The sequence below is a fragment of the Antrihabitans stalactiti genome (genome assembly GCF_012932915.1).
Classification (GTDB): Bacteria; Actinomycetota; Actinomycetes; order Mycobacteriales; family Mycobacteriaceae; genus Antrihabitans; species Antrihabitans stalactiti.
On sequence record NZ_VCQU01000015.1, the window covers coordinates 56,595 to 113,409 of the forward strand.

Consider the following 56,815-nt stretch of genomic DNA (forward strand, 5'->3'; position numbering starts at 1 on the left):
GTGCGAACGGCTGGCCGTCGATGACGTCGGACGTGACGCTGCTCGGCGCGGGCGACCTTGGGGACGGCGAGTTGTGGGATACCGCGTCAGCCGTCCTCGACGAGTTCTACGCTGCCGGTGCCCCCGATGAAATGCCGCCCAGAGAGGCTCTGATCCCCGTCGCCGTCGGCGTCGAGTCTGCGACCGTCGTTGTCGTGTGGACGAATGGGCCAGTTACCGATGATGGCCACACAGTGCTGTGGCTGTTCGACGGTCGCGGCGAGGCCTTCGACAACACGTGGAAGTGGGTGGTCGCATTGGTGGCTCGTGAAGAACAGCGAAACGAGGCACTGCACCGACTCGACACGGGACTGGCCCAACCGATTTGATTAGCTGCCCGGCGCGGGCGATTCACGGCGATCCTCAGGTCATGCGCCGTAGCCGTCAGTGCCTGCTCGGGTCATGACGATGTTCGGGACGACGGCGCGCGAGGAGAGTTGCAGGATCGCTGCGACGATTTCGACGATGTCGTTGACTTCGAGCATCTCGGTGGGCGGGATCGTGCCCTGGGTCCACTTGCTCATGTCGGTATCGACGTAGCCGGGCGCGATGGTGGTGGCGCTGATTCCGTTGCCGGATTCCTCGGCGTTGAGGGTCTGTGTAAGCGAGATCAATGCAGCTTTTGTTGCACCGTAGACGGCGAGTCCGCGTTCTGCGAAGACACCTGTAATCGACGCGAGGGAAACAACTTTCGCGCCGCGGTGAGGGTCTTCCGCAGCGCCCGCACGCAGCAGCGGCAGTGACTGCTGGAGCAATTGGAACGGCGCTCGGACATTCACCGCGAACGTCTTGTCGAATCGGCGCAGGGGATAGTCCGCGATGTTTCCAGCGGTTCCGACGCCGGCGTTGAGGATCAGCGCAGTCATCGATCCGAAGTTGGTTCGGTGTTCGGTCGTGAGGTGTTCGAGGTGCGCGGGGTCGGACAGGTCGCCTGCGACGGCCAGGACCTGGGGTGCCCCGTCGGCGGTGAGTTCCGCCGCGACCGCTGCGAGTCGCTCCGCATCGCGCGCGGTTACTGTGAGCGAATATCCCAGTTGGGCAAGTCGTTTCGCGACGCCGAGCCCGATTCCTCGCGATGCGCCGGTGACGAGCGCGGACTTGGTCATGCGGATGCCTTTCCGAGAGCGCGCAAACCGGCGGCCATGAATTCGGGTGTGGCTTCGGCGGCGCGGGCGGCACCGCTGCCCGAGTCGGAGCCTTGCAGTGCGCGGTGGGTGATGCCTTCGCCGATGATGCCGAGTTTGAAATTGGCGAGCCCGAGATAGAAGTTCCATGCGCCGAGGTCGCGGCCGGATGCTGTGGCGTAGGCCTGGGCGAGGGTGTCGGCAGACGGTAGGCGAGGACTGGTCCAGGCCGCCTGTGTGCCGAGGACGAGGTCGAATATCGGTTCGCGGTAGACGCACATGAGCGCGACGTCGGTCAGTGGGTCGCCGAGCGTCGAGAGTTCCCAATCGACGACCGCGCGAACGACGGTCGGATCGGTCTTGTCGAGGATGGTGTTGTCGATGCGGAAATCGCCGTGCACGATCGACGCGTCCGACGACTGGGGGAGCGCCTCGGTGAGCGCCGTGTGCAGGGCTGTGACGTCGGGAAGTTCGCGGGTTTTCACCCGATCCCATTGGCCTGCCCAGAGTTTCAGCTGACGGGTCAGGAAGCCTTCAGGGCGGCCGAAGGTGTCGAGGCCAACAGCGTGGTAGTCGACGGCGTGCAGGTCGGCGAGCACGCCGACGAGCGTCGAGGTTGTTGCCGAGACTTGCTCGTCGGACAGGCTGGCGAGGTCGGTTTGGTCGCGGATGACTTGACCGTCGACGAATTCGACAACGGTCATCGGTGCTCCCAAGGCCACACCGTCGGCGTCGAAGGCGACTGTTTTCGCGACTGGCACCGGGGTGCCCTGCAATCCGCGTGCAACGGTGTATTCGCGCGCCATGTCGTGGGCGGACGGCGTCAGACCGCTGGTTGGTGGACGACGGACAACCCAGGTGGACACATCGTCATAGGCCTTGAAGGTCAGGTTCGAGCGACCACCGCTGATCAACTCGACGCGCAGCTCACCCGATACCGCGATTCCGGTGTCGAGGAGATAGCGGCGCAGCGCGGGAATGTCCATGCCGGGCAGACTCATTCGGCTGGCTCCCGCAGAGCCCGTTTGGCTGCGCCGACGACGCGTTTGGCGATCGCCCAGCGATGCACTTCCGACGGTCCGTCGTAGACGCGGAACGGCCGGACTTCACGGGAGAGCCGGGCGAGGGGGAGATCTTCGGAGACGCCGAGTCCGCCGCACATCTGCACGCTGCGGTCGACGATGCGGAAGATCGCTTCGGCGCCATAGGTTTTGGCGATCGCGGTCGAATTCGACGCCGGTTGGCCCTGGTCGAGTTCCCAGCACGCCCGGACCAGCAGTGCTCGCGTTGCCGCGATGTCGATTTCGTTGTCGGCGACCATCTTCTGGATCATGCCGAGGTCGCCGAGGGTCGAGCCGAAGCCTTGACGTTGCGCAACGTGTGTGACGGCGACGTCGTGTGCGCGCCTGGCGGCACCGAGCCAGCGCATGACGTGGGTCATGCGAGCCGGTCCGAGGCGGACCTGGGCGTATTCGAAGCCGCGGTCGACTTCGCCGAGAACCGCGGATTCGGGGACGAACAGGTCGTCGAAGAACACCTCGCAGTGCCCGCCGATCATCGATTTGTCCAGGGTGCCGATGTGGCGGCCGACGCGCAGTCCCGGTGTGTCTGCGGGCGTGAGGAACATCGTGGCGCCACCGCGTAGGCCGGCGTCGCCGGACGTGCGGGCCATGATGATGAAGAACCCGGCACCGTCGGCGCCGGTGATGAACCATTTCTTGCCATTGATCACCCAGCCACCTGCTGTGGGCAAAGCACGAGTGGCCAGCGCCGCTGGGTCGGACCCTGCACCAGGCGCGGGCTCGGTCATGGCGAATGCCGACCGGACGTCACCGTGAGCCAATGGTGCGAGAAATTGTTGCTTCTGCTCGGGGTTGGCGACGTGGGCAAGCATGTGAACGTTGCCTTCGTCGGGTGCGGCGATGTTGAGCGCCGTCGGTCCGAACAACGAGTAGCCGGCCTCTTCGAAGACGGGGGCGCGGTCGGACATGTTCAGGCCGTGGCCGCCGAGTTCGAGCGGCGCGTGTGGTGCGAACACACCGGCTTGTTTTGCCGCGGTTTGCAGCTCGATCCGCAGTGCGTCACCGCCTGCGGCGGAAATGTCGCCGCCGTGGCGATCTTCGATCGGCAGCACCACGCCGCGGGTGAACGCGCGGGTGCGTTCGATCAACGAACTCACCTCGGGCGCATAGGTCAGGTCGATCGGCACGGGCCACTCTCCATCATTGATCGGGGCAACTGGCTGAACAATTCCGGGCCGAACGATCACTCGGTACTGAACAGGCGTTCTGGCCAGTTTTGCATACGACTCTCCCTGAGTCAAAGGTAATAGAAGGTTTTGGAGATGATTCATCGAACCTCTGCTACTGTTTGTGTTCAGCTATTCCGAACACACAGAGGGTTCAGCATGGGAACGCCGGTGCATGAAGCGATCAGGGCAGCGCGTCTTGCTGCGGGGTTGTCGCTGCGCGAATTGGCTCGTCGGATCGACGTCAGCCCGGCGACGTTGAGTGCGATCGAGAACGGCAAGACCGGTGTCTCGGTCGAGCGGCTTCAAATCCTGGCGCACGCACTGGAAACTACCGCCGCACAGCTGCTCGATCCTCGGTCCGTACCGCCTGCGAGAAATCACGAATTGCAGCCCAGCGCAACAGGATCGTGGCGAGAGTTTTTGCCGATGGCAGTCGACCCGGTGTTGTCCGCGGCGATCGAAGGATTCGTCGAGACGGGATATCACGGCGCCACGATGCGATCTATCGCGACCAAGGCGCATATGAGTGTGCCTGGCATGTATCACCACTACCGCGACAAGCAGGACCTCCTGGTTCGCATCCTCGACCTCACCATGGACGAGTTGCATTGGCGGGTCCGCGCTGCGCGCGACGAGGGCGCGTCGAGCATCGAGCGTGTTGCGTTGATCGTCGAGGCGCTCGCGTTGTATCACACGCACCGGCGTGAGCTGGCCTTCATCGGAGCGAGTGAGATGCGCAGCCTGGAACCGGCGAACCGTGCACGAATTGCGAAGTCCCGCAACGAGTTACAGCACATGCTCGATCACGAGATCGCCAGCGCGATCGCCGCGGGTGCCCTGAGCACGCGCCATCCTCGTGATGCCGGCCGCGCAATCTCGACCATGTGCACATCATTGCCGCAATGGTTTCGAATCGACGGACCGTCCACACCAGAACAGGTGGCTCGCGAGTACGCAGACTTTGCTCTGGACCTCCTGCGGAGGCACTGACGATGTCGCAGGCTGGGTCTCATCGAGCGTGTAGTTGTGCAGGCAAAATCGGCCGAAACAGGCTGAACAAGCGCACTCTCGGCAGACGGCCACGTCGAGCGCATAGAAATGGTGGCAAAACAGGCCCGCTCAACCACCAAAACTATGCACTCGGCGGAGGTCGCCGTGGCCGAGCGGATGCGGGCGACCAGCGCAGCGAATTGCTCGTCGTTGCGGACACAGCCCCCTACAAAGCGAAACTGCGGCCGGACGCAGAGCGGAGTGTGTGTCGGTCTGTAACGCAGCGATCGATTTCGGGCACTGCACAACAGATTTGATCCCCGTCGCACTGCAATGAATGAGGAGAACTCCTATGACGAACGACCAGGTTGCACGTGCTTTCTCCGGCCACCGCTTCGACGAAGCCTTCGATCGCCTCGACGAGAACGTGGTGTGGAACCTTATCGGCTACACCCGCCTGGAGGGTCGCCCCGCCGTGGTGGCCGCGTGCAACGGGACGACAGCCGGGAACGTCGATGTGACAACGAGCTGGCTGCGATTCGTCTCCACGGGAGACGGCGACGTCGTGGCCGTCGACGCCATCGGTCGCTACGAGGGCCCCGACAATGTCACCGCGGTGTCCTCTTGCGACATCTACGAATTCACCGACGGCGTCGTCCACACGATCACCTCGTACACCACCGAGGTGAACCCGGACGATTACCCGCTCACCGGCACACGTGAATAGTGGTCGGGGGCCGAGTGGTGGGGCATTCGTCGAGACCCGTGAACCTATTGTCTGCCTTGGCATTTGGCGATTCGAAATTCTGAGGTTGTTCGCCGAACTCCATACCGATACGTGGCCTATGCTCAGTGGTGGTTTTGCGTCAGTGTCTGGGTACACCTTGCCTAGCTGTGGAAATTCTTTTGGCGGATTCACTGTGACCCGATATTGCTGCGGCTGTGACCTCGCGCGGCCTACAGTGATCCGCGCATCCGACCAGGAGGACTCGTGGCCATCAAAGAGGCACCCAGCGGCAATCCCGCCGGTCACATCGAATACTTGCGAACCGACCCCGACCTACCCCCGGTCGGCATCATCGACCGAAGTCCAATAACACCGGCCAAGAAGGCGATCTTCGCGGTCATTGCGATCGTCGGCGCTATCGCGTGGGCGATGATCGCGATCGTTCGTGGTGAGCAGATCAGTGCTGTGTGGTTCGTGATCGCTGCGGCATGCACCTATGTATTCGCCTATCGGTTCTACGCCCGTCTCATCGAACTCAATATCGTGAAGCCGCGGGACGACCGCGCGACGCCGGCCGAGATCCTGGAGAACGGCAAGGACTACATGCCTATGGACCGGCGGGTCCTGTTCGGGCACCACTTCGCCGCCATCGCAGGCGCCGGGCCGCTGGTCGGCCCTGTGCTGGCCGCGCAGATGGGCTACCTGCCCGGGACGCTGTGGATCATCTTCGGGGTCGTGTTCGCCGGCGCCGTTCAGGATTTCCTGGTGCTGTGGGCGTCGTCGAAGCGCCGCGGCCGCAGCCTCGGACAGATGGCGCGCGAGGAACTGGGAGTTATCGGCGGTGCTGCGGCGCTCATCGGCGTCTTCGTCATCATGATGATCCTCCTAGCGGTGCTCGCGCTCGTCGTGGTCAATGCTCTGGCCGAAAGCCCGTGGGGTGTGTTCTCCATCGGCATGACGATTCCGATCGCCCTGTTCATGGGCGTGTATCTGCGCTTCCTGCGCCCAGGCAAGGTTTCCGAGGTTTCCCTCATCGGTTTCGCCTTGCTGCTGTTTGCGATCATTTCGGGCGGCTGGGTTGCCGAAACAGGTTGGGGCGAAGACTGGTTCACACTATCGAAGGTCACCATCGCATGGCTGCTCATCGCGTACGGGTTCGCGGCCTCGGTGCTCCCGGTCTGGCTGCTGCTGGCTCCGCGTGACTACCTGTCGACGTTCATGAAGGTCGGCACCATCCTGCTGCTGGCCGTGGGCATCCTCATTGCACGCCCGAACATCCAAATGCCCGCTGTGTCCGAATTCGCCACTGCCGGAAACGGACCGGCGTTTGCGGGATCGTTGTTCCCGTTCTTGTTCATCACGATCGCCTGCGGTGCTCTGTCCGGATTCCATGCTCTGATCGCGTCAGGGACTACCCCGAAGTTGCTGGAGAAGGAATCGCACACTCGGCTGATCGGCTACGGCGGCATGCTGACGGAGTCGTTCGTCGCGATCATGGCGCTGACCACCGCGTGCATTCTCGATCCGCACCTCTATTTCGCGATGAATGCGCCGGCGACGCTCACCGGTGGCGCGGCCGATTCTGCGGCAACCTACGTCAACGGGCTGCCGATCCCCAAAGGCGACGTCACCGGCGCATACCTCGCGCAGCAGGCAGCGGACGTCGGCGAGAAGTCGATCATCTCGCGTACAGGTGGCGCGCCGACGCTCGCCGTCGGTATCTCCGAAGTGCTCCACGGATTCCTGGGCGGCGCGAGTCTCAAACCGTTCTGGTACCACTTCGCGATCATGTTCGAGGCTTTGTTCATCCTGACGACCGTCGATGCCGGCACTCGCGTGGCCCGGTTCATGCTGTCCGATACCCTCGGCAACTTCGGCGGACCGCTCCGTAAGTTCAAGGATCCGTCGTGGCGGGTCGGCGCATGGATCTGCACGCTCGCTGTCGTCTTGCTCTGGGGATCGATCCTGCTGATGGGTGTCACAGATCCCCTCGGTGGTATCAACACCTTGTTCCCGTTGTTCGGCATCGCCAACCAGCTGCTTGCGGCGATCGCGCTGACGGTCATTCTGACGATCATCGTCAAGAAGGGTTTGTTCAAGTGGATTTGGATACCCGCAATTCCGCTCGTGGGTGATCTGGTCGTGACCATGACGGCCTCTTGGCAGAAGATTTTTTCCGGCGATCGCGCAGTCGGCTACTGGTCGCAGCACAGTGCGTTCGTCGACGCCAAGGAGGCAGGCAAGACGACTTTCGGGACTGCAAAGACACCGGACGCGATCGACGCGGTCATCCGCAACACCTTCATTCAAGGCACGCTCTCGATCGTGTTTGCGGTGCTCGTGCTGATCGTCGCGGCGACCGGGTTCCTGGTGTGCGTCAAAGCGTGGCGATCGGGCGGCCAGCCCACGACCGAATCTCCCGAGGAACCGTCGAAGATCTTCGCGCCCACTGGATTCATTCCGACGGCAGCCGAGCGGGAGGTCCAGAAGGAGTGGGACGAACTGATCAAGGCTGGCACGGTTCGCGCACCGGGGGCAGCGCACGCGAAGGGAGTCCATTAGAAATGAAGACGCAGTCGACGGGCCCTTTGACGGCCGCAGCACGGTCGGTGAAGTGGTGGTTCACCTCGGTCATGGGCGACCACGACTACGCGCGCTACGTCGAACACATGCGAGTGAAACATCCGGAAATGAAAGTGCCCTGCGAGCGCGAATACTGGCGCGCACGGCACGCCGACGCGGACGCGAACCCCGGGGCGCGGTGCTGTTGACCGGGCTGGCTCGGATATCACAGTCGCGTCGGTAGTGACGCGACCCGTTTTGTTGCCTTCGCCCGGTATGCTCGCCGAGCAATTTCCGCAGGCGATGTTGCCCGCGCCGATCAGCTGAAGTCGATACCCCATTTCGACTGTCGTTGGAAGGACCGCGCCTGGCCATGTCTTCTCCCACCGATCTCGAGTTTCTGCTTCGAGTGCTGCTCGCCACCGGTTGCGGTGCGGTCATCGGGATGGAACGTCAATATCGCTCCCGCACCGCTGGGCTGCGCACCCAGGCTCTCGTGGCTGCCGGGGCGTGCGCCTTCGTGCTGTTCGGCGTGCAAACGGGTGCGGAGGCCCCACCCCTGCAGATCGCCGCCTACGTGGTGTCCGGTGTCGGGTTCCTCGGCGGTGGTGTCATTCTGCGGCAGGGCTTTTCGGTGCAGGGCCTCAACACCGCCGCCACGCTGTGGTGCTCGGCTGCCATCGGTTGCCAGGCAGCGGGCGGTCACGTCATCCCTGCGCTGACGATGACGGGCGTCGTGCTGGGAATCCACGCCGTGTTGCGTCCCCTTGGGCGCCTACTCGACAAGGCGCCCGCGGCGAAGACCGAAGCGGTCGCTGCCTACGTCGTCATCGCCCGCGTGCGACGTAAGCACGAGGCACACCTGCGGGCGCAGATCCTGCACACTCTCGACGGTCCAGACATCACGATCCACGGCCTTTCAGGCCGCTTCGTCGACGACGATTCCACCGCCAACGCCCTGACCGAACTGCGGGTCGAGTTGCTGATCGAGGGCCCGGCCGAAGGCATTCTCGACAAACTGGTGACCCGTGTTTCGTTGGAACCAGGTGTCTACGCCGTCAATTGGCGGGCCGCCGACACTGGCCAATACGACGGCGATGACGATCTCGACGACCAGGGACCGCTTCGATAGCTGCTCAGACCAGGGACTGAAAAATGTCCAAACGAGCTCGGACTGCACCGCCGTCGGTCATGTCGACGCAGTCGAGGAGCCAGTCCTTTGCGGTGGCGAGGTGGGTTTGGCGGACGGCGGCCTTCGTGAGCGGTATGTGTGTCGGTCGCACCGTGAACGCTCGAACGCCCAACGCGCACAGGAGCGGGACTGCCGTGTCGTCGACGGCGAGTTCGCCGCAGACGGCGACCTTGCGCTCGTGAAATCCGTCGCAGGTTGCCTTCACGAGTTGCAGTACCGCCGGATCCAAGTTGTCGGAAAGATGTGCCACCGCAGCGTTTCCGCGTTCTGCCGCCAATGTGTACTGCGTGAGGTCGTTCGTTCCGATGCTGACGAAGTCGACGTACCGCGCGAGAGTTGCGGCACGGAGGGCGGCAGCGGGAACTTCGACCATGACGCCGACACCTATTTGGGGGTTACCACCGCAGCGCGCTACAGCCCAGTCGAGGAGTTTGCGCGCAGCCACGACCTCCGCGACGGTGGCGACCATCGGGAACATCACGTTGACGCGATGGGTCAAGGCGGTCTGCGCGATTGCGACGAGTTGGTCTGACAGGAGCGTCGGAAACGTGAGTCCGTACCGCAGTCCCCGGGTTCCGAGAAACGGATTCGCCTCCAGCAGCTGCGGTACATATGGCAACGATTTGTCGCCACCGATATCGAGTGTGCGAATCGTGAGTTGCCGGTCACCGAGAGTTTCGGCAATGGCCTGGTAGATCGCGGCTTGTTCGTCGACTGTGGGCGGAGTCGGTCGATCGAGGAAGAGGAACTCGGTCCTGACCAGTCCGGCGAGATCGGCACCGTTCTCCGCCGCGCGCCGCGCGTCCTCGACCGAGCCGATTGTTGCGCCGACGACGATCTCGACGCCGTCGCGCGTCACCGCAGGCTCGAAGGCCTGAGTTTGTGCTCGGCTGAGACGTTCGTCGAGGTCGGCCTGGCGGGATCGGAACTTGGTGAGGGTCGACTTGGCCGGATTGACTGCGAGTTCGCCCGACGATCCGTCGAGGGCGACGACTGTGCCGCTCGCAATGTCGATATCCGCTCCACCGACCGCCGGAATTCCGTTGGCTCGTAACAGGACGGCAGTGTGCGAGGTTGTACTGCCAGCGGCCAGCACGACTCCGCTCACTCGCTCACGATCGAGTTCGAGAACCTGGGCAGGGGTGAGATCGCCGGCGATGACGATGCCGGACGCGCCGATGATCGACGGTGCAACAGTGCCGCTCAACGCGTGCTGAACTTGCGCACCGACCGCTCGCACGTCTGCCGCGCGCTCACGGATGTATTGGTCGGATACATAGCCGAAAGCTGCTGTAACGAGCTCGATTTCGGCTGACCATGCACGTATTGCGTTCTCGCCGGACAAGATACGCGCGCGAGCGGTGTCCAACAGTTCGGGATCGGTCAGCAGGGCTGCGTGCACGTCGAAAATTTGGGCGGCGCCTTCACCGATTCGGTCCGCGGCAGTGCGGCGGTCGTGCGACACGATCTCGGTAACTGTCGCGATAGCGGATTCGAGTAGGCGGAGCTCTTTGTCTGCTCCCTGTGATTCTTCCGGCATCGGACCGACTGAATCATCGGCTGTCCATGCGGGACCGATCCCCACTCCGCGCGATAGGCCGACGGTGCGGGCCTTGGGAAGGTTGGACGCCAGCGGAGCGTTCGAGTGGAGGGCAGCTACGGCGGTCACGGCATCGTCTGCCTGATTGCCCGTCGCCCGCACCTCCACCACATGGCCCGAGCGGACGCCCAGCGTCACCACCTTGGTCAGGCTGGCTGCCGACACCCAACCTGACGCGGTGGTCGCATTGCGCACGTGCACGACTGCGTCGAACTGTCGCGCAGTTGCAACGAGCCGGGCGCCGGGACGGGCGTGCAGTCCATGCGGGTCCGCAACTGTGAAATGCGCGGTGCGGTAATCAGTTTCTGTGACGCTCGACAATTCGGGTGGCGATCGTCGGACAAGCTCGAGCCGCTTGTCTTCGAGCCCCTCGCGCGCAGCCGCGGCGACCTCGTCCGGTGTGCCGCCGGCTTCGGCGGCGATGACGGCGGCGATCAATCCCTCGTCGAGCGGGACCTGGCAGAGGGTCACGCGCTGGCGAAGCTCGTCTGCGAGGAGCTCGAGCACCGACGGTGCGGATGGGTCCACAGTGTCTGGATCCATCAGCACGACTACCCCGGTGCCGTCATCGACGTGTGCGATTGCCGCTGCGACCTGCATCGGGTCGATGCCGGTGGCGCCGTCGATCGGCACCTTGGGAAACATTTTGCGCGCGAGGGTGACTGCTGCGCCCGCAAGTGCGCCGTTGTCCGAAACGACGACGATGCCGATCACGTGCACCTCCTCCGGGCAGGCTGTCATGACCATTCTTACGCGCAATCCCTCCTGCCTTGGGCAGGTGGCTCGGATCGGGCAGCGGTGGTCGCCTGCGGGTGAGCTAGACCGACATCGGTGCAGTATTCAGCCACTCACGCAATTTGTCGTACACGCGGTCGTCGTTGAGGAGGGTGAAATGGTTGGCTGGTCCGAGATGTATACCGTCTTCCTTACGGAATCCGATGGTGCGCTTGCGGTTACGCCCAGACGCGCTGGGGACCAAGACGAGCCCGTCGCCGATGACCATGCCGAGCGGGTGGCGTGGGTTGTGGGTGACGCTGGCGGACACGAAGCAATGCATCGCTCCGTCGAGCAGCGGCACTTCTTTACACACCGCGGCACGCAAGGAATCAGCATCACGGTCGCGCCAGTCTTCGTCGACGAGCGAACCCGCCCGCAAGTCCCGGATTCCCCCGCTACGGCGGCGCAGCAGATTTCCGAACGGTCGCGTCTCGGGCAACAACGCCAGTGCCGCGCTCCCGTAGTGCACGAGCCCTTCGAGCGGCGCGCCGAGATGCGGAGACCCAAGGCACACAACGTGCTTCACGCGACTCGCCCAGTACTCGCCGTCGAGTTGCGCTCGGTAGCATGCGCTTCGCGCGATCAACCCACCCATCGAATGGCCTACGAGCGCAATCTGTTCCACGTCCACTGGCCATTGCTCGACGAGGTCGCCGAGCAATCCACACAGTTCGCTGCCGTTGTCCGAGATACGTCGGCCCGAGTTGAAACGGATCTCGATGGGTGTGTAGTCGAGGTCCTCGGCAAGCCGCTGCCCGTAGGTTCGGCGTCCGCCGAGATGCCACCCGAACTCCGTTTCCATCAGGCCGTGCATGAACACGACGATGCGGCCGGTAGCGCGCGGAAACGCGTCCGCCAACCCGGTGGTAGTGACCGGCACAGGCATGCCGTCGATGCGGATCGTCATGGGCGACGCGAGGATCGACGACTCCGCGGCGAGCGCATCACCGCGTAAGCCTTGCAAGATTCCGAGCAGCAGCGCACCGCGTCGGGTCTGCGACGGAGGCGCATCGATCGTGAGATCGGCGGTCTCACCCGCAAGTCGCGCCACGCGCCGGGCTGTATCCCCGACGACGGAGTACACGCCGTCGGTGACTGCGTCGTGCACGATCTTGACAGGCTTGGCCGAATTGCCGAGGCCGAGACGGACGCCGCTGAAAATTCGGTCGGAGATCGCGCGGTGGACAGATCCGACTCCGTCGGCCGCTCCGCCGAGTTCATCGAGGGCCAGACGCGCCAGCGCGCGTACCTCCGCCTTGCGTTGCACTGCTGCTGTAGGCATGAATTTGAGTGTACAAAAGTGCACTCAAATCGTCACGGGAATCTGAGTCGACCCCTGCTTAGCGGTGCAAAACCAGTCCGGCGATGCCGGAAATCGGGGTATGCAGGTCTGCCAGGACCGTTGGGTCGCCACCGGCGGCAGGTACCCGCCAGATGCGGCCACCGAGGTCGGAGACGTAAGCCATACCGATTGCGCTGTCGACAGCGAGGCCGATGGCTTCGGCAAAGCCACCGCCGAGGATCTGCGGACTGGTGCCGCGTTCGCCTGGCCCCGGAACCGGCGCCCGGTTGAGTGTGTTGCCGTTCGGCGGCGCGCCGCGGTCGGTCCAGTACAAGTAGTCGCCGACGATTTCCAGGTCGATCGGTTCGGGCAACTGATCCCAGAGCAGTTCGATGTCGGTACGGGTGAACGCGGTCTGCCCGGGTGGGATGTCCAGGCCGGCGCGAAAGATGCGGCCGCGGCCGCCTTTTGCCGGGCCTTTCTGCGTCCAGTACAAATGCCGACTGTCGGTGTCGACGGCGACGCCGATACATTCGCCGAGTCCCTCGTCGTCGCGAGGGTTTACTACCAGATCGGTCAGACCAGATCCGTCGGTTCCGACGCGGCTGACGCGAAATCCTTCACGGTCGCCGAAGTACAAACCTCCGGCACCGTCGTAGGCGAGTTGCTTACCTGTCGTGATCGCGCCTTGGGTGGTGACATCGCGGCATTCGGTGCCGTCGTACTTGATCGCGTGGATGCCACCATTAGGCGCCGAGTAGTCGAGACCCGCTTCGCCGGGAATGTCGGGCCTCCTCGTTGGCCGACCCATTGTCGTCCAATAGATCTCGCGTCCGTCGACGACGATCCCGTCGGGAAACCGGCTTGGAGAATCCGCGTACAGCGGTTCGACTACGCCATCGTCGACGGACACCTGCAGGATCTCACCAGTGCGAATTCCCAACGCGAGCAATACGTCGAACATGGGACCAGCCTCCTCTCATTTCGGTTCGTAGTGGAAGTCCGAAGCGTATGGGGAAACGGCTAGCCTGGCCGGCGATAGGCGGGGGCCTTGCTGCTGCTGACGGGGTTGAGGGTGCGAAGCAGTGGCAGGGTGCGCCGTGGCACGACGGTCGACAGAATTACCACGCTCGTCGAGCGCACCACCGAGCCGGACCGGTCGATCTGCAGGAGGACCTCCTGGAGTCCGCGGTGCGAGTCGGCGCCGATTCGGCACAGTACGTCGCCGGATCCCGTTGTCGCGTATGCCTCGAGTACACCAGGAATTGTCTCGAGGGCGGTGGCGACCGCGTCCAGGGCACCTTGGGAAATCTCGAGCGTCACGAACGCTTGGACGTCGAAACCTGCTGCTGCGACGTCGATCTCCGGCCTGTAGCCGGCAATGACGCCAGCTTCTTCCATTCGGCGGATGCGAGATTGGACGGTGGCTCGCGCAACCCTTGTGTGCCTGGATAATTCGAGTACGCCGACGCCAGGCCGCTCGTGCATCGCTGCCAGGATGGCCAGATCCAGGTCGTCCAGATTCGAATCGCGCGCCATGATTAGATTCTATCCACTTTGTCCAGCTATTCGGCCCTAGCGGTAGTACGAAATGACACCGTGGCTATCGAATCGGGTCGACATTGCTCAACCGCACGTTGCAGGCTTCTCTAGAGCCATGACGATCGAAGATTTGACCACCGACGAACAGCTGGCGCACTTGAGCGTCGATCAGCTCAGAGAGTTGGTCGGATTGGTCGACTACGACTCGAGCCTGGATCCGTTCCCGGTCAGCGGCTGGGACGGCATCGTGTGGATCGTCGGCAACGCGACGCAGACGGCGCACTACTTTCAGTCTGCGTTCGGCATGGAGCTCGAAGCGTATTGCGGTCCGGAGACCGGCAATCGTGACCACAAAGCGTTCGTAATGCGAAGCGGCGCTGCTCGTTTTGTGGTCAAAGGCGCTGTGGACCCGAACAGCGAACTGGTCGCACGCCACGCAATGCACGGCGACGGGATCTCCGATATTTCCTTGGCTGTGCCAGACGTGGACCGGTGTATCCGGCGCGCGGTGGCGCAGGGCGCGGTCGTGCTCGAACCTCCCCACAACAGCACCGACGAGCACGGCACGGTCCGCCTCGCCGCGATTGCGGCCTACGGCGATGTCCGGCACACGTTGGTCGATCGGTCGAATTATTCGGGACCCTACCTGCCCGGCTACGTCAGCCGATCGTCATCGCACGCGCGACGAGAAGGCGCGCCGCACAGATTGTTTCAGGCGATCGATCACGTTGTCGGAAATGTCGAACTCGGGCGTATGGACGAGTGGGTCGACTTCTACAAGCGTGTTATGGGGTTCACGAACATGGCGGAGTTCATCGGCGACGACATCGCGACGGACTACTCGGCATTGATGAGCAAAGTCGTTGCCAACGGCAACCACCGGGTCAAGTTTCCGCTGAACGAACCGGCGATCGGGAAGCGCAAATCACAGATCGACGAGTATCTCGACTTCTATCGCGGTCCGGGCGTTCAGCACATTGCGCTGGCATGCAGCGACATCATCGGATCGGTGGACGCGCTGCGACGGGAGGGGATCGAGTTCCTGGAGACGCCTGACGCGTACTACTCCGACGCCGAGTTGCGCGCCCGGATCGGCCGTGTTCGAGTCCCGATCGACGAACTTCAGAGTCGTGGAATCCTCGTCGATCGGGACGAGGACGGGTATCTGCTGCAAATCTTCTGCCGGCCGTTGACAGATCGGCCTACCGTGTTCTTCGAGTTGATCGAACGTCATGGCTCGCTCGGGTTCGGTGTCGGAAACTTCAAGGCGTTGTTCGAAGCGATCGAGCGGGAGCAAGAACGGCGCGGCAACTTCTGATCGGAGGGCAGTCGTGGCGCATTACCTGAGGGTGGGCAACGTTCCCGCCAAGCGGCATACGCAGCATCGCGGTCCGAGTGGTGCGCTCCGCGAGGAACTTGTCGGCGAAGAGGGCTTCTCGGCAGATTCCTCGTTGGTTTATCACGTGGGCGTGCCGTCTGCGATCCGTGCGGCTCACCGATGGGAGCTGCCGGACCTGACTACGAGCCCGAACGAACCGTTGTTGCCCAGGCATTTTCGGCTCCACGATCTGTTCGATGGGTCAGCGGGCGATGCCGTCACAAACCGCCGCCTTGTACTTGGGAACGCCGATGTCCGGATCAGTTATGTTGTCGCGAGCAAGATTTCGCCGTTGTATCGAAATGCCGTCGGCGACGAGTGTGTCTACGTCGAATCCGGGACTGCCACAGTCGAAACGGTTTTCGGGTCGCTCGATGTTGGGATGGGCGACTATGTGATCCTTCCGCGTGCAACGATTCATCGCTGGCTGCCTCACGCGTCCGGCGTTCGGCTCTACATTATCGAAGCGAACGGTCATATCACCCCGCCCTCGAAGTACTTGTCGCGCTACGGCCAGTTCTTGGAGCAATCGCCATACTGCGAGCGCGATTTGCGCGTTCCTGGTCCGCCGACGGTGGTCGATGAAGGCGACACCGAGGTCTACATCAAGCACCGGGGGAGGGGTGCCGGAGGCCTGTCGGGCACGGTGCACGTCGTACCACGGCACCCGTTCGACGTCGTCGGATGGGATGGCTGCTTGTACCCGTACGCGTTCAATGTCGCCGACTTCGAGCCGATCACCGGCCGCGTGCACCAGCCGCCCCCGGTGCATCAGGTGTTCGCCGGCCCGAATTTCGTGGTCTGCAACTTCGTTCCGCGCAAGGTCGATTACCACCCGCTGGCGATTCCCGTGCCGTATTACCACTCGAACGTCGACTCGGACGAGGTGATGTTCTACTGTGGCGGCGACTACGAGGCCCGCAAGGGGTCCGGCATCGGTCAGGGCTCTGTTTCCTTGCACCCGGGTGGCCACTCGCACGGACCGCAACCCAGCGCGATCGAAAACAGCTTGGGTGCAGAGTTTTTCGATGAGCTGGCCGTGATGGTCGATACGTTCCGCCCGTTGGAACTCGGCGAGGGTGGCAGCGCCTCCGAAGACGACAGCTACGCCGGATCCTGGGTGCGGAACATGTGATGGGCCGAAACACATTTGGACCACAGACGCTCCCTTGCGGCATCGCGGAGATAGCCGGGCGAACCGGCGTCGTCAGTCGGATCTCTGACCAAGTAATCGATCTCATGCCCATCGCGGCGCAACGCGCTCCGGAACTGGTTGCGTTGCTGAACCATTCGTCGCTCAATCCGCTGCTGAGTGCCGGACGGTCGGTGTGGGATGCGCTGCGCGGTCACCTCACCGAATGGGTCGGTGACATGGCGCAGTTGACGCCGCATCTGCATCCGCTCGCCAGTGTGAAGATGTTGCTGCCGTTCGCCGTTGGGGATTACGTCGACTTCTATTCGTCGCGTCAGCACGCCGAGAACGTCGGCAGAATATTCCGTCCCGGTCAACCCATGCTGCCGCCAAACTGGCTGCACATGCCGATCGGCTACCACGGTCGGTCCGGCACCGTCGTTGTCTCCGGCACGCCGGTGCGGCGACCCAGCGGCCAATTCCGTTCCGGGGCAGGCGAACCGCCAGTGTTCGGTCCCTGCGCCCGGCTCGATTTCGAGGCAGAGGTCGGGTTCGTGATCGGAGCGGATAGCGCAATCGGTCAGCCGATATCGACGCAGGAATTTGCCGATCATGTGTTCGGCGTCGTGCTGGTCAACGACTGGTCCGCGCGCGACATTCAGGCCTGGGAGTATGTTCCGTTAGGCCCATTCCTTGGAAAATCATTTGCCACAAGCATTTCCGCATGGGTAACACCACTGGCCGCGCTCGACAATGCGTGGACTTCGCCACCGGACCGCGAGGTCGAAGTGCTGCCGTACTTGGGAGACGGGGCGGGCCTGAACGTGACGCTAGAAGTAGCGGTGAATGGTGTAGTGATCTCTAATCCGTCACTGCGCGACATGTATTGGACTCCGGCTCAACAACTGGCGCACATGACGATCAACGGCGCGAGCACCCGCGCCGGCGACCTGTTCGCCTCCGGCACGGTATCCGGACCGGAGCCGTCGCAATGGGGCTCGCTGCTCGAGCTGACCTGGAATGGATCGAACGGGTCATATCTCGCGGACGACGACGAGGTGACGATCACCGCGACCGCACCAGGCCCGAACGGCACAACAATCGACTTAGGCGAGGTCAGCGGCGTGGTCACGAGCTAGGCTGCGCCGCGAACCGCCAGTCGAAGCGGTGTGTCGTCGTCCATCGTGGCGAAGAACCGGCCGAGCATATCTTCGACGTGGCTCATCGATTCCGCACAGAACAGCACCGGCTGGTAGCGGGTGATGTCGTAGCGCATCGTGCCCATCGCCGCGATGTCGAGCGGCTCGAGGTCGGCGTGGCGGAATTCCTCGATCTCACCGTACGACGACAGCAGTCCGGTGCCGTATGCCCGGACCTCGCCGCCCTCGCGCAGCACGCCGAATTCGAGCGTGAACCAGAACACGTTGGACAGAAACTTCAGCGCAGCATCGGTTTCCAGCCGAGTAGTTGCGGCACCCACGAGCCGATACAGGTCAGCGAAACGTGGGCTGGCGAGCTGGTTCGCATGGCCGATGATCTCGTGCACGGCATCTGGCTCGGGTGTGTAGAACGGCGCGGAGTGATGGCGGATGTACTGCGTCGAGTGGAACGTGCTGTCGGCGAATGATGCGAAGAAGTCGCGCAGCGGAACGAGACCGGCAGCGGGTGCGTAGCGGAAACCGGTCAGTGGCGAGAGCGCAGCGCTCACCTCGTCAAGTTGCGGAATGCGGTCGGTCGGCAGGTTCAGGCGCGCGGCGGATTCGAGGAATTCGGTGCACGCGTATGTGCGGTGTTTGCGAGCCAATTCGACCGACACGGTGCGCCAGACGTTGTGCTCTTCGTCGGTGTAGTCGACATGCGGAATCGGATCGCCCGGTCGATAGGCAAGAGCGAGCGCCGCAATGGCGTTTCGCCGCGTGCGGTAGTCGGGATCGCCGACTCCCGGGTGTTCGCTGGTGAGCTGGACGGTCACGGCACCGTCTGGCCCCTTGACCACCGGCGAGTAGAGCTGACCTTCTTCGAACATGTTTCCACCGAACATCGGTTCACTGAAGTCGGCAACCGGGCGACATTGGGCTGTACAACCTGTACAGATCGGAGGCGCTCGCTGCGGTCGAGCTAGATTCCGAGACTAGAATCGCGCTCACCCGTTCAGGGGTAATCATCTAGGGTTTAAGGGCAGCAGCCAAAGGATCGCCCCACCTCTGCCAAAGGTTGGGGGCGATTTCGGCGTTTCAAGCCACATTTACCCGCACACCCGGCGAATCTCCGAACTCGTGGAACTCGACGTAGTCAGGGTCAGCACCGTCTGGAATGTCGAATACCAGCGTCGCCCTCAGCGTGTTGCCTGGGTTGATGTCAGCGCGGACGATCAACTGTTCGTTGACGACCAGTTCCGCGGCTGAATCGGCCCCGAACTCGCGACCTGCGGTGTCGTAGAGCCGCTGGTAAGAGCTGCTGAACCGATGGGGCTTCGTACCCGTGTTGACGATATCGACGTGTACGAGGACGAACTGTCCTTGCGGCTCGCGGGTGAGCAGCCCTTTTCCGACGGTTTCCGCAGTCTCAACCTTGGTTACCTCGTATTCGAGGTTCGCCTTTGCGGTCTCGACGTGGGTTACTGCGTCCTCCGAGTTTCCTTTTGCGGCGTTGGACTTTCGGTTGTGGTCGGCGATCACACCCACTGCGAGTAGGGCGATCAGAACGGCACCAACTGTTAGTGACACCCACTTAGGAATGGTCAACCTGTTAGGCGGTGGAGGCGGCGGAAACGTCTGCGCCGGGTACTGCTGCGACATCACGTGCCCTTCGCGATCCTCCCCGCCCCGCGTGAAGCATATGCCCGATTCACCTCGGGCCGTTGCGCTTCAGCCGACGCGGCTTTGACCGAGCCTGCGTGCGCACATTGTCCATACGTGTCTGAACCCCCTTGTTGGAGCCTAATCACCAACTGGTGGGCGCCGGCTGTCTGCTCCGCCGGCTGTCCGGTGCGGCGATCACCGCAGCCACAGCACAAATTGCTATCTGCAGAGGTAATAGCGTGCGGAAAAGGTCTGTGGATGGCTAAACCGTCTGTGGCTGTGGATTGTGGCGGGCGAATTAAGGCGGCGGACGCAAGTTTTGATCCTCGCGCTGAGCGGCGGATCATCCTGACCGCCGTCACGGCCGGTCTGTCCTATGCGAGCACCGCCGTATTCACGGTCTTGCTCCCGATGATGTGCATGACTCCCGCAATCCTCGGTCTGGACTATGGATTTGGCGTTACGGCGAAAGGCTTCGCCCAATTCCAGGCGCCGATCGGCGCTGCTGCAGTGGTCGGTGGCCTGATTGTCGGGCTCTGCGTGCCGCGGATCCGCCCGCGTCTGTTCATGGTCTCCGGCCAATTTCTGCTCGTCCTGGGCGCGGCACTGACAGCCTTGTCACACGACACCAAAGGGCCTTTGATCGCGTTCGCGTTGATCGAGGGGCTCGGTCTCGGAATGACCTATGCCGCAGTCCCGAACCTCGTGATCTCGGCGGTCCCATCGCAATTGCAGGCCACAACGTCGAGCATCGTCTCTGTATTTCAGAGCGGCTTGGCAGCGATTCTGCCGGTGATCGTCTTTACCGTGCTGAATTCGCATATCGCAATAGTGTTGCAGGGTAACGCTTTCTACACCAATGATGGGCTTCGTCTCGGATTCCTCATAGCCGCAGGCGCTGCGCTCGTGGGAGGTTTTGCGGCACTTGCATTGCCGAGGCGTAGCCGCGATCACGAGAGCCCAGCACCGATCGCGACTGACCACCGGGGTGACGAGGTCCTGGTCGGATAGATCAACCGCTGTTCGGCTTCGTCGTCGCCCGAGGTCAGGAGACGGTGAAGGCGAGCAGTTGTGGGCTCGCGAAGGTGCCGCGCCAGTAGGGCCATCATCGGATCACCGAGGCGTTGCGGGCGCGAGACGAAGAAGCGGCGCGACGAGCAATGGAGGAGCATATCGTCGGCACAATCCTGGTGATCCGCGACGAGAGCGTCGTGTCCGAAGTCTGACAGCACGAATTTGCGCGACAGGTATGGTCACCCTCTTGCGGGCATGGCCTCAGTCGTCGAATTCGGTCGCGCCGAGGGCGATGTCCCACTGGCCGAGTCCGTTTCGGGCGAGACCCATGAGGATCAGGCCCATTCCTTCGAGCCAGTGCGCCATGTCCAGGCCGCCGACGTCCAGCGGGCGCAGACCGAGGCTCTCGATGAACTTCGACACGTATGTCTTGGCTTGCGCATCGTCGCCTGCGACGAACACATCCAGTGCCCGGTCCGCCTTCAGGACATGAGCGAAGACGGTGTTGAAGGCCTTCACGACACTCGCGCCCGCGGGTGCCACCTTGGCAACTTCCTGCGCGACCGAAGTGTCATCGGCGATTGCCAGCCCGTCGGCCGCGGGATTGAACGGGTTGCTGATGTCGACGATGACCTTGCCTGCCAAGGCGTCTCCGTATTGGGCGACGACGGGAACGACATTGGCGTACAACAGCGCCATGATGACGACGTCCCCGACAGGGACGGCGCCGAATTCGCCTGTCGTGGCGCTGTCGCCGAGAGTCTTGGCCAGGTCAGCGGCCTTGGACGGGTCGCGGCCGATGACCTCGACGCTGTTGCCACCCGCCACCGCCAGCGTGCCGATGGTGCGGGCCATGTTCCCCGTGCCGATGATGCTGATGCTGCTCATGAGGGTTCCTGTCTTTGGGTGTCGATCGGAAAAGTTGACCTTCTCGAACTGGTTGAGCCCTGAGGAGGCGGGGACGCCACCGTTCAGATCACTGTGGTGCCGCCGTCGACCACCAGTTCCATGCCATTGACATAGCTCGAATCGTCGGAGGCGAGGAACAACGCGGCCGACGCAATCTCCTCTGGCCTGCCCATCTCTCGCCGCGGGATAACGGACTCGAACTGCGCCATCGCCTCGGCGTCCATCACCTTCGCCAACATCGGCGAACCGACCTGACCGGGGGTCAGCACGTTCACTCGAATCTTCCTGTCCCGCAACTCCGAGACCCATACCCGCGCGTAGGCGGGCAGCACGGCCTTGCTTGCCGCGTACACACTCCAATTGGGGTAGCCCCGCAGCGATGCGTTCGACCCGGTCATGAAGATCGAGCCGCCGTCGTTGAAGAGCGGCAGCGCTTTCTGGACCGTGAACAGCGTGCCGCGCGCGTTCACTGAGAAGGCGGTGTCGAAGTCCTCCTCGGTGATCTCGCCGAGCTTGTTCTGCGCGCCCGTCCCGGCGCTTGCCCACAACACGTCGATCGCGCCCTTTTCCCGCGCGACCGTCTTGAACAGGCGGTTCAGATCGTCGAGGTCGGCGGAATCGCCCTGCACGCCGGTCACATTCGACCCGATCAGTTCGACCGCTTCGTCCAGTACGTCCTTCCGCCGGCCTGTGATGAAGACATGAGCACCTTCCTCGACGAACAACTTGGCGCCGGCCAGCGCCATGCCACTTGTCGCGCCGGTGATCACTGCGACCTTGCCATCGAGCTTTCCCATGACGACTCCATTCGTTTGGCAGTCGATGTTATGTACACCGATCTGCGTGCTTAACGTAGCCCACAGTTGGAGGGAGCACAACCTATGCACACCGATCGGTACCCAACTGGGCTACTCTTGGTCCATGACGGAGTTGGAGAAGGGGCCGCGAGGCCTGCGCCGCGGCAGGGGTGCACGAGAGCGCATCCTCGGTGCTTCACGACAATTGTTCCGCGATCAAGGCATCAACAGCACCGGCCTGGACCAGCTCTGCGCGGTAGCCCAGGTGTCCAAGCGTACGTTTTACCAGCACTTCACCAGCAAGGATGAGCTGATCGCCGAGCATCTACGCCGATTCGATCCCGACATCCTGTCCGAGGTGTTCGATCGCACCGATCTCACACCCCGCGAAAGGCTCCGCGCCCCTTTCGGCATTCAGGCACCGCTGTGCCCGTTCATTGCGGCGGCCGTCGAACTTCACGACCCAGGCCACCCGGCACGCGTGCACGCCAGCGACTACAAGAAAGCTTTTGCCGCGCGGCTCACCGACACCGCGCGCGAGGCAGGTGCCGCAAACCCGGAACAGCTCGGCGAACAACTGGCGCTGCTGCTCGACGGCGCCTCCGCCCGCAGCCGAGTGCTCGACGCCGACACCTTCGCCACCGCCGCCGCCATCGCAGATGTCCTCATCGACAACGCAATTCCCACGGCAGCGGTACCGCCTGCGCAGGCGGGTGACCCGGCCGTTGGTACGGAGCCGCACGCCAGGTCCGGCGGCGAGTCCAGCCCTACCGTCGTGGATTCCAGCGCGCACGGTGGATCACGAAATACCCGGTGACCCAGAGCGTAACGGAATCGGTACGGGTGTGGCCGCCACGCCGGCGGAGGTCCGGGTTTCATCCAAAGTAATGCGCCGCTGCTAGAGCGCATCGGAATCTCGTTACCCGCGAGGGAGTGTTGGCTGCGCCGTCGAGGCTTGGCACTTGAGTTCGAGGTTGTTTCCGGCTGGGTCGCGGATGAACACCGCGTAATAGTCCGGTGCGTACTCCGGCCACAGCCGAGGCTCATGGAGGATCTCGGAGCCGAGCGCGATGGCGAGCTCGTGGCCACGTCGGACGATCGTCTCATCCTCGACCCTGAGCGCAAGGTGAGTCTGGCGACCACCTAGATCGGTCGCTAGGGAGAAGAACAGCTGGGCGGGCTCGCCAGGTAGGGCGTACCCGATCAGGGTCGGCGTATCGAAGGTTCGCGTACCTCCGGCCAGGCCGACGACCTGGTTGTACCAGTCGCCGATTGCGTTCAGGTCGTCGACTTGCAAGACGACGTGGTCGAGCAGAGGCATGGGCTTCTCCAGTCCTTCGGTGGCCCCGGTCTAGAGGGCCTCCCGTAACACCGGGACGACCTCGCTGGCGAAGGTCTAGAGCATCAGGAGGTGGCTGGCGTTGGCGTGAGCCATGTTGCGGTACTTAGGAGTCTGACACGTTTGAGCTTCTGGCGGGATGTGTGTATTGATGGGCGGCCCCGCGATCCGAAGACCGAGGCGGCCCACCACATCTTGTTTCCAGATTCTGGGTTCCCAGATCACGGCCGTGTTCAGATCCCGCGTGGAACACGTCCCTCGGCCGAACCCTGTATCAGTTCCCGACGGGCTGGCTCAGGTCGTAGACCGTGGTGCCGCCGACCGTCTTGGCGGTGAAGTTGGCCTCGACCCACGCGGTGATTTCAGCGCCACTGCCCGAGTCGCCGCCGGGGCCGCCGCCTCGACCGCCGCCGTAGAAGTACGAGATTTCGCCGTCGGCGACGTAGGTCTTGAACTGCTCGAGTGTGGGGGAGTTGTCACTGCCAGTGAACCCGCCGATCGCCATGATCGAAGCGCCAGTAGACAATTCGAGACCGGATGCCGACATGGAAGTCACAGTGGCTGCTGCCCAACGGGTGTCGGTGTTCTTCAACAGTTCTTGCAATTCCGAGTTGTCATTGTTCTCACTACTGGGCATTCCGCCGTCGGCCGCGTTGGCGTCAGGCGCACTCATGTCCATACCGCCGGGCGCGCCCATGCCGTTGCCGGTATTGGGGCCGGAGGACGGAACGGGTCCGGTGTGTGGTGTGGTCGCGGTGTCGATCGCGTACGCGGTCGTTCCGGCCAGGCCGAACAGCAGGCCCGCGATAGCGACGGCAGCAGTGAACTTTCCGAGTTGATGTGCGCCGACGATAAGGATGGCGGCGACGATGATCGATCCGATGAGCACGATCCAACGCATCGCCGGGAACCAGTCGGGGGTCCGGTCGAGCAGAACGAACGCCCAGATCCCGGTCGACGCGGACATGGCGCCGAGGGCGATGCGCGGGAGACGGAATTGCCTGCCCCGCCACAGCTCGACGACGCAAATTCCGACGACTGCGGCGATAGCCGGTGCGAGCGCCACGGTGTAGTAGGGATGAATTATGCCCTGCATGTAGCTGAAGACCACTCCGGTTACGAGAAGCCATCCGCCCCAGAGGATCAGAGCGGCGCGAGTGCGACCCGTGCGAGGTGTGCGCCGAGTGAACCACAGCCCGGCGACGAGACCGATCAACGCAGCTGGGAGCAACCAGGAGATCTCGGTGCCCATGGAATCATCGAAGAGCCGCGTGATCCCGGTGCCGCCACCGAAGCCGCCCCCGCCGCCACCGCCACTCATGTTGCCCGAGCCCCCGAGGACGCGGCCCAGACCGTTGTAGCCGAGCGCGAGCTCGAGCAATGAGTTGTCGGTGGAGCCGCCGATGTAAGGCCGGGAATCGGCGGGCCACAGACTGACGAGCGCCACGAACCAGCCGCCCGAGATGATCATCGCCGCACAGGCGCCGAGCAATGCCAGGATTCGGCGGCCGAAGCCGATCGGGGCAGCGACCAGGAACACCAGACCGAGCGCAGGCAGTACCAGGAATGCCTGCATCATCTTGGTCAGGAAGCCGAACCCGATGGCGACGCCCGCCAACGCGAGCCAACGCGCGCTTCCGCTCTCTGTCGCCCGGACGGTGCAATATGCGGCCACGACGAGCAGCAACACCAGCAGGGCATCTGGGTTGTTGAACTTGAACATCAATGCTGCGACGGGAGTCATGGCCAACGCGACTCCGGCGAGCAGACCCGCAGCAGGTCCGCTCCATCGCCGGACGGCGGCATATACGAGACCCACCGAACCGACGCCCATCAGTGCCTGGGGGAGCAGCATCGAGAACGAGCTGAAGCCGAGGAGCCGGCCGGACAGGCCCATCACCCACAGTGACGCTGGCGGTTTGTCGACTGTGATGGCGTTGCCCGCGTCGAGCGATCCGAAGAGCAGTGCCTTCCAACTCTGTGTGCCGGCTTGCACTGCGGCGGCATAGAAATCGTTGGCCCACCCCGAGGCGCTCAGGCCCCAGAAGTAAAGAACGGCAGTCAATGCGAGCAGTGCGTAGAGACCTGGCCGGGCCCACCGCGGCTGATCCGCCGGCCCCACCAACAGCTCGCGCACCCGCGACGGCGGGTGCACCGCATCCTCGGGCCCGCCGTATGGTTCAGGCCGCAACGGCGCCTCAGTTGTCGTCATGTCGAATCCTCTCGTAGTCGGGTGAACTCATGCCGCGCGTGCGCGCGGACCTTGTTGGGAAGTTGGGTTGTCTTGGCGCGTCGTGCTATTCAGTGGACGGTGAGGTCGTAAAGGGTGACGCCGTCGATCGTCGTTGCGGTGTAGTTGGCCGCGACCCAGGCGGCGATGTCGCTGGCCGCGTCGCTACCGGTTTTCTCCGATCCGAAACCGCGCATGATCTCGCTGTCGATGAAGTAGTGAATCCGACCTTCCGCCACGTAGTCCTGGAACTGGGCGAGAGTTGGTGCGGGATCGGTGCCGTTGAACCCGCCGACCGCCATCACCGGGTTGCCGGTTTCGAGTTGATAGCCGGCTGCGTTGCTGGATCCGACGGTGGCCGCCGCCCATGTGTAGTCGTCGGCATTTGCCCTGAGTGCTGCGGTGACATTCGCACCTGGAGTGACGCCGCCGAGAAGGCCGCCGGTCGGCATGCCACCACCAGGTCCTGCACCCGACGACGGTCCCGCTGAAGGTATGGCTCCCGTGTGCGGAGTCGCGGCGGTGGCCAGCGAGTAGGCACCTGGACCGCTCAGCCCGGCCAGGACTGCAAGCGCAACCGCTGCCGTCGCAATGGCTTTCGGTAGCCTGCCCGCACAGAACAGCATCCCTGCCGCCACGACACCGACCACGACGATGGCTGGGCGCAGCCACGGATTCCAATCCTCGGTCCGTACGAGCAGGACAACGGCGGCCATGGTTGTCACCAGCATTGTGCCTGTCAGCACCGCCGTGGCGCGAATATCGTTGCGGCGCTGCCACAGTAGCGATGCACCGACACCGACCGCTCCGCCGACTGCCGGCGCGAGTGCCACCGTGTAATACGGATGCATGATGCCGTTGGCGAAGCTGAAGACGACACCTGTGACGACCAGCCAGCCCAGCCACAGCAGTAGCGACGCACGGACCGCGTCCGTTCGCGGCGCTCGTCGGGTGACCCCCAAGCCGGCGATGCCGAGAATCAGCGCGGCAGGAAGGAGCCAGGCGATCTGACCACCCATCTCCGAACCGAACAGCCGTGCCCAGCCGACATCGAAGTTCATGTTGCCGAGGCCCCCGACCTCATTTCCGGTCAAACGCCCGAAGCCGTTGTAGCCCAACGCAAGTTCGAGCACGCTGTTGTCCTGCGAGCCCCCGATGTAAGGCCGCGCTGACTCGGGCCACAGCGCGACGATCGCCAGGTACCAGCCCGCCGACACGACCGTCACGACAACAGCAATGACAGACCGCACGATTCGGGTGCGCAACGGCACCTGTGCGGCAAGCAAGAACACCGCCGCGAACGCCGGCAGTACGAGGAAGGCCTGCATCATCTTCGCCAGGAATCCGAAGCCGATCGCTACACCTGCGAGTGGCAACCACCAAGCGCTGCTGTCTTTTTCGATCGCGCGAACCACACAATAGGCCGCGACAGTGAGGAGCAGGACCAACAGCGCATCCGGATTGTCGAAGCGGAACATGAGCGTCGCGGCCGGCGTCAGCGCCAGAACTGCGCCGGCCAGAAGTCCTGCCCCGTGTCCACCGACTCGGCGTACCGCCGCATAGAGCATTGCAACGGCCGCGACGCCTTCGAGTGCCTGCGGCACAAGCAGACTCCACGAGTTGAACCCGAAGATGCGCGCGGAGAGGTCCATGACCCACAGCGCGGCTGGCGTCTTGTCGACCGTGATGGCGTTGGCCGCATCACTGGAACCGAAGAACATCGCCTCCCAGCTTTGGGATCCGGCCTGTACGGCGGCCGCGTAGAACTGATTCGCCCACCCGCTGGCACCGAGATCCCAGATGTAGAGCAACGCGGTCCCACCGAGGAGCATCAGCAACGAGACTCGCCGCGTCAGCGCAGCACGCTTCTTCGCGCGTACTGGTGCGAGCTCGATCCGTCGAGAAGGCGCCGCCTCGAGCGCAGTCGTTGTCATACGACGATCGTCAACCAATGACGTGGACGCAGCCTTTGTCTGACCTGTGCATCAGCTATGTGTGGGCGGCCATAGCGGATGCTGACCTCGGGCACAGCTCGCTCTCACGTTCGGGATAAAGGATTGGCCAAAGCGGCGGCAAATCACCGTCGATACTGTGTCAGCACCTCGAATAGGAGAACCTCACGATGACGAGCCCTGTCTCGGATCAACCTACCGTCGACGAACATCCCTGGGGGACACCGCAATCCGCACCCGAGAGCGCGTGGTCGGCGAAGAAGATACTAGCGGCCGTCGGCATCGCCGGCGCGGTTGCGGTCGCCGGCGGAGGAGTGATCTACGCGGCTTCGAACAGTTCGGAAAACAATGGCGGACCCGGCAATTCTCCGTTTGGGGCAGGGCCGGGAATGAACATGAACAGCAGCGAAATGACGGCCCCCAACACCGTGGGCCTTTCCGGCACGCCCTTGCACGGTGAATTCGTCGTGGCAGGCGAAAACGGTGGCTATAGAACCGAGCTGGTACAGACTGGAACGGTGACCGCGGTCTCCGACACCGCCGTCACCGCGAAGAGTTCCGACGATTTCACGCAGACCTATACGCTCGCCGACACTTCCAACATCGCAGTGTTGAAAGTCGTTGACACAGTGAGCATTCAGGGAACCGAGTCCGATGGCGCCGTCACCGCCGTCACGATCACCCCGGCTACCGGCAGCGGCGCAAAGGTCGCCACGCCCGGCCCCGATGTGCCGATGAACGGCCCGCAGGGACGACCCGGCAAATGAGCGCCAACCACGCGCGATAGACCGAGCTATGCAGAAGGCCTCCGGAACGTAGTAGTTCCGGAGGCCTTTCATCTGGGCGTGGATCAGCGCCAGAACGGCAGCGACCGATACCAGCCGCCACCTGGCCAGAAGTTCTGCACGTACGGGGCGAAGTTGTTGAAGATGTCGTGCCACATGTTGTTTCTCCGTCGGTTCGCCCGGCGGATTTGCTCCGCCGGTTTGTCTTGTCGACAGGTTCGACGCTATGCGCGGATCGCGGACCGTGCAACGAAATACGCTGTCTCACAGTGTATTCAGAGTCTTCTCATAGCCTTCGGGGGCGCTCGTAGCAGAAACCATTGGGTAGCAACCGATAACTCACAGCGGACCCATAGCTTGTGCAAATAGCAGACCCATCTCGCAATTCGACGATTGCTTCATGACGACACTCGCACTCGGCTCTCACACGAGCCCAACCAATTTCATGTCTCGGCCGAACGCCGCAGTCGATGCACACCTGCGCGGTGTTGCCGTGCTCGACGTGGTCGTGCCGGTATACAACGAGCAACGCGTGCTGGCCATCACGATTCATCGGCTTCATCGCTATCTCAGCGACAACTTCCCGTACTCGTTCCAGATCACCATCGCCGACAACGCCAGCGTTGATGACACTCCACGTATCGCGGCCTCGCTGGCCGCCGAGTTGGAAGAAGTGCGCATGGTCCGGTTGGAGCAGAAGGGGCGCGGACGGGCGTTGCACACAGTGTGGTCAGCATCGGAAGCGCCAGTGCTCGCGTACATGGATGTGGACCTGTCCACCGACCTCGCCGCTCTGGCGCCGCTGGTGGCGCCGTTGATCTCCGGTCACTCGGATCTGGCGATCGGGACTCGGCTCGGTCGCGGCTCGCGGGTGGTCCGCGGCGCCAAGCGTGAGGTGATATCTCGCTGCTACAACTTGATTCTTCGTTCGACGCTCTCGGCCAGGTTCTCCGACGCTCAGTGCGGATTCAAAGCGATCCGATCCGATGTTGCGGAGCACCTGCTGCCCCTCGTTGCCGACACCGGATGGTTCTTCGATACCGAGCTACTGGTGTTGGCCGAACGCAGCGGTTTGCGGATTCACGAGGTGCCGGTCGACTGGGTCGACGACCCGGACAGCCGTGTCGACATCGTCGCGACCGCGACCGCCGACCTCAAGGGGATCGGCCGGCTGCTGCGTGGATTCGCCACCGGCTCGATTCCCGTGCAGGCGGTTGCCGAGCAGTTGGGTGCGCGGATTGTGTCATCCTATCCGCCGTCACGGTTGCTGCAGCAGGTTGTGCGGTTCGGTGCGATCGGCGTCGCAAGCACCTTGGTCTATCTGCTGTTGTTCGTAGCGATCAGCGGGTCGTGGGGTTCGCAGATCGCCAATCTGATTGCGTTGTTGGTGACCGCGGTGGCCAACACAGCCGCTAATCGTCACTTCACCTTCGGTGTCCGCGGCACCGGCGGCGCAGCTCGCCAACACGCAGAGGGCTTGATCGTCTTCGCCATCGGGTTAGCGCTGACAAGTGGCTCACTTGCCATGCTGCACAGCCTCACCGAACCGCACCGTGCGGTCGAGCTAGTCGTGCTGGTGCTGGCAAATCTCCTCGCAACGGTCCTGCGGTTCGTCCTACTGCGGGGTTGGGTGTTCCACCCAGGCCGCGGGCGAGTCCACACTCCCGCACGTTGACTCTCGCAGGGGAGATACTGGGGCTTCACAGCTCACACATAGAAAAGGCACAGCGACCGCTCATCCCTACATCACAGAATGAAGACATGGCCGCATTGGAACGCATCGCGCAACAACGCTCAGACGGAGGCACCATCTCGGTGCTCGTGGTCGACGACGAACCCGTGCTTGCCGAGATGGTGTCGATGGCGTTGCGCTACGAAGGGTGGGATGTCGCGACCGCTGCCGACGGCGCGTCTGCGCTGGCAAGCGCTCGTGAAACCCGTCCGGACGTCGTCGTTCTCGACGTCATGCTGCCCGATATGAGTGGCATCGATGTTCTCCTCAAACTTCGTGCCTTGATTCCCCACGTGCCGGTGCTGCTGCTGACCGCGAAGGACTCGGTGGAGGACCGCATCGCCGGTCTCACCGCCGGTGGAGACGACTACGTCACCAAGCCGTTCAGCCTCGAGGAGGTCGTCCTGCGTTTGAGGGCCCTGCTGCGACGAGCCGGCGTCTCTGCCGAATCGAACGATGCAGAAATAGTTGTGGGAGACCTTGTGCTCGATGAAGACAGCCACGAAGTGTCGCGCGCGGGCGAGCCGATTGTGTTGACCTCGACCGAGTTCGAACTATTGCGATTCATGATGCGCAATCCGAAGCGAGTGATGAGTAAGGCGCAAATTCTGGACCGGGTATGGAACTACGACTTCGGTGGTCGATCCAACATTGTCGAGCTGTACATGTCGTACTTGCGAAAGAAGATCGACAACGGACGAGAACCGATGATCCACACCATGCGCGGTGCAGGTTATGTCCTCAAACCAGCTCGCTGAGAGGTGGTCCGGTCTGCGGGCGCGGTCGCCTCGGCGTTGGTCGCTCCGCGCACGGCTACTCGCGGCGCAGACCGTCTTGCTCGCCATCGTCTGTGTTGTGATTGGAACAGCCACCGTCCTTTCGCTCCAGCAATATCTCGTCCATGAACTCGATCAGCAACTGATCGATGCCGGCCAGCTTTCGGTCCGGGTTGCCGATGGCACCTTGCCGCCCCCGCCATCCGGTTTCTCCGACGGCCCGGGCCCCGTCTTCCTGGATGCTCCAGGCCAACGCCCGGGTACGGTCGGCGCCGTGATCAAGGGTGACCGAGTGACGGACGCGGGCGCTTTGACCAGCACGGGAAGTCGGGCAGCGCTGAGCGAGTCCGCGAAGTCGGCGTTGCAGGCGATCCCGGTCGACGAGGGCCCGCGCACTGTCGAAATCAACGGGCTCGGTAACTACCGCGTGCTTGCGACCAAAACGCGGGCTGGTGACGTGGCTATTACCGGGCTTCCGCTCGGGGAGGTCGATGCGACGTTGTTCCGGGTGCTGTTGATCTTCACGCTGGCGGCGGTGGCGGCGCTGATAGCGGCGATCACGTTGGGTATCTTGATGATTCGGCGAGCTTTGCGTCCGCTGACGCGCGTAGCGGCCACGGCCCGAGGCGTCGGGGATCTCGAGTTGGACCGAGGCGAAGTCGAGTTGCCGGTGCGAGTACCCGAGATCTATACCGATCCCAGTACCGAAGTCGGTCAGGTCGGTTCGGCGCTGAACTGGATGCTCGACCACGTTGCCGCGGCCTTGTCGTCGCGACAAGCCAGCGAAACACGAGCGCGTCAATTCGTCGCCGATGCAAGCCACGAACTACGAACGCCCCTGGCCGCCATACGCGGTTACGCAGAACTCGCGCAGCGCGAGCGTCCGGACATGTCCGACAAGGTGGCGCACGCAATGTCTCGTGTCGATTCGGAAGCGAAGCGAATGACACGCCTCGTCGACGACCTGCTGTTGTTGGCCCGTCTGGACTTCGGCCGCACGCTGGAACGCGAAGACGTCGACCTCTCGCGGCTCGTCCTCGACGCGGTGAGCGATGCACACATCGCCGGATCAGACCATGACTGGAAGATCGACCTACCCGACGAACCGGTATACGTCGTCGGAGATGCCGAACGTCTGCATCAGGTACTGGTGAACCTCCTCGCCAATGCGCGTACCCACACTGGGCCGGGTACGACGGTCACGACGACCCTTCGCGCCGACGACGACGGTGGGGTGGTGCTATCGGTCGAGGACAACGGCCCGGGAATACCACCTGAGCTGGAATCGGAGGTGTTCGAACGGTTCTCGCGCGGCGACACCTCCAGATCGCGGCGAGCAGGAAGCACCGGCCTCGGCTTGGCAATCGTTGCTGCGGTCGTCAAGGCGCATCGTGGGTCGATCGATGTGCGGAGTGTTCCTGGCCGGACTGTGTTTACGGTTCGGTTGCCTCGGCGGGGCGTTGGGGTGGGACTCACAGTGGACCCCTAGTCTGTGCCAACGGGGTTGCTGTGCTCGACGTGGTGTCAAACACCCGGAGCCGTCCGTGGCACTCACCGCGGTCCGCTGGCGCGGTCGGTTGCCGGGAACCGGGCCTGCACTTCGGTGAAGACCTCGCCGTAGCGGGCGAGCGGGCTTATCAAGCTGAGCCGCCCGCTTGAGCTACTTGGGGATGACCGGGAGCATGAGGCGGGATGGGCGCTGTGCGTCGTGGTGGATAGTTTGGTGTGCGACGCGGAATTTGCTGGGGTCGTCGACGTCAATGTCGGTGTTGGGGTTGCGGTCCCAGCGGGGGAAGTTGCTCGACGCTACTTGTACTCGGATGCGATGGCCGGCCTTGATGACGATGCTGGTCGACCAGAGATCGATCTCGGTCGCGTCGATGCGGCCGGGTTCGGTTGTGACTCGGCGGATGCCGTCGACGATGTTGTGGGAAGTACCGTTTTCGTCGACGTCACAGAGTGTGACAACCCAATCGGTCGTGGGTCCGTCGGTTGCGGCGAAGAGTTCGGCGGTCACTCTGCCGGTGATTTCCAGGTCTTCTGTCAGCACTGGTGTCGTGAACACCAGTACGTCGGGGCGACTTTCGACGGCTGCCTGATCCTTGGGCCCGGGTGGAAATTGGCTCGACATGACGAGGTTGCCGCCGCAGGTGGGCGCTGGATCGGCTGGGTCGTATACGAATTCGGTATGTGACTGTTCATGTGTGGGCTCGTCGAATGACAGGGCGCCGTCGTCGTGGAGATACAGGGGCGTGGCGACCGCGCGTGCGAGTGGCCAGCTTTGCTCTTCACGCCATTGGTTGATTCCCATGACAAAGATGAGTACCGGTGCGCTTGGATCTTCGGTGTCGGATCCGTCGCGAAGGTAGTGCTCGAACCAGTCGAGTTGGAAGTCGGTCATGGTCGCGGCGCCGGGGGCCACCGCCGACAGCATGCCGAAGTTGCGGTCGCCGATCTGGCCGAAGTTGAAGAAGCTCACATGAGTCCATGGGCCGACGACAAGTCGGGTAGGCACACCGCGTTCTTGCATCGCAACGTAGTTATCGAGAGTTCCCTGCCCGAATACGTCGTACCAGCCGCCGATGTTGAGGCTCGGCACAGACACTTGGTCGTGGTGACCGGCGACGCGGCACTCTTCGGTCGTCTCAGGATCTTGCAATCCTCGTTGGACGCCGATGTCGGGCAGGCCCGCCCGGGTGAGTGCGGGGAGCTGTCCCGCGGGGAGCCCCCAGTAGCCCTCGGTGGGTAGGGAGTCGAAATCATGCACGGTGGTTCCCAGCGCGGCGAGAAGATCGCCTGGCTCGGCGATGACCTTCGGCAACTGCGACAAGTTCTGCAGAAGTGTCCACCATCCGTTGAGTCCCAATTCGACTGCGCCGCCACGGAACATGAGACCGTCCGCGGGGTCGCTCCAGGTGATCTGCGGTGCAATCGCGGCTAGGCCCGGTGGTTTCGTGAGAGCAGTGGCCCACTGCGTCTGGCCGGTGTAGCTGCCGCCGAACATGCCTACCTTGCCGTTGCTGCCGGGTAGGCGACTTGCCCACACGACGGTGTCGTACCCGTCTTGCTGCTCGTAGGCCCAGGGTAGCCATTCCCCCTCGGAGCCGAACCGCCCACGCGTGTCCTGTTGCACGACAATGTAATTGCGCTTCACCGCGGCCAGCGCATCGAAGGTTAGGACGTTCAACGAGCCTGTCCTGTCGTACGGGGTGCGTTGGATCAGCACCGGATACGATCCCGGAGCCGCCGGGCGATACACGTCGGCCCGCAGAATAGTGCCGTCGCGCATCGGAACTTCTACGTTGAGGTCAATGCTTATCTGGCTCATGTCAACTTCCTACTTTCTTGTGTATAGCAACTCGATGAGGTGACGGCTAGCGGATCGAGGACCCAATTCCCAGACCGCCGTCGACGTCGAGGACGATTCCGCTGACGTAGCCGGCGGCGGGGGAGCAGAGGTAGGCGGCGGCTTCGGCGATGTCGGTCGGGTCGCCGGTACGGCGTTGTGGCACTTTGGATATCAGTTTCTCGCGGGCGGGTTTGTTCATGGAGGCGAGCATCGGTGTGTCGATGAGTCCGGGGGCGATGGCGTTGGCGGTGATGCCGTCGCGTGCGGTTTCCAGGGCGATGGTGCGGGTGAGTCCGACGATGCCGGCTTTGGCTGCGACGTAGTTGGATTGGCCGAAGTTTCCGCGCCAGCTCATGGAGCTGAAGGACACGATGCGTCCATAGTTGCGGGCGCGCATGTGCGGTAGGACGGCTTGGGTGCACAGGAACGTTCCGGTGAGGCAGACGTCGAGGACGGCATGCCAGTCGGCGAGCGTTGTCTTTTCGATTCGGTTGTCGCGGATGATGCCGGCGTTGTTGACCAGGACGTCGATGCGGCCGTGGGTGTCGGCGAGGGTGTCGACCCAGTGCTGAACTTGCTCGGCGGAGGCGACGTCGACGGGGTGGCTGGTGGCGGTCTGCCCGTGGCGTTGGGTGAGATCGGCGGCGAGTTCTTGTCCGGCGGTGTCGTTGATCTCGGCGATGGCGACGGTGGCTCCTTCGGCGGCGAAGCGGTGCGCCATGGCCGCTCCGAGACCTTGACCCGCGCCGGTGACGAGGACGACTTGGTCGGTGTAGCGGTTCATCGTGTTCCTGTTCGGAGAGGGAGAGCCGTAGGGGGTGTGCGGTGCAGGAACTCGCGCAGTGCTGCGGGGACGTCGTGGGATTGCCAATGTGTGTCGAAGGCGTCGAGTTCGGATGACAGGTCTCGTCTTTCGTCGAACGAGTTCAACTCGGCGAGCAGCTTTTTGTAGGCGGATTGGGCGGGACCGGCGTGGGTGGCGAGTTGTGCGGCGGCGTCGAAGGCGGTGGTGTGCAGGTGTTCTCGTTCGACGATCGCGTGTAGCCAGCCGGTGTGCTGGAGATCCGGTGCGGGGATCAGTGCGCCGGTGAGTGCGAGCCAGCGGGCTGTCGAGTCGCCCACTTTGCGGGGCAGCCGCACGCTGGCTCCGCCGGCGGGCAGCAGGTTGTTGCGGACGTGTCCGTCACCGATGAGTGCGGTCGGTGTGGCGACGACGACGTCGCAGGCCAACGCGAGTTCGAGGCCGCCGGCGACGGCGTGCCCGTGGATGGCGGCGACGACGGGTAGTGGGCTGGCTTCCAAGCGGGTGGCGAAGTCGGATACGTCCCGTAGAAACCCGAGCGGCGTCTCGCCCTCAGAATGCAGTTGTAGAAAGTACTTGAGATCAGCACCAGCGCAGAAGCTTTCACCAGCGCCGGTGAGAACGATGGTGCGGGTGGCGGGGTCGTTCTCCGCGCGGGTCAGCGCCGTTGCGAGAGCGTCGATCAGGGTGTCGTCGAGCGCGTTGCGCCGCTGCGGCCGGTTGAGGGTGAAGACGCGGGTGGCTCCGACCTGGGACACGAGCAGTGGCAAGTCGGTCACGACGGCACACCCTGGCGCGCGATGTCGGCACGTCGCTGCTGGCGCAGTTGAGCGCGCTGGATTTTCCCGCTGGGAGTTTTGGGGAGGGCCTCGACGAAATGCACCTGGCGGGGGTAGGCGTGTGCGGCGTACTTGGATTTGACCCACAGTTGCAGTTCGCGCGCCAGGTCGGCATCTGCGGCGGACCCGGTTGTCGCGACGACGAAGGCTTCGACCACTTCGCCGCGGATGTCGTCGGGGGCCGCGACGACGGCGCATTCGCGAACTCGGGGGTGTTGGGCGAGAACGGATTCCACGTCGAAGGGGCCGATGCGGTAACCGGCCATGATGATGACGTCGTCGTCGCGGGAGGAGAACCGCAGCACGCCGTCGTTGTCGAGGGACGCGGTGTCGCCTGTGAGGTAGTAGGTCTTGTGTGGGGTGAATCGTCCCGCCTCACCGCGTCCGCCGGCGTATGCGGTGAACGTCATCAGCGGGCTGTCGGCGACGACAACGGCGAGACGGCCGACTGTTCCGGTGGGTGCTGGGGTGTCGTCGTCGGAAAGGACGGTCAGGTGCCAGCCTGGCAACGCGACGCCCATCGCGTTGTCGACGACCGGTACGGCGTAAATGGGATGGTGCGGGAACCCGGCGGGCATGCCGAGTTCGGTCTGTCCGAAGTGATCGTGCACCACCAGATCGAGCTCTGTTCTCGCCCAGGCATTCACTTCCGGTGTCAACGGCTCGCCGGCGCTGGAGAGGCGGCGTAACACCAAGTCTGTTGGTTGGGTGGGTTTTTCGGCGCGGAGGCTGCGGTACACCGTCGGCGCGGCGGCAAAGTCGGTCACGCCCAATTCGGCCAGCACACGCCAGGTCGAGGTCGCGGAGAAACCGCCGCGCACCAGGATGGTCGGTACGCCTACGGCCAGCGGCGCAACGATGGCGGTGTAGAGGCCGTAGGCCCAGCCCGGGTCGGCCGCGCACCAGAAAACGCTGTCGTCGGTGACGCCGAGCGCGAACCGCAGGTAGCTGTCCCAGCCGGCGATGTAGCCGACGGGGTGGATGACACCCTTGGGGTTGCCGGTCGTTCCAGAGGTGAACATATGAACCAGTTCGCCGTCTGCGCCGACGGCGACCGGGGGCACGGTTTCCTCGGGTGCGGTGGCGACCGCGTGGGCCAGGCCGTCCTTCTCCGGGCTGTCGGAGATCAGCACATCCCATTGCCCTGCAGCCACTTTGGCCCGGTACTGCGCATCGACCACGACGAGTGTGGTGCCCGAATCTTTCAGCCGCGACGTGACGGCGTCTTCGGCGAATGCAGTGAACAGCGGTACGTACACCGCCCCGACCCGCCAGATGCCGAGCAGAACGGTGACCAGGTCGGCGCTCTTGCCCATCAACGTGGCGACGCGGTCGCCGGGCCCGATTCCGCGGTCCCGCAGCACCGCAGCGAACCGGCACGACAGTTCGGCCAGGTCGCCGTAGGTGTATCGAGTGGTGGTCAAATCCTCGTCGACGACGACAAGGGCGAGTGACTGCGGGGGATGCCGATCGCACAGCAGTCGCGCGACGTTGGCGTCCGGACCGGCATAGGAGGACAGGATCTCGCGCAGCGGCGCGGCGAGGTCGGCAGGCAAGGGAACTCCTATGGGTACGTTAAGTGGGTACGATGTGTGTCAATAATGTACCCAACGATGGTCCGGAGGGGAACCCCCATGCTGGATCGGGATCGATCGGGGTGTGCCAGACTCGATCGCATGGCACGTGCAGGAGCGACGCCGAACCGTTCGACGTTGAATACTCCGCGTCGGCGTCGGGTGGACACGGCTCGTCGAGACGAGTTGTTGGCCCGGATCGAGGACATTTTTCTTGCCGAGGGATTTACGTCGGTGTCGGTCGACGATCTGACGCAGCGGTTGCGGTGTTCGAAGGCGACGCTCTACAGCGTGGCGTCGACCAAGGAGCAGCTCGTCATCGCCGCCACAAAGCACTTCTTCGGTGCGGCGGCCCAGCAGATCGAGGATGCTGTTGCGGGCGAACCGGATTCGCGCAATCGGATCACGTTGTATCTGGGTGGGGTAGCCGCGGCGATGCGGCGTAATTCGCGTGCGTTCTATGACGACATGGTGTCCTATCAGCCGACTGCGGAGATCTACGCACGCAATACGGCCCAGGCCGCGCGGCGGGTGCAGGAATTGATCGACGAGGGAGTCCGGGCCGGTCACTTCCGGGCGACTGACGGTAGGTTCGCCGCCGAATTGGTGGCGTTGGCGATCGATGCGGTCCAGTCCGGTGTGCTGCTCGAGAAGACCGGCTTGTCTGCGGCCGACGCCTTTGCTGAACTCGGCGACCTCTTGTTGCACGGACTGCTCCGTCAGGACTAGCGCGGGTGAGCGTGAGCACCCGCCCTTTGTCGTTGGATCCCTACGCGCCTGTGGTGTAAGGGTCAGACGGTAGCAGCGGGTCAGAGATCGAGTTCGACATCGGAACATGCCAGGCTGTCGCATACCGTGATGCGGTCCATCGGCTCGGATTTGACCTCATGTTGCGTGGTGCCGCTCAGTTTGGGTGTGACGCACGCTCGGCATAAGCCGCGTAGGCAACCCGTCGGCACACGTATCCCGACGTTGCCGGCGGCCTCGAGCAACGTGGTCGCACCGTCGATCTGGACCTTACGTTCGCTGCGCTTGAACGTAACCGTGTACCGGCGACCGTCGTCGACCGGACGAGTGAGCTCCGGCGGCGCGAACGATTCGGTGTGGAAACGATCCGGCGTCTGCCCCAAAGCTGACAGGTGCCAACGCACCGAGTCGACGAGCCCAGTCGGCGCGCACACGAACGTCTCTCGATCGGCCGCGTCTGCGACCAACCCTTCGATTACGCTGGCGGACGGGTGAATTCCGGTGAACAGGTGCACGGTGATTCCCGCTTCACGACCCAGCTCACGGATCTCACGCTCGAATATGATCGAGCGCTCGTCGCGGTTGAAGTACAGCAGGACCGCATCGTTGGCTGTGCCCTCACGCGCGATCTTGCGAAGCTGACTGATGATCGGCGTGATTCCGACACCGCCGGCGATGAACAGTGCCTTGCGGGGCACCTCTGCCATGACGAGTCCGCCAGTCGCAGTAGGTGCGCCGACGACGGTCACGTACGAGCCGGTGCGGATCGTGTCGTTCAGCAGATTCGACACTCGCCCGCCATCGACCCGTTTGACGCAGATGTCCATCGTGTCGGAGCCGGCGCTGTCGTGGACCAAGCTGTACTGACGGACACGAACCTCGTCACCGTGCTCGACCCGCACGGAGATGAAAGCCCCTGCTTCCCACCGTATGCCGTGCCAGGCGTGTGGCTTTTCCAGCCGAATCAGCCGCGCCTGGCCCCCGGCCAGTCGCCGTGTTCCGACGACCTTGACCGGAACGTTGTAGAACCGCGGTTTGTCGAGATAGGGCGCCTCGGGAAGCGTCCGGTACGTCGCACCGAAGGCAAGTCGACGGACGAGGGAGAACGGTTGCTTCAACAACTTCAGCGGGCGCGAAAGTTCACGTTCCCCAAGCGGAATCGAGAACCCGGTGAGCGCCTGCAGTGTCAGTGCCGCCGTATCACCCAGCGGTGTCTCGTGATACGGCAGTCCGTGCCGCAGCACGATCTCCTTGACCTCACTCGCGATCTCGCGCTGCCGGTTCGGCGGCAGGTCGGGAAACAGATGATGCTCGACGTGGGTATCCAAACCTCCGTAGAAGATCCGGAAATCCGGCCGGTTCTCGAAAGGAACCTCCTCGTCGAGAATCTGCTCCAGCGCAGAGTCGAGCTTCTCGCTGCGCAGAAAGTTACGCGTGGCGCGTATCTGGCGCGAGTAGTACTCGTCGCGCGTCTCATCGGGACCCGGGTTCGGAAAGACTTCGACGTCACCCGCGTGGTGCTCGATGACGACCAGGAACAGGACCGCTACATAGCCTGCGACGCCGCCGATGTGGTTGGCCAGCAGCGTCGGCAAGAAACGCGAACCGGCACCGAGCGGTTCTGTGATCAGTCGGCGGACGGTATCGCGGTAGGCGACTCGTGCCGGCGCGCGCAGGGTGTCGCGGCTGAAGAAGGGTGTGCCATCCATGTGGCGGGCGGAGTTGGCCACGATGAACGGTGCGAGTTGGGCGAAGAAGGGTACCGCGGCGCCGACAATTCCGAGCTGCAGCGCATGATGACCGAACCAGTCCTGGGCGGCCTGTGCACGGATGACGCTGTAGCCGAGGTCGTGATCCTCGCCCAAGATGTTCGTATTCGGATGGTGCCCTTCGTGATGCATCACCTTCCACTGGTCCACGTCGACGTTGAAGTCCCACTGGTAGTGATCGGAGTGGTACTCGCCGCCGTTCGGCAGATGATCGTAGGAACCGTGAATGATGTTGTGGCCCAGTTCGGAGAACTGCAGGAGTCGATAGAGCATCTCCAATACGATGGCCCGCCCGGCCGCTTTCGGTCCCCCGTTGTGAAGTAGTTCGAGGCGGCGCGCATCGATCGCCTTGGCGTACGCGGTGACGTTACGGATGTGAGCGAGATCCTCGTCGCCGACCTTCGCTTTCGTCGTCGCGTACAGGTCCTGGAATTCGTCGGCAAGGCTGAGCTGCCTGCCGACAGCCTTGGCGGTGACGCTTGTTGTTTCCATGACAGCAACGGTATGAGCGGGAAACTGCTGGGTGAATACTCGCTTCGGGCACGTATTTGATATTTTCGGACAATGACGGCGGTGGGTACTCCGGTCTGGGCAGTGCCACGCGGAACCGAGGGCGTGCGGATCATGACCCAGGCGGTCGCGGACTACATGTCGTTGCCCGAATGCCTGAGGGGCACCGGTCTGACCGAAGCCGACCTCGCGGATGAAGACGCCGAAATCTGGGCGCACCAGGAGTTCACCGTCGTCCGCAACATCATCGGCAAACTCGGTGATAGAGCAGGATTGGGCATCGACGTCGGCGGGATCAGCACATTCGGCCGAACCGGAATCCTTGGGTTCACTTTCCTCGCGAGTGCGACCGTTCGCGAAGGTTTAGCGCGCATCCTTCCCTACCTCGCGCTCTCGCCCTCACACGTCGCGCTCTCGATCGAGACCGACGAAACCAGCGACTGCATCGTCGCCGACGACGAAGACATCCCAGCCGACGTACGGCCTTTTATCGTCGAACGCGATCTCGCGGGTCTAGCTGCGGTGCTGGAGGGAGCGAACGCGAAGTTGGAGCCCCGATGGTTCGAAACAACCCTCGATGAGGAACGGGCGGCGCGCCTGGTCAAGACGTGGTCCCTCACGGCGGATGTGCGGCCAAACCAACCGCGCAATCGCATCGGCGGACCACCTGGGATGCTGGATATTCCAATGCCGCAGTCAGATCCGAACACCGCGCGGGTGTTCGAGCGCCAGTGTCGACAGTTGCTCGAACGACGACTCGCACGGGTCGGCGTTACCGGTCAGGTGCGGAGCAGGTTGCTGCACACTCCCGGCAGCTTTCCGTCGATGCAGAATGTCGCCGACGAACTGCACCTCGACCCACGGACGCTGCGTCGGAGACTTACCGACGAAGGCACGTCGTTTCGGACACTGGTCGACGAAGTCCGCCGCGCCCTTGCCGAGCGGCTGCTCCTCGAAAACGCTTCGATCGAAACTATCGCACAGCAGCTCGGTTACGCCGAAACTGCAAGTTTCACCCACGCTTTCACGAGATGGACCGGTTCTCCCCCCAGCCGATTTTCCAGGCGATGACCTCTTCCGGTACATCTCGTCGTCGCCCGGCTTGCTTTGGACCTCCCAGGGTGTGAGCCCAAATTCCGCACCCGAAAGACGTCGGCCACTCGAACCCCGCGAAAACGGATTGGGAGTCAACTTGCTCGGTAGGCGTGCGACGCGCTGACCAGGGCCTTTTCGTCAGGCCGCCGCGCTCGGTCAACAGCTTCGCGCCGCAACGTGTTGAGTTGGAGGTTTTGTGCTGACCTTGAAACGAAGAAAACCCCCGCTAAGCGGGGGTTTCTCAGTGCGCCATCAGGGACTTGAACCCCGACCCCGCTGCCTGGGGGACCAAGTAATGCGGTTGTCCGCCGCGGTCCATAAACATCTTGTCTCCCTTAGATTTTCGAGATTCAAGTATCTGTGGCTGTTCGGCGAAATTCGTCCTGATCTGCGGGCAATATGTCGGGTAAGTGTTGGCTAGTTGCCGCCTTCGATCAACATACGACAGGTGCTGGCGATGGTTGGTGTTCACGTCCGATGCAAACACGAATTTGGGCGGGCGGCCACCAGTTCCGTGGAGCACGGCTCAGTTGGCAACCTGTTCAATGAGACCGAGAGCGCGCGTATAGGTTCCCCGCGCGAGTCGCTTGAACTGCCAAGCAACTTTGGCGTCCAGTTGTGGCATGACAGGGAGTTGGCCGCGATAGTGAGCGTCGAGTGTGATCCGCGCGATCGAGTCGGGCGACGAATCCGATCCACCTCATAAGTGTGCTTGGGACAGAGGACAGTGACGGCGACGCCCGTCCCGTTGAGTTCTGCTGCGAGCGTTTCCGATAGCGCCAATACGCCGGCTTTGCTGACGTTGTTTGCGGCCATACACGGGGCAGCGCCGAAGCTGGCCGCTGACGCCGCATCGACGATGCCTCCGCTGCCATATGCGCGAAGGCGAGGCGTGAATACATGGCAACCGTGGATGACGCCCAGCAGGTTGATGTCGATCGTCTGCTGCCAGTCGACGAGCGGGGTCTCACCGATGACGCTGCCGCCCCGCCGATTCCGGCGTTGTTGATGACGAGCGCTGCCGGGTTTGCCAACCATTGCCCAGACGACACGACCACCCCGTCGGCTGAGTTCGACGGCAAAGGCGCGACCGATTCCGCTGCCCGCGCCGGTGACGACTGCGTCAGCGCAGTGCATGGTCGCATCATCGCCCGACTTCGACCGAGCTCCCAAACCCCGGTGCGGCGAAGGGATCTCTCCGCACCGGTTTCCAATCGATGCTCCGTTTCTCCAGGTTCGTTTAAGCTCGTCGCGGATGCCTGACAAGAACGCCAGCAAACGTTGGACCGGACAGCGGCGCGATCTCAAACTCCGCCGCGAATCCTGGGGGTTCGCAGTCGGTTCAACACTCTTCGCGCTGGGCGCCGCGCCGCTCTACGTATCGGCAGTAGACGCGAGGTTGGACAACACCACCTATTTCATCGGTTCGCTGTTCTTTACCATCGCCGGGTTCGTCCAGTTGCGCCTGAGCGGTCGCCCCGTCCCCAATGCCGAATCGCACAAGATCGAAAAGTACGACTGGTGGGCGGCGCTGGTCCAGTTCATCGGCACCCTGCTGTTCAACGTCAGCACCGGCGCTGCGCTGATAATCGGTCTCACCGTCGACGAATCCCGCGACTGGGTGTGGCGTCCCGACATTCTCGGGTCGGTGGGGTTCCTCGTGTCCAGCGCCCTCGCCGTCATTGCCACCACCGAGACGGACAAACTGTGGGACCCGCACGCCCGCAACTGGCGCAGCACCTGGTTCAACATGCTCGGGTCCGTGGCGTTCGGCGTGTCTGCCGGAGCGGCCTTCGTGACGCCCAGCGGCAAACTGGAAGACGCCACCGTCGCGAACATGGGCACCCTGATCGGCGCAATCTGCTTCCTTGTCGCCGCACTTCTCATGCGAGCTCCGCGCTCTAAATCTGCCTGAATCCTATGGACGACTCCGGGTATACCTTGCCTCGCAGCGCACGCCATTCCAGCCAAGCCGACTTTTGGGTCAGGGTCGTCGCCGGTGCCCGTGCTCCGGATCGTCACGAACGAGATTGGACACATGAATCCCGGGTAGAGGGATTGGGAGTCAACTTGCTCCGGTAGGCGTGCGACGCGCTGACCAGGGCCTTTTCGTCAGGCCGCCGCGCTCGGTCAACAGCTTCGCGGCGCAATGTGTTGACCAAAGTGTTGAGTTGGAGGTTTTGTGCTGACCTTGAAACGAAGAAAACCCCCGCTAAGCGGGGGTTTCTCAGTGCGCCATCAGGGACTTGAACCCCGAACCCGCTGCCTGGGGATCCAAGTATTGCGGTCGTCCGCCGATGTCCGCAAAGGTCTTGTCTGCCTTGTATTTTGGGGATTCAAGTATCTGTAGCTGTTCGGCGATGTCCGTCTTGGTTCGTGGGCAATGTGTTGGGTAAGTGTTGGCTCGTTGACGCCCCTGGATCGACACCAGGTAGGTGATGTCGATGTTCGGTGTGCCCATGTTTGGAAGGTAACCACGAACTGGTCGGGGCGGCCACCAGTTCAGCCTTGTCCGCCGAACGCCTTGGTCGACCTAGCGACGCTTTGGCTCACCTGACATCGCGACTGGCCAATCGGCACGGGTGAAAATCGTCCTGCGTCGGCGAAGCGACGTTGTGAAGGTTCGCCCGTCAGCGCGTGATCTTTGGCGTTCGTCAGCTCGAGCTACAGGCACACCGCGTGGCACAGGAAGTATTTGATACGTCTCCTCCGCGGGAGCGATGTAATGCGACCCCCTTCTTGTCATTGCACGACTGTGCGCTTTGTCGCAATTGTGTCTCGCGTCGCGCAATCCAATTCCAAACTGGGGCGCCTCCACTTGCGCGGGGCCTAAAATCGTGAACGGTTACGGTTCCCACAGTCCGGCCTAAACTCTGGTCCTCCGACTTTGGTGGAACGCCACGTCACGAGCGGAGCGAGGCCATTGTGACCGACAACGGCACTATTCCAGCAGTACGCGACCCGCTCCCGATCGCGGTCGTCGGGGGCGGCATTACTGGGCTCTTTTGCGCGTATGTTCTCGCGACGAAAGGTAGGACGGTCGAGTTATTCGAGGCATCTGCTCGACCTGGGGGGCGGATCCGCTCATTTCGCCTTTCCGGCGAAGTCCTGCGTGAGTGCGAACGGGACGAAGCCGCCGGCGAACCCAAGGCCATCGCGGCGAAGGCCACGCTGGAAGACTCAAAATCTTTGGACGACTTGGACTTCTGCGCAGAGTTCGGTCCGATGCGCGTTGAGCTCGATGTGCAGGTCCTGCTCAAGGTTCTGCTCAAACACCTTGGAATCACTCACGCGGAGCCGCCCGAGGACGCGAAGGGGTTCCGGGCCGCCAAGCTGGAGCCGTTTCCGGCCTTCTCCTCGCCCAGCTCCCCTGCAGACCCGGTCTATCGGTTGCGACCCGAAGAAGAGGGAAAGAATCCCTTGGAGCTGCTCGTGCTGGCGATAAGTCGCGCCGTGGTGCACCTAGAATTCGGCTTGGGTTCTGACAAGACCGTCGATCCGAACGTCGCCAAATTTCGGAAGAAGCAGCGCAGGCTAGTCAAAAATCTCGGGATCGCCAGTGCGGTGCAGGAGCCTGGACAGCCCGTCTTCGAGGGCTGGGTCAAGGGTCTCCGCGAATACGACTACTGGGCAATCCAGCGATATGGACAGGTGGCCGTCGCGGGCGAACCGGCCGAGCTATTCACTTTGGGATTCTGGAACCTGATGGCAAACTACCTCAGCCACAACGCGTTAACGAAGATCCGAGACTTGGGCACGTTTTACCACTTGCTCCCAGAAAACCCGAACGCCGCGGAATGGCTCACTTGGTGGCTTCGCGCGTTGTCGATCAGCGACCAATTGCAAGGGATTCTGGGCGGCATGGAGTGCATCGTCGAGAGCTTGCTCGACAAGATGGGCTACGAAAAACGCGGCGCGGAATACGTGAAGAACGACGCTCAATTCGCAAATCTCTCGATCCATCTGTCGCGGACCGTCAAAGCGATAGACGTCGGCGCGCGTGACTTGTCGTTGACCCTGAGCACCGAAGGGGAAGGGCCCGAGGTCCGGCGATTCGAGCGCGCCGTCCTAGCAGTGCCGAAAGTGGCACTCGAGCGGATCGTGTCGGCGAGCCCGAATTTGCGAGATGACTCCAGCGGCAGGCGCAATGAAGAGCTGTCGGCGCTGCTCAATTCGGCGTTTGGATTCCCGATGGTAAAGGTGTTCTTCGTTGTCCGTGAGCGGTGGTGGGAAGAAGCAAAGCGGGCAAACTGGTTTGCGACTCGATTCCCGACACGCGAGGTGCACTACTGGAAAGGGAGGGCCGACAAAAGTACCCGCGGATTGGTAATGCTGTACACAGACCGGCCAGCCTCGTCGTTTTGGGCGAATTACGTCCCGCCGGGCGAACAAACGGACGTCGAAGAGCTGTGCCCCCGTGGCGGGAATGACGATGACTACCGGCGGGTGCTGCGGGCGCGCCTCAAGCAACGCCTGGTGCACTACATCAACGACAACAACGTTCCTGACATCACAGCGGGCGACATTGTCTGGTGCGGAATTATGGACTGGGGCCGGGAACCGTACGGCGCGGCCAATCATGCGTGGCGGCCGGAGCGGAAGTACTGGGAGACGATGGCAGACCTCGCCGATATCAACGTCCGAGGCACCCCCGACGGACCACGCATTCACGTATGCGGTGAGGCGTACTCGGATTACCATGGATTCATCGAAGGGTCGCTCCGTTCGGCGACATACACGCTCGCGCAGATTCTGTATCCGGTAGGTAAGCGCCACGCCATAGCCGTCGAGCTCCCGAAAATGCTCAAGGAGGTCGGTGGCACGCCGCCGCAGCCTCGCGACGGAACTCGCGACGGAGACTACATCGAGGACCTGAAAGCGTGGATCCGCAATCTCGAACGATCTCGATTGCGCCGATCGTAGTGGTGCGGCCCCGACGCAACGAGTTTGTGGCGTGGATGGGCACTCTGCGCCATGGCACGGCGAGCGTCAGGTCATTGCAATCTGGATAGTAGGCGGACGCCTTCATACCGATTGCCGATGAATGGGATCGCGGAATGTCGTCCGCACCGCGGGGCATATCGGCCGCTCGTAGACTGTTGATACGAAGAGGTGGACGCCTGAACGAGTTTCTGTCCCGTTGCCCTCGCGATTGTGAGCACGTCGGGTTTCATAAGACGAGCCGGAGAATTTTGTTCCGGGAGCTGGTGTGCGGGCGTCGTCTTCTCGGCGGCGTTTCTTGACCAATTCCGATTGACCACGGCGAAGAAGCAGCTGATTCTCTTCGACTTCGTTCGGCACAACTACACCTTCTTCACATCGCCAGACCTTCTTGACATCCTCGACATTGCGTAGCCTTGGGACCGGGTCGGCGCGAGGCGGTGACCATCGATGTGGACCACATCGGGAAGGTTCTCGCGGATCAGCTTCAAGCCGTAGCTGCGCTTCGGTCGCGTGACCGACGTCGCGTTTTCGTTTTTTCGAATTAGAACGTAGGTCCGGGTTGGTGGATTGATCGTGTCGTCTCGATCCTCGCTGGGCATGGTCAGGACGACGAGAAGGCCGTGCCCTGCGCGTTGCCCACAGGTGCCGTATCTGGAGTAGAACGACCTTGGGCGACGCTCAGCTGGGTGCAGGAGTCGACCCCTGCGCGCGGCGGTCCCGTCGCAGGGATCGCGCCGCGAACGCGGCCAAAAGGATGACATAGACACCGATTACGAGGGCGTGCAGCAATCCCCCCCAAAGGCAATGATTGACTCCGTGGTGGTCGCCGAAGATAGCGGTGGAGACCGACGCCAGTTCCGCCTGGCTCGTGAAATAGACCGCGCAGGTATCACCGAGGAAGAACACATACACCGCGATGCCGAGCAAGCCAGCGCCCACAGCGGCACAAGCGACGATAACCACGGGCAGAACACCCCGCCGCCACCGAACCGCGATCATCAATGCTCCGAGAACGGAAAAAACTGGAATCCACAAAGGCCCCCCAAGGTATTCCGGGGCTCGCAATCCGAGCTGCGGGTCAAAGCTGTTGGGACTCTGCAAAGCCCATGCAGCGGCTCCAACCGCAATGGTGATTGCCCCTGCTATGGGCCAACTCCAACCGCGCAAAAACCCAGTGGTCGATGGCACTTCTGGTGAACGAGCGTAGATCGTTTTCTCGAGCCGACGACGATCGTTGTGTGGCGCGCTGAGGCCGAGCTCTGTCGCCCCTTCACGAACGACGTGCGGTGTTGGTTCCGACCTGGAGAGTTCGGGCCTAGACGGCGGTTCAACTGGTGCTTCGCCTCGGGTCGGACCGGGGATCGTGGCGGGTAGTACGTCCACGACGGTGGCAGGTGAACCGGTGTTCGGGACGCGCGTCTGGGCGTCTCGCGCCGCTGCGGCGAGTTCTCCGGCTGTTTTGTAACGCTCGTCGGGATTCTTTGCCATTCCGTGGGCAATGACCGTGTCGAACGCCGCTGGTACGCCTGGCCGGTCGACGCTGGGTCGTGGGGGAGGTGTGTTCAGGTGTCCGGCTATTTGTTGTTCGATGCTGTTTCCTGGGAACGGTCGAGCATCGGTCAGGCATTCGTGGAGGACGCAGGCGAGTGCGTAGACATCGGATCGGGCGTCGGCTTCCCGGGTGCTGAATCGTTCGGGCGCCATGTAGGCAAAGGTGCCGACCGCGGTACCGGTGCTGGTCAAACCGGATTCGCCAGCGGCGCGGGCGATCCCGAAATCGATGAGGTAAACGAAGTCGCGAGCCGTGACCAGCATGTTGGACGGTTTGACGTCGCGGTGGACCAACCCGGCATCATGTGCGGCGTCAAGCGCCGCTGCGACCTGATCGATGAGCGCCACGGCGTAGGGCGTGGGCATCGGCCCGTTCTTGGCAAGCATCGCCTCGACGTCGGTGCCTTTGATCAGGCGCATGTCGAGGAAGAGTCGGCCGTCGATTTCGCCGTAGTCGTGAATAGGGACGACGTGGGGTTCGTCCAGTCCGGCGACCGAGTGTGCTTCGCGGCGAAACCGTTCGCGAAATACGTCGTCGACGGCTAGGTTCTGCGGCAGAACTTTCAGCGCCACGATCCGGTCGGTGATGGTGTCGTAGGCCTTGTAGACCTGACCCATGCCGCCTTCGCCGATCAACTCTCGCAGGCGGTAGCGTCCGAACGGGGTCTCATCCACTCGCAGCCCCTCCGGGTGATACGTGCTTCTACCGGAAGCCTAATGCGCAAACGCTCGCGGCTTCAGGCAAACGCGATCAACCTGACTGCCGATTATTGAATGCATCGACGACTCGAGGGCGGGCCTCGTACTGCTGCGTAGGAGGATGCGGAGCTCGTCACTTTATGGCGTACCCGCATGGTAGGGACCCTGTCTTTTGCGCGAACCCGATGAAACGTACCGAACACGTGATCGGCGCCGATTTCCTGTGGCGCGCCGGTCAATGAGCTACGCCTCGGGGAAACCTCTACTATCTACGTATGAATGCGGATAAGGAGTTATGTCGTCGGCGGCTGCCGGATGATCGGGTGAATCTTGTGGCCGAGGTGTTCCGGATGCTCGCCGACGCCACGCGTGTGCAGCTGTTGTGGGCGCTCGTCGGCCGGGAAATGTCGGTCAACGATCTTGCCGAACACATCGGAAAGCCCGCACCGTCGGTGTCGCAGCACCTGGCAAAGCTACGAATGGCGCGACTGGTCGGCACTCGCCGGGAGGCCACCACCATCTTTTACAGCCTTGAAAACGATCACGTCGGGCAGCTGGTCACCGACGCCGTCCACAACGCTGAACACGCCGGCCCGGGCACTCCTGGCCACCACCGCAGCGCAGATCAGCTGCGAGAGCTGCACTCTGTAGACGCTTCGCCCAAACGCACCGGCGGAGCAGGCGCATGACTCATCAGAAACACAAGCACGAACACGAACACGGCAATGGCGCGATCGGTCATGGTCATTGCCATGGTCATGAAGATGCCAGCTGGGGCGCGAAGTTCGGTGTCGCGATTCGGGAAGTGTTCGCCCCGCACAGCCACGATGCCGCCGACAGCATCGACGGTGCGCTGGAATCCAGCGCTGCAGGGATCCGCGCGGTGAAGATCAGCCTCGTTGCCCTCGGAGCAACGTCGATCGCGCAACTGGTAATCGTGCTGATCTCCGGCTCGGTCGCCTTGCTGGCCGACACGGTCCACAACGTCTCCGACGCGCTGACCGCAATCCCGCTCTGGATCGCATTCGCGCTTGGCCGCCGCGCGGCGACGCGTCGCTACACCTACGGATTCGGACGCGCCGAAGACCTCGCAGGCCTGTTCGTGGTCGCGACGATCATGCTGTCGGCGATTGTTGCCGCAGTCGAGTCCGTCCGCCGCCTGATCAACCCGGTCTTGATCGACCACCTCGCCTGGGTCGCTGCCGCCGGCCTCGTCGGATTCCTCGGGAACGAACTCGTCGCCGTCTACCGCATCCGCGTCGGCCGCCAGATCGGTTCCGCTGCTCTCGTCGCGGACGGACTGCACGCCCGTACAGACGGATTCACCTCTCTCGCCGTCGTTCTGGGCGCCTTTGGTGTTGCATTCGGTTACCCGATTGCAGACCCCATCGTAGGGTTGTTAATCACCGTCGCGATTCTTGCCGTGTTGCGGACGGCCGCGCGGGACGTATTCCGCAGGTTGATGGACGGTGTCGACCCTGAGCTAGTCGACGCCGCTGAAAGGACCCTCGCCGCCGAACCCGGCGTGCGGGGCGTCCGCAGTGTGAAGATGCGATGGATCGGGCACCGCCTGCACGCCGATGCCGAACTCGACATTGACCCGGCCACCAGCCTCGACGATGCACATCGACTCGCCCACGACGCCGAACACAGCCTCACCCACGCCGTCCCCAAGCTAGACAGCGCTCTTGTCCACGCCTACCCACACAACGACGAACCGCGTAATCGTGGTTGAGCGGGCGAATTCTTCCCAGGCCACGTCGACTGTTCCCGATCGGGGAGCGCGTGCGCTTCGATTTTGCCTGACGCGTCGAGCGGTCGTATGCACGCAACAGGGCGGGACGGCGAGTTGAACCGCGTGAATCGGTCGCAGTAGATCGTGGAAAGACCAAGGTGCGGCACCCGGCAGCGTCACCACAAAACCAAGCTTATGGCGAAGACCAAGATCGACTCTGGCCTCCGTTCTCCGGATCGTCACGTACCACCGCGGCCACATGAACCCCGCGAAAACGGATTGGGAGTCAACTTGTTTCGGTAGGTATGCAACGCGCTGAACAGGCCTTTTGCTGAAGCTCGTCGCCTGAGTTCAACAGATTCGTCGCGAAAGTGTTGACCAAAGTGTTGAGTTGGCGGACGTGCACTGGTCGCGAGAAAAGAAAAACCCCTGCTAAGCAGGGGTTTTCAGTGCGCCATCAGGGACTTGAACCCCGAACCCGCTGATTAAGAGTCAGCTGCTCTGCCAATTGAGCTAATGGCGCATGTAAACATTTGGTGCGGGACAGACGATAACAGGACAACCGGGCCGAAGTGAAATCCGTTAGTTGGTGAGTGTGTTCCATCCCATGGTTGCGGCGCTTCTGTTGGTTTGGGAAGGGCGTGACTGGCAGAATGGTGTACCACACGGTCTGAACGACCCGGCCTGGGGGAGTGGGTACGGCAAAGTCTGCCGACTCGGACGAGGCAGTTCGATCCAGAATCTGAGGTGATTTCGAATGAGGTTACGTCGCGGAAAAAGACGACGAACGCAGGGGCGTACGCGCAACGCGTTCATCGTGCTGGCTGTTGCTTTGGCCGGACTGACTGCTCTGTTGTCGGGCTGCTCCAAGTCCTCTGACAGCGCAAAGCAGCTGCCCATCGACTCCAACCCGCTCATGGAACTGATCAAGCCGAAGCTCACGTTTGCAGTGAAGGACGGCGAGGTCGGCGTTTCACCGGGCACGCCCATCAAAGTGACCGTCGTCGACGGCAAACTTGGCAAGGTCACCCTGCTCAACCCCGAAAACGTTTCGGTTCCCGGCGTCATGTCGTCGGACGGTCTGAGCTGGCAGAACACCGAGCCGCTCGGTTACGACCGGAAGTACAAGGTCGTCGCGGAGGCCTACGGTCTCGGAGGTTCGACGACGTCGGAGCTGAGCTTCACCACCAGCGTCCCCGAGAACCTCACCAAGCCGTATTTGCTGCCTGGTGACAACGACGTGGTCGGTATCGGCCAGCCTGTCGCGATTCAGTTCGACGAGAACATTCCCGACCGTCAAGCAGCCCAGAATGCGATCACCATCACCACCACGCCGCCGGTCGAAGGCGCGTTCTACTGGGTGAACAATCGTGAGGTCCGCTGGCGGCCCGAGAACTTCTGGGCGCCGGGCACGAAGGTCGACGTGAAGGTCGACGTCTACGGCAAGGACCTCGGTGGCGGTCTGTTCGGTTCCGAGGACATCAAGACGAACTTCAGCATCGGCGACGCGGTCGTCTTCACCGCCGACGACAACACCAAAGAGGTCGTCGTCACACGCAACGGCGAGACGATCATGACGATGGACACATCGATGGGTAAGTCCGGCGACGAGACCCCCAACGGCACGTACATCATCGCCGACAAGCACGAGAAGATCATCATGGACTCCTCGACCTACGGCGTGCCCTCCAACTCGCCTGACGGCTACAAGACGCCTGTCGATTACGCCACGAGGATGTCGTACAGCGGCATCTTCATGCATTCGGCGCCTTGGTCGGTCGGCGCGCAGGGGTCGTACAACACCAGTCATGGCTGCCTCAACCTGAGTCCGTCCAACGCGATCTGGGTGTACAACAACGCCAAGCGCGGTGACATCGCCATCGTCAAGAACACCAGCGGTGGCACGCTCTCCGGCACCGACGGTCTGGGCGACTGGAACATCCCCTGGTCCACCTGGAAGGCCGGCAACGCCAACAAGAACTAGGCGCTGGCACTGACAAACGCAAAGGCCGGTCCTCCCGCATCTGGGAGGGCCGGCCTTGTTGTCGCGCGTGCAGGGCCAGGCGACGAAAAAGCCGGCCCTCCCGAATGGGAGGACCGGCTTTCGTGTGGGGTGAGCGACGGGACTCGAACCCGCGACATTCAGGATCACAACCTGACGCTCTACCAGCTGAACTACGCCCACCACGACTGAGTGTTTCGACTACGCCGCAACATCAGCGCCGTCGATACTAGCGTGCCGAGTGCGCTGGCCGCCAATCGTTAGTTACCGGCGTGGTTGCCGGAGCCGAGTCCAGTGGCGATGGCGGCAATCTCGGCCGTTGTTGGACCTGGCTCGGCGACGAAAACGGTCTTTCGGTAGTACTCGAGTTCGCGGATCGATTCCTTGATGTCGGCCAGTGCGCGGTGGGCGAGACCCTTCTCCGGCTGACCGAAGTAGATACGCGGGTACCAGCGGCGAGTGAGTTCCTTGATCGAGCTGACGTCGATCATGCGGTAGTGCAGGTACGAGTCCAGTTCGGGCATGTCGCGAGCGATGAAGCCGCGGTCTGTCGCGATGGAGTTGCCCGCCAGCGGCACAGTCCCGGCGACGGGGACGTGTTCGCGGATGTAGGCGAGGATCAGCTCTTGCGCCTGCTCGATCGTGTACGTCGACGCCCGGACCTCTTCGGTCAATCCGGACTTCTGATGCATCTCGGCGACGACCTGGGGCATGTCTGCCAGCGCGGCATCGTCGGTGTGAATCACGATGTCGACGCCGTCGCCGAGAATTTTCAGATCGCTGTCGGTGACGAGGGCTGCGACCTCGATGAGCTTGTCCGTCGAGAGGCGGAGACCGGTCATCTCACAGTCGATCCATACGAGTTTGTCCTGCACGCGATCCAGCCTAGTCAGGGCCTTCCGACTCGGTGCGGAGCGCTGCACTTCTGTGCGCAGGCCCGCCGATCGGCTCAGCTCTCGACCGGTGCCCAACCGCGGGCGAGGCAGTGCAGTGATTGCTCCCAGATCGCATCGGAAGCCGGACCGAGGAAGCCGCGTTTCTCCAGCATCACGAGCCCGTGGACTGTCGCCCAGGCTTGCAGGGTGATGGCGTCGACGTCTCCGGCGTAGATCCCCGCATCGAGGCATCGAACGACCGCGTCGCGCAACCGACCGACTGTGCGAAGACTGAGGGCGACGTCGTCTGCTGTGGGGGAGAACTGGGCGCTGTCGACGACGAACATCACGTCGTACAGATAAGGCCGGTCTCGTGCGCTACGGCCATAGGCGAGTCCGAGCGCAAACATGTCGTGGAGTGGGTCGTCGGTATCGGGTATGCCGTCGAGTACCTCGGCGAAGGCTGCGAATCCGTCGTTGAACATTGCGCGCAACATGCCTGTGCGCGAACCGAATACGGCGTAGACGGCCCGTGTGGTGACGTCGGCGTCGGCGGCGACGCCACGCACGGTCACTGCGTCGATGCCGTGTGCGGCGAGGCGTAGCCCTGCGGCACGCAACAGCGCGTCGCGGGTGTCGTCGTCGTGCACCTTGGGCCTGGCCAACGATCGTAACGTTACAGTGTTACGAAACTACCTGGGGAGGGGTTATGAGCGACCTGGAAGAGCTTCGACAGGCTGCGGTTGCGGAGGAGTCGAAGCATGGGCGCCTGCTCACGAAACCCAAGCACGGGCAAATACTGAGCGCACTGATGCTGCCCGGGCTTTGGCTGGCGCCGCCGTCCGGTTATGGCGTGCTGACGACGACCGGACGCAAGACGGGAAAGCTACGACGCAAATGCATTCGCATCATTCGAGACGGCGATCGCGCATATCTCGTTCAACTCGTCCCGCCGTCGCTCGGTGTCGAGCGCCCGGGTGCGGTTGCGTCGTGGGTGTGGAACCTCCGGGCGAATCCACATGTGCGGCTTCGTATCCGGGGTGGCTTTTTCGACGGTGTCGCGCGCGAGATCACAGACGGCGCAGAGTTGGCGCATGCGCGTCGAGTGCTGTGCGAGCCGGTCAAGCTGTTCGACTACGGCGAGTGCGCCCTGCACCTGCGCGGCGTCCCGAGTCGCGCGAAGATCGGGGAATTGCATCGCTACTGGTTCGATACCGGACATCCGATCGTCGTCGAGCTGAGCTGATCGGACCAGTCAGTTAATGTGACGGACATGACGAGTCCGGAAGAGAAGCTGGCCGCTGCGCGCAAGGCCGCGGCTGAGGCAGCAGCAGCGCTGGAAGCCGCAGAGAAGGAAGCCGCCGCCGGGCAGCAGGCAGCTGCTCCCGCACCGCAAGCGGGTGGCTCCGACAAGGCCAAGGCAATTGCCGCCGGCTACGCGTCGGAGGGCGCGGCGCTCGAGCTCGGCACCGTTGTCGTGGACGGCACCGTCGATCCCGAGGCGCGTATCCGGATCCCGTTGGCGACCGTCAACCGGCACGGCCTCGTCGCGGGCGCCACCGGCACCGGCAAGACCAAGACGCTACAGGGCATTGCCGAGCAGCTGTCGAAAGCCGGTGTGCCTGTTGTGCTTGCCGACGTCAAGGGCGACCTCTCCGGACTCTCGAAGCCGGGGGAGGAGAACGACAAGATCAAGACTCGCGCCACCGAAACCGGCGCAACGGATTGGGTACCTGCTGGTTTCCCGACGCAGTTCGTCTCGCTCGGTACCCAGGGGCTCGGCGTGCCGATTCGCGCGACGATCACGTCGTTCGGCCCGATTCTGCTCAGCAAGGTGTTGGGGCTCAACGAGACTCAGGAGTCCACCCTCGGACTGATCTTCCACTGGGCCGACACCCAGGGCTTGGCACTGCTGGACCTGAAAGACCTGCGATCGGTGATCCAGCACCTGACCAGCGACGAAGGCAAAGCCGACCTCAAGGGAATCGGCGGCGTCTCGTCCGCGACCGCGGGCGTCATCCTGCGCGCATTGGTGAACCTGGAAGCCGACGGCGGCGACACCTTCTTTGGTGAACCCGAACTCGAGACCGAGGATCTGCTGCGGACCGACGGCGGTCAGGGCGTCATCACCCTGTTCGAACTCGGCGCGCAGGCGGCGCGGCCCGCGATGTTCTCGACGTTCCTCATGTGGGTGCTGGCGGACTTGTTCCAGACGCTCCCCGAGATCGGCGACGTCGACAAGCCGAAGCTCGTCTTCATCTTCGACGAGGCGCACCTGCTGTTCGCGGACGCGTCGAAGGCGTTCAAGGATCAGGTCGAGCAGACGGTGAAGCTGATTCGTTCCAAGGGCGTCGGCGTCTTCTTCTGCACCCAGTTGCCGACCGACATTCCGAACGAGGTCCTCAGCCAGCTCGGCGCGCGGATCCAGCACGCGCTGCGCGCGTTCACCCCGGACGATCAGGCGGCGCTGAACAAGACGGTCCGTACGTATCCGAAGACAGACGTCTACGACCTCGAAAAAGCGTTGACCTCGTTGGGAATTGGCGAGGCTGTCGTGACGGTGCTGTCCGAGAAGGGTGCGCCGACGCCGGTGGCCTGGACGCGGCTGCGCCCACCACGGTCGTTGATGGACACGATCGGCAACGACGCCATCAGCGCTTCGGCGCACGCCAGCGCGTTGGCCGGTAAGTACGGTCAGACGATCGACCGCGAATCGGCATACGAGAAGATCAGCGCCTCGATCGCGGCGGCCCCGCAACCGCCTGCCAAGCCACCGCGCGCCGGCGGCGCCACTCTCGGTCGCCAAGTGGAAGATGACAGCGCCGCCGAGCGGATCATGAAGAACCCAGCGGTCAAGAGCTTCCTGCGTTCGGCCGCCTCCGCCGCAGGTCGCGAGATCAGCCGCAGCATCTTCGGCACGCGTCGCCGCCGCTGACCCCGTGCGCGAGTCTCACCCCGCCAGGGGTGAAATTCGCGCACAGTTGTCAGCTACCCAGCTTCTTGTAAAAATTGCCGACGATCGGGGCGACGATCGCGCGCGGACTGTATTGCCCGGCGACTGACATGCCCTTGCTGAGGATGCCCGGCACGACGCGCATCTTGTTGCGGGCCAATGCATCCAGTGACACGCGTGCCGTGTATTCGCTCGAGATCCAAAGGAAGTCGGGGACGAGCTTGTCGACGATGGACGCGTCGGCGGGGTCGGGCGTTTCAGTGCGGACCGGTCCGGGCGCGAGCAGCGTGACGTTCACGCCTGTGCCCTTCAGCTCGCTGCGCAGCGACTCGGAGAACGTGTTGACGAACGCCTTCGTGGCCGCGTAGGTCGCGTTGTTCGGGATCGGCATGTTCCCCGCCGCGGACCCGCTGATCAAGATTCCACCGGTGCCTCGCGCG

General features: G+C 63.0%; 49 protein-coding genes, 2 tRNA genes and 1 pseudogene (2 of these 52 only partly in view). 25 read left to right on the forward strand and 27 right to left on the reverse strand.

The window, feature by feature from the left end:
• Positions 1-368: the 3' portion of a hypothetical protein gene (locus FGL95_RS29845; RefSeq protein WP_169594258.1), read on the forward strand. Its footprint begins 184 nt before the window's first position; only the last 368 of its 552 coding nucleotides appear in the window; its start codon lies off the left edge, out of view; its stop codon occupies positions 366-368.
• A gap of 39 nt (positions 369-407) precedes the next feature.
• On the opposite strand, the gene FGL95_RS29850 is transcribed toward FGL95_RS29845, so the two are convergent.
• From FGL95_RS29850 to FGL95_RS29860, 3 genes are read right to left on the reverse strand one after another with little or no spacing between them, the layout of a single operon-like run.
• Positions 408-1,145 carry an SDR family NAD(P)-dependent oxidoreductase gene (locus tag FGL95_RS29850; RefSeq protein ID WP_169594260.1) on the reverse strand — a complete coding sequence of 246 codons (738 nt, stop codon included), beginning with the start codon at positions 1,143-1,145 and terminating at the stop codon, positions 408-410.
• The gene (locus FGL95_RS29855; protein WP_240963411.1) at positions 1,142-2,164 is read right to left on the reverse strand and encodes a phosphotransferase family protein; all 1,023 of its coding nucleotides are present in this window, start codon (positions 2,162-2,164) and stop codon (positions 1,142-1,144) included. Before FGL95_RS29855 ends, FGL95_RS29850 begins: the two co-directional genes overlap by 4 nt.
• On the reverse strand, positions 2,161-3,372 hold the full coding sequence (locus tag FGL95_RS29860; RefSeq protein WP_169594261.1) for an acyl-CoA dehydrogenase family protein: 1,212 nt from the start codon (positions 3,370-3,372) through the stop codon (positions 2,161-2,163). The genes FGL95_RS29855 and FGL95_RS29860 overlap by 4 nt, the downstream gene beginning before the upstream one ends.
• 198 nt (positions 3,373-3,570) lie before the next feature.
• Between FGL95_RS29860 and FGL95_RS29865 the strand changes: the two genes are divergently transcribed.
• From FGL95_RS29865 to FGL95_RS29885, 5 genes are all read left to right on the forward strand, one after another.
• Positions 3,571-4,404, forward strand: a complete 834-nt coding sequence (locus FGL95_RS29865) for a TetR-type transcription factor C-terminal domain-containing protein (protein WP_169594263.1) — start codon at positions 3,571-3,573, stop codon at positions 4,402-4,404.
• A 352-nt stretch (positions 4,405-4,756) separates the two neighbouring features.
• A complete protein-coding gene (locus FGL95_RS29870) occupies positions 4,757-5,131 on the forward strand; it encodes a nuclear transport factor 2 family protein (protein WP_169594265.1) in 375 nt (124 codons plus the stop codon).
• 264 nt (positions 5,132-5,395) lie between these two features.
• On the forward strand, positions 5,396-7,693 hold the full coding sequence (locus FGL95_RS29875) for a carbon starvation CstA family protein (RefSeq protein WP_338080093.1): 2,298 nt from the start codon (positions 5,396-5,398) through the stop codon (positions 7,691-7,693).
• Positions 7,694-7,695: 2 nt separating this feature from the next.
• Positions 7,696-7,902, forward strand: a complete 207-nt coding sequence (locus tag FGL95_RS29880; RefSeq protein ID WP_169594267.1) for a YbdD/YjiX family protein — start codon at positions 7,696-7,698, stop codon at positions 7,900-7,902.
• A gap of 164 nt (positions 7,903-8,066) precedes the next feature.
• Entirely contained in the window at positions 8,067-8,825 is a 759-nt protein-coding gene (locus FGL95_RS29885) for an MgtC/SapB family protein (RefSeq protein ID WP_169594269.1), read from the forward strand.
• 4 nt (positions 8,826-8,829) lie between these two features.
• Here FGL95_RS29885 and ptsP read toward each other — a convergent pair whose 3' ends face one another.
• The 4 genes from ptsP to FGL95_RS29905 all read right to left on the reverse strand — a co-directional run bounded on the left by ptsP (position 8,830) and on the right by FGL95_RS29905 (position 14,083).
• The gene (gene ptsP / locus FGL95_RS29890; RefSeq protein WP_169594271.1) at positions 8,830-11,232 is read right to left on the reverse strand and encodes a phosphoenolpyruvate--protein phosphotransferase; all 2,403 of its coding nucleotides are present in this window, start codon (positions 11,230-11,232) and stop codon (positions 8,830-8,832) included.
• A gap of 70 nt (positions 11,233-11,302) precedes the next feature.
• Positions 11,303-12,544: a lipase family alpha/beta hydrolase gene (locus tag FGL95_RS29895; protein WP_169594272.1), complete on the reverse strand. Its 1,242-nt coding sequence runs from the start codon at positions 12,542-12,544 to the stop codon at positions 11,303-11,305.
• Between the two features lie 58 nt (positions 12,545-12,602).
• Positions 12,603-13,508, reverse strand: a complete 906-nt coding sequence (locus FGL95_RS29900; RefSeq protein ID WP_169594274.1) for an NHL repeat-containing protein — start codon at positions 13,506-13,508, stop codon at positions 12,603-12,605.
• Positions 13,509-13,567: 59 nt separating this feature from the next.
• Complete coding sequence (locus tag FGL95_RS29905) at positions 13,568-14,083, reverse strand: Lrp/AsnC family transcriptional regulator (RefSeq protein ID WP_169594276.1); 516 nt, start codon at positions 14,081-14,083, stop codon at positions 13,568-13,570.
• Positions 14,084-14,201: 118 nt separating this feature from the next.
• Between FGL95_RS29905 and hppD the strand changes: the two genes are divergently transcribed.
• From hppD to FGL95_RS29920, 3 genes are read left to right on the forward strand one after another with little or no spacing between them, the layout of a single operon-like run.
• The gene (gene hppD / locus FGL95_RS29910) at positions 14,202-15,404 is read left to right on the forward strand and encodes a 4-hydroxyphenylpyruvate dioxygenase (RefSeq protein WP_169594278.1); all 1,203 of its coding nucleotides are present in this window, start codon (positions 14,202-14,204) and stop codon (positions 15,402-15,404) included.
• Positions 15,405-15,417: 13 nt separating this feature from the next.
• Positions 15,418-16,599: a homogentisate 1,2-dioxygenase domain-containing protein gene (locus FGL95_RS29915; RefSeq protein WP_169594280.1), complete on the forward strand. Its 1,182-nt coding sequence runs from the start codon at positions 15,418-15,420 to the stop codon at positions 16,597-16,599.
• Positions 16,599-17,735 carry a fumarylacetoacetate hydrolase family protein gene (locus FGL95_RS29920; RefSeq protein ID WP_169594282.1) on the forward strand — a complete coding sequence of 379 codons (1,137 nt, stop codon included), beginning with the start codon at positions 16,599-16,601 and terminating at the stop codon, positions 17,733-17,735. Before FGL95_RS29915 ends, FGL95_RS29920 begins: the two co-directional genes overlap by 1 nt.
• On the opposite strand, the gene FGL95_RS29925 is transcribed toward FGL95_RS29920, so the two are convergent.
• Both FGL95_RS29925 and FGL95_RS29930 read right to left on the reverse strand, forming a co-directional pair.
• On the reverse strand, positions 17,732-18,622 hold the full coding sequence (locus FGL95_RS29925; protein ID WP_169594356.1) for a phenylalanine 4-monooxygenase: 891 nt from the start codon (positions 18,620-18,622) through the stop codon (positions 17,732-17,734). The two genes, FGL95_RS29920 and FGL95_RS29925, sit on opposite strands and share 4 nt — an antisense overlap.
• Positions 18,623-18,830: 208 nt before the next feature.
• On the reverse strand, positions 18,831-19,322 hold the full coding sequence (locus tag FGL95_RS29930; RefSeq protein WP_169594284.1) for a DUF4352 domain-containing protein: 492 nt from the start codon (positions 19,320-19,322) through the stop codon (positions 18,831-18,833).
• Positions 19,323-19,655: 333 nt separating this feature from the next.
• Here FGL95_RS29930 and FGL95_RS29935 point away from each other — a divergent pair, with 333 nt between their 5' ends.
• Complete coding sequence (locus tag FGL95_RS29935) at positions 19,656-20,408, forward strand: MFS transporter (RefSeq protein ID WP_169594285.1); 753 nt, start codon at positions 19,656-19,658, stop codon at positions 20,406-20,408.
• 101 nt (positions 20,409-20,509) lie between these two features.
• On the forward strand, positions 20,510-20,623 hold the full coding sequence (locus FGL95_RS32610; RefSeq protein WP_169594358.1) for a hypothetical protein: 114 nt from the start codon (positions 20,510-20,512) through the stop codon (positions 20,621-20,623).
• 49 nt (positions 20,624-20,672) lie between these two features.
• Here the strand turns inward: FGL95_RS32610 and FGL95_RS29945 are convergent, their stop codons facing one another.
• On the reverse strand, positions 20,673-21,299 hold the full coding sequence (locus FGL95_RS29945; protein ID WP_169594287.1) for an NADPH-dependent F420 reductase: 627 nt from the start codon (positions 21,297-21,299) through the stop codon (positions 20,673-20,675).
• 83 nt (positions 21,300-21,382) lie between these two features.
• The gene (locus FGL95_RS29950; RefSeq protein WP_169594288.1) at positions 21,383-22,117 is read right to left on the reverse strand and encodes an SDR family NAD(P)-dependent oxidoreductase; all 735 of its coding nucleotides are present in this window, start codon (positions 22,115-22,117) and stop codon (positions 21,383-21,385) included.
• Between the two features lie 124 nt (positions 22,118-22,241).
• Here FGL95_RS29950 and FGL95_RS29955 point away from each other — a divergent pair, with 124 nt between their 5' ends.
• On the forward strand, positions 22,242-22,934 hold the full coding sequence (locus FGL95_RS29955; protein ID WP_169594290.1) for a TetR/AcrR family transcriptional regulator: 693 nt from the start codon (positions 22,242-22,244) through the stop codon (positions 22,932-22,934).
• Positions 22,935-23,036: 102 nt separating this feature from the next.
• On the opposite strand, the gene FGL95_RS29960 is transcribed toward FGL95_RS29955, so the two are convergent.
• The 3 genes from FGL95_RS29960 to FGL95_RS29970 form a co-directional block, all read right to left on the reverse strand.
• Positions 23,037-23,438, reverse strand: coding sequence for a VOC family protein (locus FGL95_RS29960; protein ID WP_169594291.1), 402 nt, complete (start codon positions 23,436-23,438; stop codon positions 23,037-23,039).
• A gap of 292 nt (positions 23,439-23,730) precedes the next feature.
• The gene (locus FGL95_RS29965; protein WP_169594293.1) at positions 23,731-25,668 is read right to left on the reverse strand and encodes an ArnT family glycosyltransferase; all 1,938 of its coding nucleotides are present in this window, start codon (positions 25,666-25,668) and stop codon (positions 23,731-23,733) included.
• An 89-nt stretch (positions 25,669-25,757) separates the two neighbouring features.
• Positions 25,758-27,620 (reverse strand): glycosyltransferase family 39 protein, encoded by a 1,863-nt coding sequence (locus FGL95_RS29970; RefSeq protein WP_169594295.1) that lies wholly within the window; start codon positions 27,618-27,620, stop codon positions 25,758-25,760.
• Between the two features lie 188 nt (positions 27,621-27,808).
• Here FGL95_RS29970 and FGL95_RS29975 point away from each other — a divergent pair, with 188 nt between their 5' ends.
• The 4 genes from FGL95_RS29975 (at position 27,809) to FGL95_RS29990 (ending at position 32,420) form a co-directional block, all read left to right on the forward strand.
• Positions 27,809-28,405: a hypothetical protein gene (locus FGL95_RS29975; protein ID WP_169594296.1), complete on the forward strand. Its 597-nt coding sequence runs from the start codon at positions 27,809-27,811 to the stop codon at positions 28,403-28,405.
• A 418-nt stretch (positions 28,406-28,823) separates the two neighbouring features.
• Positions 28,824-30,098: a bifunctional glycosyltransferase family 2/GtrA family protein gene (locus FGL95_RS29980; protein WP_169594298.1), complete on the forward strand. Its 1,275-nt coding sequence runs from the start codon at positions 28,824-28,826 to the stop codon at positions 30,096-30,098.
• Positions 30,099-30,184: 86 nt separating this feature from the next.
• Positions 30,185-30,913 carry a response regulator transcription factor gene (locus FGL95_RS29985; protein ID WP_169594300.1) on the forward strand — a complete coding sequence of 243 codons (729 nt, stop codon included), beginning with the start codon at positions 30,185-30,187 and terminating at the stop codon, positions 30,911-30,913.
• On the forward strand, positions 30,891-32,420 hold the full coding sequence (locus FGL95_RS29990) for a sensor histidine kinase (RefSeq protein ID WP_169594301.1): 1,530 nt from the start codon (positions 30,891-30,893) through the stop codon (positions 32,418-32,420). The genes FGL95_RS29985 and FGL95_RS29990 overlap by 23 nt, the downstream gene beginning before the upstream one ends.
• Before the next feature lie 171 nt (positions 32,421-32,591).
• Here FGL95_RS29990 and FGL95_RS29995 read toward each other — a convergent pair whose 3' ends face one another.
• From FGL95_RS29995 to FGL95_RS30010, 4 genes are read right to left on the reverse strand one after another with little or no spacing between them, the layout of a single operon-like run.
• The gene (locus tag FGL95_RS29995; protein ID WP_169594303.1) at positions 32,592-34,259 is read right to left on the reverse strand and encodes a CocE/NonD family hydrolase; all 1,668 of its coding nucleotides are present in this window, start codon (positions 34,257-34,259) and stop codon (positions 32,592-32,594) included.
• 46 nt (positions 34,260-34,305) lie between these two features.
• Positions 34,306-35,064, reverse strand: coding sequence for an SDR family NAD(P)-dependent oxidoreductase (locus FGL95_RS30000; RefSeq protein ID WP_169594305.1), 759 nt, complete (start codon positions 35,062-35,064; stop codon positions 34,306-34,308).
• A complete protein-coding gene (locus FGL95_RS30005; protein ID WP_169594307.1) occupies positions 35,061-35,861 on the reverse strand; it encodes an enoyl-CoA hydratase-related protein in 801 nt (266 codons plus the stop codon). Before FGL95_RS30005 ends, FGL95_RS30000 begins: the two co-directional genes overlap by 4 nt.
• Positions 35,858-37,477, reverse strand: coding sequence for an AMP-binding protein (locus FGL95_RS30010; RefSeq protein WP_240963414.1), 1,620 nt, complete (start codon positions 37,475-37,477; stop codon positions 35,858-35,860). Before FGL95_RS30010 ends, FGL95_RS30005 begins: the two co-directional genes overlap by 4 nt.
• Before the next feature lie 120 nt (positions 37,478-37,597).
• On the opposite strand from FGL95_RS30010, the gene FGL95_RS30015 reads away from it, so the two are divergent.
• Positions 37,598-38,224, forward strand: coding sequence for a TetR/AcrR family transcriptional regulator (locus FGL95_RS30015; RefSeq protein ID WP_169594309.1), 627 nt, complete (start codon positions 37,598-37,600; stop codon positions 38,222-38,224).
• Positions 38,225-38,304: 80 nt separating this feature from the next.
• Here the strand turns inward: FGL95_RS30015 and FGL95_RS30020 are convergent, their stop codons facing one another.
• Positions 38,305-40,503: a fatty acid desaturase gene (locus FGL95_RS30020; protein ID WP_169594310.1), complete on the reverse strand. Its 2,199-nt coding sequence runs from the start codon at positions 40,501-40,503 to the stop codon at positions 38,305-38,307.
• Between the two features lie 81 nt (positions 40,504-40,584).
• Here FGL95_RS30020 and FGL95_RS30025 point away from each other — a divergent pair, with 81 nt between their 5' ends.
• A complete protein-coding gene (locus FGL95_RS30025) occupies positions 40,585-41,592 on the forward strand; it encodes an AraC family transcriptional regulator (protein WP_420838099.1) in 1,008 nt (335 codons plus the stop codon).
• 550 nt (positions 41,593-42,142) lie between these two features.
• Here the strand turns inward: FGL95_RS30025 and FGL95_RS30030 are convergent.
• A pseudogene (locus FGL95_RS30030) lies at positions 42,143-42,753 on the reverse strand (SDR family NAD(P)-dependent oxidoreductase).
• Between the two features lie 118 nt (positions 42,754-42,871).
• Here FGL95_RS30030 and FGL95_RS30035 point away from each other — a divergent pair.
• Entirely contained in the window at positions 42,872-43,531 is a 660-nt protein-coding gene (locus tag FGL95_RS30035; RefSeq protein ID WP_169594312.1) for a hypothetical protein, read from the forward strand.
• Positions 43,532-43,843: 312 nt separating this feature from the next.
• Here the strand turns inward: FGL95_RS30035 and FGL95_RS30040 are convergent, their stop codons facing one another.
• Positions 43,844-44,077: a hypothetical protein gene (locus FGL95_RS30040; RefSeq protein WP_169594314.1), complete on the reverse strand. Its 234-nt coding sequence runs from the start codon at positions 44,075-44,077 to the stop codon at positions 43,844-43,846.
• 464 nt (positions 44,078-44,541) lie between these two features.
• Here FGL95_RS30040 and FGL95_RS33075 point away from each other — a divergent pair, with 464 nt between their 5' ends.
• Positions 44,542-46,539 carry an FAD-dependent oxidoreductase gene (locus FGL95_RS33075; RefSeq protein ID WP_169594316.1) on the forward strand — a complete coding sequence of 666 codons (1,998 nt, stop codon included), beginning with the start codon at positions 44,542-44,544 and terminating at the stop codon, positions 46,537-46,539.
• Positions 46,540-47,238: 699 nt separating this feature from the next.
• Here the strand turns inward: FGL95_RS33075 and FGL95_RS30050 are convergent.
• A complete protein-coding gene (locus tag FGL95_RS30050) occupies positions 47,239-48,786 on the reverse strand; it encodes a protein kinase domain-containing protein (RefSeq protein WP_169594318.1) in 1,548 nt (515 codons plus the stop codon).
• A 299-nt stretch (positions 48,787-49,085) separates the two neighbouring features.
• Between FGL95_RS30050 and FGL95_RS30055 the strand changes: the two genes are divergently transcribed.
• Positions 49,086-49,499 carry an ArsR/SmtB family transcription factor gene (locus FGL95_RS30055; protein ID WP_169594320.1) on the forward strand — a complete coding sequence of 138 codons (414 nt, stop codon included), beginning with the start codon at positions 49,086-49,088 and terminating at the stop codon, positions 49,497-49,499.
• The gene (locus tag FGL95_RS30060) at positions 49,496-50,545 is read left to right on the forward strand and encodes a cation diffusion facilitator family transporter (protein WP_169594322.1); all 1,050 of its coding nucleotides are present in this window, start codon (positions 49,496-49,498) and stop codon (positions 50,543-50,545) included. Before FGL95_RS30055 ends, FGL95_RS30060 begins: the two co-directional genes overlap by 4 nt.
• A gap of 450 nt (positions 50,546-50,995) precedes the next feature.
• On the opposite strand, the gene FGL95_RS30065 is transcribed toward FGL95_RS30060, so the two are convergent.
• Positions 50,996-51,068: transfer RNA gene (locus FGL95_RS30065), tRNA-Lys, on the reverse strand.
• Between the two features lie 234 nt (positions 51,069-51,302).
• Between FGL95_RS30065 and FGL95_RS30070 the strand changes: the two genes are divergently transcribed.
• Positions 51,303-52,529, forward strand: a complete 1,227-nt coding sequence (locus tag FGL95_RS30070) for a L,D-transpeptidase (protein WP_169594324.1) — start codon at positions 51,303-51,305, stop codon at positions 52,527-52,529.
• A gap of 125 nt (positions 52,530-52,654) precedes the next feature.
• Here the strand turns inward: FGL95_RS30070 and FGL95_RS30075 are convergent.
• From FGL95_RS30075 to FGL95_RS30085, 3 genes are all read right to left on the reverse strand, one after another.
• Positions 52,655-52,730: transfer RNA gene (locus FGL95_RS30075), tRNA-His, on the reverse strand.
• Positions 52,731-52,807: 77 nt separating this feature from the next.
• Complete coding sequence (orn, locus tag FGL95_RS30080; RefSeq protein ID WP_169594327.1) at positions 52,808-53,422, reverse strand: oligoribonuclease; 615 nt, start codon at positions 53,420-53,422, stop codon at positions 52,808-52,810.
• A gap of 74 nt (positions 53,423-53,496) precedes the next feature.
• Complete coding sequence (locus tag FGL95_RS30085) at positions 53,497-54,087, reverse strand: TetR/AcrR family transcriptional regulator (protein ID WP_169594329.1); 591 nt, start codon at positions 54,085-54,087, stop codon at positions 53,497-53,499.
• Between the two features lie 44 nt (positions 54,088-54,131).
• On the opposite strand from FGL95_RS30085, the gene FGL95_RS30090 reads away from it, so the two are divergent.
• A complete protein-coding gene (locus tag FGL95_RS30090; protein WP_240963415.1) occupies positions 54,132-54,668 on the forward strand; it encodes a nitroreductase/quinone reductase family protein in 537 nt (178 codons plus the stop codon).
• A 27-nt stretch (positions 54,669-54,695) separates the two neighbouring features.
• Positions 54,696-56,357 carry a helicase HerA-like domain-containing protein gene (locus FGL95_RS30095; protein WP_169594330.1) on the forward strand — a complete coding sequence of 554 codons (1,662 nt, stop codon included), beginning with the start codon at positions 54,696-54,698 and terminating at the stop codon, positions 56,355-56,357.
• Between the two features lie 49 nt (positions 56,358-56,406).
• Here FGL95_RS30095 and cmrA read toward each other — a convergent pair whose 3' ends face one another.
• On the reverse strand, positions 56,407-56,815 hold the 3' portion of the coding sequence (gene cmrA / locus FGL95_RS30100; protein ID WP_169594333.1) for a mycolate reductase. It continues 395 nt past the right edge of the window; the window shows 409 of its 804 coding nt (coding positions 396-804); its start codon lies off the right edge, out of view; it ends in the stop codon at positions 56,407-56,409.

Excerpts from the sequence above, each read along its gene's own strand:
- FGL95_RS29850 (WP_169594260.1), bottom strand. The coding sequence starts at position 1,145 with ATGACCAAGTCCGCGCTCGTCACCGGCGCATCGCGAGGAATCGGGCTC.
- FGL95_RS29855 (WP_240963411.1), bottom strand. The coding sequence starts at position 2,164 with ATGAGTCTGCCCGGCATGGACATTCCCGCGCTGCGCCGCTATCTCCTC.
- FGL95_RS29865 (WP_169594263.1), top strand. The coding sequence starts at position 3,571 with ATGGGAACGCCGGTGCATGAAGCGATCAGGGCAGCGCGTCTTGCTGCG.
- FGL95_RS29870 (WP_169594265.1), top strand. The coding sequence starts at position 4,757 with ATGACGAACGACCAGGTTGCACGTGCTTTCTCCGGCCACCGCTTCGAC.
- FGL95_RS29880 (WP_169594267.1), top strand. The coding sequence starts at position 7,696 with ATGAAGACGCAGTCGACGGGCCCTTTGACGGCCGCAGCACGGTCGGTG.
- FGL95_RS29885 (WP_169594269.1), top strand. The coding sequence starts at position 8,067 with ATGTCTTCTCCCACCGATCTCGAGTTTCTGCTTCGAGTGCTGCTCGCC.
- ptsP (WP_169594271.1), bottom strand. The coding sequence starts at position 11,232 with ATGGTCATGACAGCCTGCCCGGAGGAGGTGCACGTGATCGGCATCGTC.
- FGL95_RS29895 (WP_169594272.1), bottom strand. The coding sequence starts at position 12,544 with ATGCCTACAGCAGCAGTGCAACGCAAGGCGGAGGTACGCGCGCTGGCG.
- FGL95_RS29900 (WP_169594274.1), bottom strand. The coding sequence starts at position 13,508 with ATGTTCGACGTATTGCTCGCGTTGGGAATTCGCACTGGTGAGATCCTG.
- FGL95_RS29905 (WP_169594276.1), bottom strand. The coding sequence starts at position 14,083 with ATGGCGCGCGATTCGAATCTGGACGACCTGGATCTGGCCATCCTGGCA.
- hppD (WP_169594278.1), top strand. The coding sequence starts at position 14,202 with ATGACGATCGAAGATTTGACCACCGACGAACAGCTGGCGCACTTGAGC.
- FGL95_RS29920 (WP_169594282.1), top strand. The coding sequence starts at position 16,599 with ATGGGCCGAAACACATTTGGACCACAGACGCTCCCTTGCGGCATCGCG.
- FGL95_RS29925 (WP_169594356.1), bottom strand. The coding sequence starts at position 18,622 with ATGTTCGAAGAAGGTCAGCTCTACTCGCCGGTGGTCAAGGGGCCAGAC.
- FGL95_RS29935 (WP_169594285.1), top strand. The coding sequence starts at position 19,656 with ATGGCTAAACCGTCTGTGGCTGTGGATTGTGGCGGGCGAATTAAGGCG.
- FGL95_RS29945 (WP_169594287.1), bottom strand. The coding sequence starts at position 21,299 with ATGAGCAGCATCAGCATCATCGGCACGGGGAACATGGCCCGCACCATC.
- FGL95_RS29950 (WP_169594288.1), bottom strand. The coding sequence starts at position 22,117 with ATGGGAAAGCTCGATGGCAAGGTCGCAGTGATCACCGGCGCGACAAGT.
- FGL95_RS29955 (WP_169594290.1), top strand. The coding sequence starts at position 22,242 with ATGACGGAGTTGGAGAAGGGGCCGCGAGGCCTGCGCCGCGGCAGGGGT.
- FGL95_RS29960 (WP_169594291.1), bottom strand. The coding sequence starts at position 23,438 with ATGCCTCTGCTCGACCACGTCGTCTTGCAAGTCGACGACCTGAACGCA.
- FGL95_RS29965 (WP_169594293.1), bottom strand. The coding sequence starts at position 25,668 with ATGACGACAACTGAGGCGCCGTTGCGGCCTGAACCATACGGCGGGCCC.
- FGL95_RS29970 (WP_169594295.1), bottom strand. The coding sequence starts at position 27,620 with ATGACAACGACTGCGCTCGAGGCGGCGCCTTCTCGACGGATCGAGCTC.
- FGL95_RS29975 (WP_169594296.1), top strand. The coding sequence starts at position 27,809 with ATGACGAGCCCTGTCTCGGATCAACCTACCGTCGACGAACATCCCTGG.
- FGL95_RS29980 (WP_169594298.1), top strand. The coding sequence starts at position 28,824 with ATGACGACACTCGCACTCGGCTCTCACACGAGCCCAACCAATTTCATG.
- FGL95_RS29985 (WP_169594300.1), top strand. The coding sequence starts at position 30,185 with ATGGCCGCATTGGAACGCATCGCGCAACAACGCTCAGACGGAGGCACC.
- FGL95_RS29990 (WP_169594301.1), top strand. The coding sequence starts at position 30,891 with ATGTCCTCAAACCAGCTCGCTGAGAGGTGGTCCGGTCTGCGGGCGCGG.
- FGL95_RS29995 (WP_169594303.1), bottom strand. The coding sequence starts at position 34,259 with ATGAGCCAGATAAGCATTGACCTCAACGTAGAAGTTCCGATGCGCGAC.
- FGL95_RS30000 (WP_169594305.1), bottom strand. The coding sequence starts at position 35,064 with ATGAACCGCTACACCGACCAAGTCGTCCTCGTCACCGGCGCGGGTCAA.
- FGL95_RS30015 (WP_169594309.1), top strand. The coding sequence starts at position 37,598 with ATGGCACGTGCAGGAGCGACGCCGAACCGTTCGACGTTGAATACTCCG.
- FGL95_RS30020 (WP_169594310.1), bottom strand. The coding sequence starts at position 40,503 with ATGGAAACAACAAGCGTCACCGCCAAGGCTGTCGGCAGGCAGCTCAGC.
- FGL95_RS30035 (WP_169594312.1), top strand. The coding sequence starts at position 42,872 with ATGCCTGACAAGAACGCCAGCAAACGTTGGACCGGACAGCGGCGCGAT.
- FGL95_RS30040 (WP_169594314.1), bottom strand. The coding sequence starts at position 44,077 with ATGGGCACACCGAACATCGACATCACCTACCTGGTGTCGATCCAGGGG.
- FGL95_RS30055 (WP_169594320.1), top strand. The coding sequence starts at position 49,086 with ATGAATGCGGATAAGGAGTTATGTCGTCGGCGGCTGCCGGATGATCGG.
- FGL95_RS30060 (WP_169594322.1), top strand. The coding sequence starts at position 49,496 with ATGACTCATCAGAAACACAAGCACGAACACGAACACGGCAATGGCGCG.
- FGL95_RS30070 (WP_169594324.1), top strand. The coding sequence starts at position 51,303 with ATGAGGTTACGTCGCGGAAAAAGACGACGAACGCAGGGGCGTACGCGC.
- FGL95_RS30090 (WP_240963415.1), top strand. The coding sequence starts at position 54,132 with ATGAGCGACCTGGAAGAGCTTCGACAGGCTGCGGTTGCGGAGGAGTCG.
- FGL95_RS30095 (WP_169594330.1), top strand. The coding sequence starts at position 54,696 with ATGACGAGTCCGGAAGAGAAGCTGGCCGCTGCGCGCAAGGCCGCGGCT.